The organism is Streptomyces sp. cg35 (genome assembly GCF_050410835.1).
Lineage (GTDB): Bacteria > Actinomycetota > Actinomycetes > Streptomycetales > Streptomycetaceae > Streptomyces.
This window is the reverse complement of sequence record NZ_CP191268.1, coordinates 387,972-442,510: the sequence shown is the minus strand read 5'-3', so window position 1 is coordinate 442,510 and position 54,539 is coordinate 387,972. Positions and strand designations below refer to the sequence as shown.

Annotated in this window: 58 protein-coding genes and 1 pseudogene (1 of these 59 only partly in view); 39 read left to right on the top strand and 20 right to left on the bottom strand. The window is 72.6% G+C overall.

The window, feature by feature from the left end; genetic code table 11:
- Positions 1 to 11 precede the first annotated feature (11 nt).
- Complete coding sequence (locus ACQUQD_RS02290) at positions 12 to 212, top strand: hypothetical protein (protein WP_428950201.1); 201 nt, start codon at positions 12 to 14, stop codon at positions 210 to 212.
- Here the strand turns inward: ACQUQD_RS02290 and ACQUQD_RS02285 are convergent.
- Positions 206 to 1,831, bottom strand: coding sequence for a penicillin-binding transpeptidase domain-containing protein (locus tag ACQUQD_RS02285; RefSeq protein WP_428950200.1), 1,626 nt, complete (start codon positions 1,829 to 1,831; stop codon positions 206 to 208). The genes ACQUQD_RS02290 and ACQUQD_RS02285 overlap by 7 nt on opposite strands.
- Positions 1,832 to 2,035: 204 nt before the next feature.
- On the opposite strand from ACQUQD_RS02285, the gene ACQUQD_RS02280 reads away from it, so the two are divergent.
- On the top strand, positions 2,036 to 3,283 hold the full coding sequence (locus ACQUQD_RS02280) for a hydrolase (protein ID WP_428950199.1): 1,248 nt from the start codon (positions 2,036 to 2,038) through the stop codon (positions 3,281 to 3,283).
- A 46-nt stretch (positions 3,284 to 3,329) separates the two neighbouring features.
- On the opposite strand, the gene ACQUQD_RS02275 is transcribed toward ACQUQD_RS02280, so the two are convergent.
- Entirely contained in the window at positions 3,330 to 4,205 is an 876-nt protein-coding gene (locus ACQUQD_RS02275) for an SGNH/GDSL hydrolase family protein (RefSeq protein WP_428950198.1), read from the bottom strand.
- 583 nt (positions 4,206 to 4,788) lie between these two features.
- A complete protein-coding gene (locus tag ACQUQD_RS02270) occupies positions 4,789 to 4,950 on the bottom strand; it encodes a hypothetical protein (RefSeq protein WP_428950197.1) in 162 nt (53 codons plus the stop codon).
- A 166-nt stretch (positions 4,951 to 5,116) separates the two neighbouring features.
- On the opposite strand from ACQUQD_RS02270, the gene ACQUQD_RS02265 reads away from it, so the two are divergent.
- Both ACQUQD_RS02265 and ACQUQD_RS02260 read left to right on the top strand, forming a co-directional pair.
- Positions 5,117 to 5,521, top strand: coding sequence for a tautomerase family protein (locus tag ACQUQD_RS02265; RefSeq protein ID WP_428950196.1), 405 nt, complete (start codon positions 5,117 to 5,119; stop codon positions 5,519 to 5,521).
- A 469-nt stretch (positions 5,522 to 5,990) separates the two neighbouring features.
- Positions 5,991 to 6,200: a hypothetical protein gene (locus ACQUQD_RS02260; protein ID WP_428950195.1), complete on the top strand. Its 210-nt coding sequence runs from the start codon at positions 5,991 to 5,993 to the stop codon at positions 6,198 to 6,200.
- Between the two features lie 4 nt (positions 6,201 to 6,204).
- On the opposite strand, the gene ACQUQD_RS02255 is transcribed toward ACQUQD_RS02260, so the two are convergent.
- Complete coding sequence (locus ACQUQD_RS02255) at positions 6,205 to 7,113, bottom strand: LysR family transcriptional regulator (protein ID WP_428950194.1); 909 nt, start codon at positions 7,111 to 7,113, stop codon at positions 6,205 to 6,207.
- Between the two features lie 100 nt (positions 7,114 to 7,213).
- On the opposite strand from ACQUQD_RS02255, the gene mdlC reads away from it, so the two are divergent.
- From mdlC to ACQUQD_RS02235, 4 genes are all read left to right on the top strand, one after another.
- Positions 7,214 to 8,794, top strand: a complete 1,581-nt coding sequence (gene mdlC, locus ACQUQD_RS02250) for a benzoylformate decarboxylase (RefSeq protein ID WP_428950193.1) — start codon at positions 7,214 to 7,216, stop codon at positions 8,792 to 8,794.
- A gap of 2 nt (positions 8,795 to 8,796) precedes the next feature.
- Positions 8,797 to 10,254 (top strand): aldehyde dehydrogenase family protein, encoded by a 1,458-nt coding sequence (locus ACQUQD_RS02245; RefSeq protein ID WP_428950192.1) that lies wholly within the window; start codon positions 8,797 to 8,799, stop codon positions 10,252 to 10,254.
- A 98-nt stretch (positions 10,255 to 10,352) separates the two neighbouring features.
- Entirely contained in the window at positions 10,353 to 11,576 is a 1,224-nt protein-coding gene (locus tag ACQUQD_RS02240; RefSeq protein ID WP_428950191.1) for an MFS transporter, read from the top strand.
- A 160-nt stretch (positions 11,577 to 11,736) separates the two neighbouring features.
- Positions 11,737 to 13,275 (top strand): MFS transporter, encoded by a 1,539-nt coding sequence (locus tag ACQUQD_RS02235; protein WP_428950190.1) that lies wholly within the window; start codon positions 11,737 to 11,739, stop codon positions 13,273 to 13,275.
- Positions 13,276 to 13,348: 73 nt separating this feature from the next.
- Here ACQUQD_RS02235 and ACQUQD_RS02230 read toward each other — a convergent pair whose 3' ends face one another.
- The gene (locus ACQUQD_RS02230) at positions 13,349 to 14,161 is read right to left on the bottom strand and encodes an alpha/beta fold hydrolase (protein WP_428950189.1); all 813 of its coding nucleotides are present in this window, start codon (positions 14,159 to 14,161) and stop codon (positions 13,349 to 13,351) included.
- Positions 14,162 to 14,329: 168 nt separating this feature from the next.
- Between ACQUQD_RS02230 and ACQUQD_RS02225 the strand changes: the two genes are divergently transcribed.
- Together ACQUQD_RS02225 and ACQUQD_RS02220 are read left to right on the top strand one after the other, a co-directional pair.
- Complete coding sequence (locus ACQUQD_RS02225; protein ID WP_428950188.1) at positions 14,330 to 15,451, top strand: ROK family transcriptional regulator; 1,122 nt, start codon at positions 14,330 to 14,332, stop codon at positions 15,449 to 15,451.
- A 25-nt stretch (positions 15,452 to 15,476) separates the two neighbouring features.
- On the top strand, positions 15,477 to 16,310 hold the full coding sequence (locus ACQUQD_RS02220; protein ID WP_428950187.1) for a Cof-type HAD-IIB family hydrolase: 834 nt from the start codon (positions 15,477 to 15,479) through the stop codon (positions 16,308 to 16,310).
- 56 nt (positions 16,311 to 16,366) lie between these two features.
- Here the strand turns inward: ACQUQD_RS02220 and ACQUQD_RS02215 are convergent, their stop codons facing one another.
- Positions 16,367 to 16,888, bottom strand: a complete 522-nt coding sequence (locus tag ACQUQD_RS02215) for a hypothetical protein (protein WP_428950186.1) — start codon at positions 16,886 to 16,888, stop codon at positions 16,367 to 16,369.
- Positions 16,889 to 16,929: 41 nt separating this feature from the next.
- Between ACQUQD_RS02215 and ACQUQD_RS02210 the strand changes: the two genes are divergently transcribed.
- The 5 genes from ACQUQD_RS02210 to ACQUQD_RS02190 all read left to right on the top strand — a co-directional run bounded on the left by ACQUQD_RS02210 (position 16,930) and on the right by ACQUQD_RS02190 (position 21,702).
- Positions 16,930 to 17,403, top strand: coding sequence for an HIT family protein (locus tag ACQUQD_RS02210; RefSeq protein WP_428950185.1), 474 nt, complete (start codon positions 16,930 to 16,932; stop codon positions 17,401 to 17,403).
- Positions 17,404 to 17,598: 195 nt separating this feature from the next.
- A complete protein-coding gene (locus tag ACQUQD_RS02205; RefSeq protein ID WP_428950184.1) occupies positions 17,599 to 18,753 on the top strand; it encodes an alpha-lytic protease prodomain-containing protein in 1,155 nt (384 codons plus the stop codon).
- A 180-nt stretch (positions 18,754 to 18,933) separates the two neighbouring features.
- A complete protein-coding gene (locus ACQUQD_RS02200; RefSeq protein WP_428950183.1) occupies positions 18,934 to 19,701 on the top strand; it encodes an NPP1 family protein in 768 nt (255 codons plus the stop codon).
- Between the two features lie 196 nt (positions 19,702 to 19,897).
- A complete protein-coding gene (locus ACQUQD_RS02195) occupies positions 19,898 to 21,223 on the top strand; it encodes a lipase family protein (protein ID WP_428950182.1) in 1,326 nt (441 codons plus the stop codon).
- A 68-nt stretch (positions 21,224 to 21,291) separates the two neighbouring features.
- The gene (locus ACQUQD_RS02190; RefSeq protein ID WP_428950181.1) at positions 21,292 to 21,702 is read left to right on the top strand and encodes a RidA family protein; all 411 of its coding nucleotides are present in this window, start codon (positions 21,292 to 21,294) and stop codon (positions 21,700 to 21,702) included.
- Between the two features lie 62 nt (positions 21,703 to 21,764).
- Here the strand turns inward: ACQUQD_RS02190 and ACQUQD_RS02185 are convergent, their stop codons facing one another.
- The 7 genes and pseudogenes from ACQUQD_RS02185 to ACQUQD_RS02155 all read right to left on the bottom strand — a co-directional run bounded on the left by ACQUQD_RS02185 (position 21,765) and on the right by ACQUQD_RS02155 (position 29,285).
- Positions 21,765 to 23,219, bottom strand: a complete 1,455-nt coding sequence (locus tag ACQUQD_RS02185) for a SulP family inorganic anion transporter (protein ID WP_428950180.1) — start codon at positions 23,217 to 23,219, stop codon at positions 21,765 to 21,767.
- Positions 23,220 to 23,227: 8 nt separating this feature from the next.
- A complete protein-coding gene (locus ACQUQD_RS02180) occupies positions 23,228 to 23,809 on the bottom strand; it encodes a carbonic anhydrase (RefSeq protein ID WP_428950179.1) in 582 nt (193 codons plus the stop codon).
- Positions 23,810 to 23,884: 75 nt separating this feature from the next.
- Positions 23,885 to 24,265: a hypothetical protein gene (locus ACQUQD_RS02175; RefSeq protein WP_428950178.1), complete on the bottom strand. Its 381-nt coding sequence runs from the start codon at positions 24,263 to 24,265 to the stop codon at positions 23,885 to 23,887.
- Between the two features lie 231 nt (positions 24,266 to 24,496).
- Positions 24,497 to 26,134, bottom strand: coding sequence for an ABC-F family ATP-binding cassette domain-containing protein (locus tag ACQUQD_RS02170; RefSeq protein WP_428950177.1), 1,638 nt, complete (start codon positions 26,132 to 26,134; stop codon positions 24,497 to 24,499).
- Between the two features lie 314 nt (positions 26,135 to 26,448).
- Positions 26,449 to 26,940 carry an HPP family protein gene (locus ACQUQD_RS02165; RefSeq protein ID WP_428950176.1) on the bottom strand — a complete coding sequence of 164 codons (492 nt, stop codon included), beginning with the start codon at positions 26,938 to 26,940 and terminating at the stop codon, positions 26,449 to 26,451.
- Positions 26,941 to 27,055: 115 nt separating this feature from the next.
- Positions 27,056 to 28,766 (bottom strand): annotated as a pseudogene (locus ACQUQD_RS02160) (MFS transporter).
- Between the two features lie 75 nt (positions 28,767 to 28,841).
- Complete coding sequence (locus ACQUQD_RS02155; protein ID WP_428950175.1) at positions 28,842 to 29,285, bottom strand: MarR family winged helix-turn-helix transcriptional regulator; 444 nt, start codon at positions 29,283 to 29,285, stop codon at positions 28,842 to 28,844.
- Positions 29,286 to 29,415: 130 nt separating this feature from the next.
- On the opposite strand from ACQUQD_RS02155, the gene ACQUQD_RS02150 reads away from it, so the two are divergent.
- Genes ACQUQD_RS02150 through ACQUQD_RS02140 form a run of 3 tightly spaced genes read left to right on the top strand, consistent with a single transcriptional unit; the run spans position 29,416 to position 33,330 of the window.
- Positions 29,416 to 30,288 (top strand): ABC transporter ATP-binding protein, encoded by an 873-nt coding sequence (locus ACQUQD_RS02150; RefSeq protein ID WP_428950174.1) that lies wholly within the window; start codon positions 29,416 to 29,418, stop codon positions 30,286 to 30,288.
- Positions 30,285 to 31,259 (top strand): ABC transporter substrate-binding protein, encoded by a 975-nt coding sequence (locus tag ACQUQD_RS02145; protein WP_428950173.1) that lies wholly within the window; start codon positions 30,285 to 30,287, stop codon positions 31,257 to 31,259. Before ACQUQD_RS02150 ends, ACQUQD_RS02145 begins: the two co-directional genes overlap by 4 nt.
- Positions 31,260 to 31,263: 4 nt before the next feature.
- On the top strand, positions 31,264 to 33,330 hold the full coding sequence (locus ACQUQD_RS02140; RefSeq protein WP_428950172.1) for an iron ABC transporter permease: 2,067 nt from the start codon (positions 31,264 to 31,266) through the stop codon (positions 33,328 to 33,330).
- A gap of 11 nt (positions 33,331 to 33,341) precedes the next feature.
- Here the strand turns inward: ACQUQD_RS02140 and ACQUQD_RS02135 are convergent, their stop codons facing one another.
- Positions 33,342 to 33,815 carry a peroxiredoxin gene (locus ACQUQD_RS02135; RefSeq protein WP_428950171.1) on the bottom strand — a complete coding sequence of 158 codons (474 nt, stop codon included), beginning with the start codon at positions 33,813 to 33,815 and terminating at the stop codon, positions 33,342 to 33,344.
- Between the two features lie 209 nt (positions 33,816 to 34,024).
- On the opposite strand from ACQUQD_RS02135, the gene ACQUQD_RS02130 reads away from it, so the two are divergent.
- The 4 genes from ACQUQD_RS02130 (at position 34,025) to ACQUQD_RS02115 (ending at position 37,614) form a co-directional block, all read left to right on the top strand.
- On the top strand, positions 34,025 to 34,828 hold the full coding sequence (locus ACQUQD_RS02130; RefSeq protein WP_428950170.1) for an isocitrate lyase/PEP mutase family protein: 804 nt from the start codon (positions 34,025 to 34,027) through the stop codon (positions 34,826 to 34,828).
- Positions 34,829 to 34,908: 80 nt separating this feature from the next.
- Complete coding sequence (locus tag ACQUQD_RS02125) at positions 34,909 to 36,966, top strand: ATP-binding protein (protein ID WP_428950169.1); 2,058 nt, start codon at positions 34,909 to 34,911, stop codon at positions 36,964 to 36,966.
- Between the two features lie 62 nt (positions 36,967 to 37,028).
- Positions 37,029 to 37,277 carry a hypothetical protein gene (locus ACQUQD_RS02120; protein ID WP_428950168.1) on the top strand — a complete coding sequence of 83 codons (249 nt, stop codon included), beginning with the start codon at positions 37,029 to 37,031 and terminating at the stop codon, positions 37,275 to 37,277.
- Positions 37,278 to 37,386: 109 nt separating this feature from the next.
- Positions 37,387 to 37,614, top strand: a complete 228-nt coding sequence (locus ACQUQD_RS02115) for a hypothetical protein (RefSeq protein WP_428950167.1) — start codon at positions 37,387 to 37,389, stop codon at positions 37,612 to 37,614.
- A gap of 76 nt (positions 37,615 to 37,690) precedes the next feature.
- Here the strand turns inward: ACQUQD_RS02115 and ACQUQD_RS02110 are convergent, their stop codons facing one another.
- A complete protein-coding gene (locus ACQUQD_RS02110; RefSeq protein WP_428950166.1) occupies positions 37,691 to 38,437 on the bottom strand; it encodes an IclR family transcriptional regulator in 747 nt (248 codons plus the stop codon).
- Positions 38,438 to 38,639: 202 nt separating this feature from the next.
- On the opposite strand from ACQUQD_RS02110, the gene ACQUQD_RS02105 reads away from it, so the two are divergent.
- From ACQUQD_RS02105 to ACQUQD_RS02055, 11 genes are all read left to right on the top strand, one after another.
- A complete protein-coding gene (locus ACQUQD_RS02105) occupies positions 38,640 to 39,770 on the top strand; it encodes an amidohydrolase/deacetylase family metallohydrolase (protein ID WP_428950165.1) in 1,131 nt (376 codons plus the stop codon).
- 45 nt (positions 39,771 to 39,815) lie between these two features.
- Positions 39,816 to 40,211: a hypothetical protein gene (locus ACQUQD_RS02100; protein WP_428950164.1), complete on the top strand. Its 396-nt coding sequence runs from the start codon at positions 39,816 to 39,818 to the stop codon at positions 40,209 to 40,211.
- Between the two features lie 23 nt (positions 40,212 to 40,234).
- A complete protein-coding gene (locus ACQUQD_RS02095; RefSeq protein ID WP_428950163.1) occupies positions 40,235 to 40,603 on the top strand; it encodes an SFCGS family glycine-rich protein in 369 nt (122 codons plus the stop codon).
- A complete protein-coding gene (locus ACQUQD_RS02090) occupies positions 40,600 to 40,935 on the top strand; it encodes a DUF4312 family protein (RefSeq protein ID WP_428950162.1) in 336 nt (111 codons plus the stop codon). Before ACQUQD_RS02095 ends, ACQUQD_RS02090 begins: the two co-directional genes overlap by 4 nt.
- Before the next feature lie 4 nt (positions 40,936 to 40,939).
- Positions 40,940 to 41,728: a DUF4311 domain-containing protein gene (locus ACQUQD_RS02085; protein WP_428950161.1), complete on the top strand. Its 789-nt coding sequence runs from the start codon at positions 40,940 to 40,942 to the stop codon at positions 41,726 to 41,728.
- A gap of 13 nt (positions 41,729 to 41,741) precedes the next feature.
- Positions 41,742 to 42,494, top strand: coding sequence for a DUF4310 family protein (locus ACQUQD_RS02080; RefSeq protein WP_428950160.1), 753 nt, complete (start codon positions 41,742 to 41,744; stop codon positions 42,492 to 42,494).
- A gap of 29 nt (positions 42,495 to 42,523) precedes the next feature.
- Entirely contained in the window at positions 42,524 to 43,624 is a 1,101-nt protein-coding gene (locus ACQUQD_RS02075) for a DgaE family pyridoxal phosphate-dependent ammonia lyase (protein ID WP_428950159.1), read from the top strand.
- Complete coding sequence (locus tag ACQUQD_RS02070; RefSeq protein WP_428950158.1) at positions 43,621 to 43,884, top strand: HPr family phosphocarrier protein; 264 nt, start codon at positions 43,621 to 43,623, stop codon at positions 43,882 to 43,884. Before ACQUQD_RS02075 ends, ACQUQD_RS02070 begins: the two co-directional genes overlap by 4 nt.
- Positions 43,881 to 44,522, top strand: a complete 642-nt coding sequence (locus ACQUQD_RS02065) for a bifunctional 4-hydroxy-2-oxoglutarate aldolase/2-dehydro-3-deoxy-phosphogluconate aldolase (RefSeq protein WP_428950157.1) — start codon at positions 43,881 to 43,883, stop codon at positions 44,520 to 44,522. The genes ACQUQD_RS02070 and ACQUQD_RS02065 overlap by 4 nt, the downstream gene beginning before the upstream one ends.
- A gap of 75 nt (positions 44,523 to 44,597) precedes the next feature.
- Positions 44,598 to 45,119 carry a peptide-methionine (S)-S-oxide reductase MsrA gene (msrA, locus tag ACQUQD_RS02060; protein ID WP_428950156.1) on the top strand — a complete coding sequence of 174 codons (522 nt, stop codon included), beginning with the start codon at positions 44,598 to 44,600 and terminating at the stop codon, positions 45,117 to 45,119.
- Between the two features lie 193 nt (positions 45,120 to 45,312).
- Positions 45,313 to 45,723, top strand: a complete 411-nt coding sequence (locus ACQUQD_RS02055) for a hypothetical protein (RefSeq protein ID WP_428950155.1) — start codon at positions 45,313 to 45,315, stop codon at positions 45,721 to 45,723.
- 17 nt (positions 45,724 to 45,740) lie between these two features.
- Here the strand turns inward: ACQUQD_RS02055 and ACQUQD_RS02050 are convergent, their stop codons facing one another.
- Positions 45,741 to 46,355: a TetR/AcrR family transcriptional regulator gene (locus tag ACQUQD_RS02050; protein ID WP_428950154.1), complete on the bottom strand. Its 615-nt coding sequence runs from the start codon at positions 46,353 to 46,355 to the stop codon at positions 45,741 to 45,743.
- A gap of 194 nt (positions 46,356 to 46,549) precedes the next feature.
- Here ACQUQD_RS02050 and ACQUQD_RS02045 point away from each other — a divergent pair, with 194 nt between their 5' ends.
- Complete coding sequence (locus tag ACQUQD_RS02045) at positions 46,550 to 47,284, top strand: SDR family oxidoreductase (RefSeq protein ID WP_428950153.1); 735 nt, start codon at positions 46,550 to 46,552, stop codon at positions 47,282 to 47,284.
- A gap of 113 nt (positions 47,285 to 47,397) precedes the next feature.
- On the opposite strand, the gene ACQUQD_RS02040 is transcribed toward ACQUQD_RS02045, so the two are convergent.
- The gene (locus ACQUQD_RS02040) at positions 47,398 to 48,762 is read right to left on the bottom strand and encodes an FAD-dependent oxidoreductase (RefSeq protein WP_428950152.1); all 1,365 of its coding nucleotides are present in this window, start codon (positions 48,760 to 48,762) and stop codon (positions 47,398 to 47,400) included.
- A 211-nt stretch (positions 48,763 to 48,973) separates the two neighbouring features.
- Here ACQUQD_RS02040 and ACQUQD_RS02035 point away from each other — a divergent pair, with 211 nt between their 5' ends.
- From ACQUQD_RS02035 to ACQUQD_RS02015, 5 genes are all read left to right on the top strand, one after another.
- Positions 48,974 to 49,423: a GNAT family N-acetyltransferase gene (locus tag ACQUQD_RS02035; RefSeq protein ID WP_428950151.1), complete on the top strand. Its 450-nt coding sequence runs from the start codon at positions 48,974 to 48,976 to the stop codon at positions 49,421 to 49,423.
- Positions 49,424 to 49,485: 62 nt separating this feature from the next.
- Entirely contained in the window at positions 49,486 to 50,142 is a 657-nt protein-coding gene (locus ACQUQD_RS02030; protein ID WP_428950150.1) for a maleylpyruvate isomerase N-terminal domain-containing protein, read from the top strand.
- A 209-nt stretch (positions 50,143 to 50,351) separates the two neighbouring features.
- A complete protein-coding gene (locus ACQUQD_RS02025) occupies positions 50,352 to 51,371 on the top strand; it encodes an aldo/keto reductase (protein ID WP_428950149.1) in 1,020 nt (339 codons plus the stop codon).
- 74 nt (positions 51,372 to 51,445) lie between these two features.
- Entirely contained in the window at positions 51,446 to 52,201 is a 756-nt protein-coding gene (locus ACQUQD_RS02020) for an SDR family NAD(P)-dependent oxidoreductase (protein ID WP_428950148.1), read from the top strand.
- Between the two features lie 16 nt (positions 52,202 to 52,217).
- Entirely contained in the window at positions 52,218 to 52,952 is a 735-nt protein-coding gene (locus ACQUQD_RS02015) for a hypothetical protein (RefSeq protein WP_428950147.1), read from the top strand.
- Between the two features lie 59 nt (positions 52,953 to 53,011).
- Here the strand turns inward: ACQUQD_RS02015 and ACQUQD_RS02010 are convergent, their stop codons facing one another.
- The 3 genes in view from ACQUQD_RS02010 to ACQUQD_RS02000 are tightly spaced (at most 41 nt apart) and all read right to left on the bottom strand, a layout consistent with a single transcriptional unit that may run on beyond the window.
- On the bottom strand, positions 53,012 to 53,425 hold the full coding sequence (locus ACQUQD_RS02010; RefSeq protein WP_428950146.1) for an SRPBCC family protein: 414 nt from the start codon (positions 53,423 to 53,425) through the stop codon (positions 53,012 to 53,014).
- Positions 53,422 to 54,441 carry an aldo/keto reductase gene (locus tag ACQUQD_RS02005; RefSeq protein WP_428950145.1) on the bottom strand — a complete coding sequence of 340 codons (1,020 nt, stop codon included), beginning with the start codon at positions 54,439 to 54,441 and terminating at the stop codon, positions 53,422 to 53,424. The genes ACQUQD_RS02010 and ACQUQD_RS02005 overlap by 4 nt, the downstream gene beginning before the upstream one ends.
- A gap of 41 nt (positions 54,442 to 54,482) precedes the next feature.
- Positions 54,483 to 54,539: the end of an aldo/keto reductase gene (locus ACQUQD_RS02000; protein ID WP_428950144.1), read on the bottom strand. It continues 768 nt past the right edge of the window; 57 of the gene's 825 nt are visible here — the last part of the coding sequence; its start codon lies off the right edge, out of view — the gene reads right to left on this strand; its stop codon occupies positions 54,483 to 54,485.

Below are 54,539 nucleotides of genomic sequence, written 5' to 3'. Positions count from 1 at the left end.
ACGATGATCGGATGATCGATGTAGTGGTGTTCCTGTGTGGAGTCATTGGCGTCGCCCTGCTCACCGAGGCCGCGTGGACGATGCGGCGCAGCGTGCAGGAAGGGGGTGACACGACCGCGGTCGTCGCGAAGGCCGTCAGCATCGCCATGGCCGCCTCGCTGTGCGGGGCCCTCGGCCTGACCGCGGTCCTGGTCTTCGCCGTCTCTCACTGACTCCCGTCGACCGACCGGAGAACGGCCGCCACGAGCGGCCCCGACGACTCCCCGCCCCGGCCGCCGCGCTGCATCACGGCGGCCGCGGCGAGGTCACCGTGCCAGGCCGCGAACCAGCCGTTGGGCTCCTTCTGCCCGATGACCTCCGCCGACCCTGTCTTCGCCCCGATGTCCCCGCGCAGCCCCAGCATGGAGCCGGCCGCCGAGCCGGACGTCGCCGTCGTGTGCAGCAGATCCCGCAGCTGCTCGTGCGCGGCGCGGTCGAGCGTCCGCCGCGCCGTGGCGAGCGTGCGGTGATCCACGGAGGGCGCGACGAGATACGGCTGCCTGAACTGCCCCGTCCGCGCGGTCGAGACGACCGACGCCATGGTCAGCGGGTTCATCCGCACCTCGCCCTGCCCGATCATCTGGGCCGCCTTCGACGCGGCGTGCTCGACCGGCACGGACCCGTCGAACGCCGTGACACCGACCGACCAGTGCTCACCGATCCCGAAGACGTCACGGGCCTGGCGGGACAGCTCCTCGTCCGCCAGCTTGCCCGCCTGCGTGATGAAGGCCGTGTTGCAGGACGCCGCGAAGTCGGCGCGGAACGTGCCGCCGGGGATGTCGAAGTCGTCGACATTGTGGAACTGCCAGCCGCCGTACGACGCGGTCTTCGGGCACGGATGCGGCTTGTCCGGGTCGGCCAGCTTCTTCTCCAGGAGCAGCGACCCCGTGATCATCTTCATCGTCGAGCCGGGCGCGAGCCGCCCCTCCAGGGCCGTGTTCGGGCCGTCCGCACGCGAGTTGGCGACCGCCAGGATCTCCCCGGTCGACGGCTTGAGCACCACGATCGAGGCATCGGCGCGCCGGGCGACCTCGCGCTCGGCCGCCTTCTGCACCCGCGCGTGGAGCGTCGTGCGCAGCCGCCCGGGCGCGCCCTCCGGGACGGACAGCAGCGCCGTGCCGCTCGGCGGCTCCGCGTCAGCACCGGCCGCGGCCGGTGGCACGATCCGCAGCTCGACGCCGGGCCGACCGCCCGCCGTCTTCCCGTACGTGCGCCGCAGCCCGTCCACGACCGGGCCGAGCGAGGGGAACGCCCGCGTGTCCAGCGTCCGCCCGTCCCGGTCGACGGCACGCACCGGCGCGGCCCCGGCCTGCTGCGCCACCAGCCGCTTCCCCTGCCCGAGCCGGGGGTGCAGCACCCGGGGCTCCCAGCGCACGACGGCCTTCCCGTCCCCGGCCCGGCGCACCACGGTCAGCGCGGTCTCGTACGTCAGGGGCGCGCGGGCCCCCTCGTAGGAGAACTCGGCCTTCACCGAGAACGGGACCCGCGTTCCGGCGGGGGTGCCCGGCACGAGGTCCCGTGCCGTGAGGCGGGCGTGCTCCCTGTAGTCGCGCAGTGCCGCTTCGGCCGCCCGCGCGTCGTTCGTCCGGTCCGCGGCCGCGCCGGTGTCGCCGTCGGCCCACGCGCCGAGGAACCCGGTGGCCGCCGAGCGGACCTCCGCCGCCGACAGCGGCCCGGTCCGCGGGGCCTCCTGCCCGCCGAACGCGACCCAGGCGCCCACCCCCGCGCCGACCAGCCCGAGCGACGCCGCGCCCGCGATCCAGAGGTGCCGTCTCCTGCGCTCGCCGCCCACGGGGCCTCCGCCCTGCCGCTGGTTGTTCCCGACGCCTCACAGTAGGGCGGCCGACGCCCGCGCTCCCTGTCGGAATGCGCCGTTCAGGGGCTGCTCCCCTTATGTGGCCCAGGCGCGCTGCGGACCCGTACCGGGGGATACCCCCAGCGCGCCCGGCGGGCCTGCCGGATGGTGCGGCCCCCGGCGCCCGGCCAGCCTCGGACCATGGACGAACACGGGACCACCGCACGCATCGGACTCGGCCGCCGCTCCGTACTGGCCGCGGGCTCCGCCCTGTTGGCGCTGGGCGCGACACCCGCGGCGGCCGCCGCCAGGGCTCCCTCGGCGGACCGGGCACGGCTGCGGCTGCCCGCTCCGACGGGCCCCTGCCCGGTGGGCACGACGGCGCTGCACCTGGTCGACCGTGCCCGACGCGACCCCTGGACGGCAGGTCCCGTACGGGAGTTGATGGTGGACGTGCGGCACCCGGCCCGCTCCGTGACCGGGCACCGCCGCGCCGCACAGATGACGAGACGGGAAGCGGCCGGATTCGACCGGCTCAACAACTTCGCCGGGCTCCCCGCGGGCCGCGTCGACTGGGCCGCCACGCGCACCTTCGCCCACGCCTCGGCGCCCCTGGACCGGAGCGCGCCGCACCCCGTGGTGCTGTACTCGCCCGGCGTCCTCGACCCGCGCGGCCTGGGCACCACCCTCACCGACGAACTGGCTTCCTGGGGCTATGTGGTGATCGCGATCGACCACACCTACGACGTGTCGGCCGTCGAGTTCCCGGGCGGCCGGGTGGCCGGGAGCCGGCTCCCGGCGGAGTTCACGGCGGCACAGGAAGCGGGGCCCGCCGCGGTGACCGCGCTCCTGGAGAAGACGGCGGCGGTACGCGTCGCCGACCTCCGCTTCGTCGTCGACACCGTCACCCGGGCCTTCGCGGACGGGCGCCTGCGGCGGGCGCCGATCGGCGCCTTCGGCCAGTCCGCCGGCGGCTTCGCGGCCCTCCAGGCACTCCACGACGACCGCCGCATCGCCGCGGCGGCCGATCTCGACGGGGTGCTCGCGTACGTCCAGGACGACCACGACGAGGGCCGGCTCTCCACAGTGGCGGCCGAGGGCACCGACCGGCCGGTGCTCCTGATGGGCAGCGAGGGCAACGACCGCCTCACCGTTCCCTCCTGGCGCGAGTTGTGGCGGCACAGCACCGGATGGCGCAGGGACCTGACCCTGAAGGGGTCACGGCACGCCACGTACACCGACGCCACGACGCTGCTCCCGCAGGTCGCCGCCCGCCTCGATCTGCCGCGCGAGACGCTCACCGACTGGGTCGGCACGGTGCCCGCGCCCCGCGCGGTCGCGGCCCAACGGGCTTATCTGAAGGCCTTCTTCGACCGTCACCTGCGCGGCCGGGACAGCCGTCTTCTCGACGGGCCCTCGGCGCGTTTCCCCGAGGTCGACTTCACGTAGCCGGGCGCGCGGCGCCCCGCGCGCCCGGCCACGGTGCCGCCCGCGGTCAGCGCAGGCCGAGCGCGTCGATCGTGAGGTCCGCCATGGCCGACTCGCCGAGCGCGTTCGGATGCACGGGGACGAAGTTCGTGCCGAACAGCGCCGGTTCGACCCAGCGCTTCCCGGTGGCCTGGCACGCGTCGTGCCCCTCGGACGCCCGGGACAGATCGACGTAGGTGGCCCCGGTCTCCGCCGCGGCCCGCTGCACCGCACTGTTGAGGTGGATCTGGATGTCGCGCACGTACGGCACGTCGCCGGACGCGATCGGCATCTTCACGAAGCAGCCCGCCTGCGCCTTGGCCGGCATGATCCACGGGTAGCCGAGGATCGCGACGCGGGCCTGCGGCGCCTTGTTCCTGACCGCCTGCAGCGCCGCCTTCACCGCCGGGTAGGTCTTGGTGTCGATGTCGTCGCCGAACTTGTCCCCGTACAGGGACTTGCACGGATGACCCTGGCCCGCCGAGGCGATCCCGGCCGACGCGCAGGCCAGGATCGTGCTGATGAACGTGTTGTTGTCGTTGCCGCCGATCGTCATGGTCACGAGGCGGGTGTCCGCGCCGAGCGCGTCCAGCTGCGGGGCGACGCCGGGGTACTGCGACCCGGCGAAGTCCTTCGTCTGGGCTCCGCCGCACGTCACGTCCTTGAGGGCGGCGCCGGTCCGCTCCGCGATGACGTGCGGGTAGTTGGCGGTGGAGCGGGCGCACAGCAGGCTCGCGGACGGATCGAGGGGGAGGACGCCGGAAGCGGCGCTGTAACTGTCGCCGAGTGCGACATAGGGGAGGGGCTGCGGGGTCGCCTGTGCCGGGACGGTCAGGCCGAGGCCCGCCGCACCCGTCGCCACGGCCACGGCCGCGAGACGCTTCCTGAACGCGCGAATCGCCATCTGTTGCTCCTTCGAAACCGGCTCGGCTCATGGCCAAGTTCCTTGTGAGGCAGGGGACTTCAGCGCTGTGAGTTGAAGCTACCGACCAGTTTGAAAATGAGTCAATAGGCGTGCACGGGGTCGTGACCTGGGAATTGCGCGCACTCGTGGGGCGCAATTCCGCGGGACCGGCTGCCGGCTTCGGCGGGCGCGCGGCCTCGGGGGAGCGGGTGAGGGACGGGAAGGGTGTTCCGCGTCACGGCCGGGCGTCACGGCCCGGGCGGGTGCCAGGGGATGCACGCGGACCGCAGGAGCGAGGCGCTCGACCGCAGTGGGTGGGTGGGCATGTCGGACACGGTGATCTTCGCCACGGTCGCGGCGCGCGGCGAGCGCTCGGGGCGACGGGGATGTCCGCCGAGCCCGCCGGGTGCGCCCGAGATGGAGTGAGCAGGTTCACGCCCGCCGGTCGGGATCGACGGCGGCGCGCGCACGATATGCCGGGATCGTTCCCGGCGGCGGATGCGGGCGAATGCGGTGCGGCGCTGTGCGTGGAGCGTGCTCCCGGTCGCCGTGCGGGGCGACCCGGGGGCCTTGGGGGCCGCTCTCAGCCTGCCTGCGGGGCGTCCTGGGCGTGGCCGAAGTCGAGGACGTCGTCTGCGGTGCGCTCGGCCTGCTGCGCGGCCTCGCGGACGTCGGCGAGGACGTCGCCCTGCTCGTCGACGAGACGGTCGTAGATGGGCGCCGGGGCGGTGGACGGTGCGGGCACGGTGCAAGGCTCCTGATCGTTGCGGTGTCGATACCGCTGGTGGTTCGGGACAAAGGGGGACCCTACGCGGACCGGATGTGCCGCGGCCAGTCGGGGTCCGTCCAGGACCACGCCTTCTGTAACTACTAGTATGTACAGACATTGCTCGCCATCGAGGAGTACGCCCATGCCTCTGGTCCGGATCGACGCCCTGAACGCCGACAGTGATCGGCTCCACGCTCTGGGGCGCGCCGTGCACGACGCGCTCGCCGACACCATCGGCTCCCCGCCGGACGATCTGTTCCAGGTGCTCACGAGTCACGACGGCGACCGCAGCGTCCTGCGCTACGACGGTTACCCCGGCGTCTCGCGCGACGACGGTGTCGTGTTCGTCGGGATCACCCTGCGCGCGGGCCGGACGCCCGATCAGAAGCGTGCGCTGTACCGGCGGATCGCGGAACTCGCCCACGCGTACGCGGACACGGAACCTCGCAATGTCCTTGTCACCCTCACCGAGAACGCGTCGATCGACTGGTCGTTCGGCCACGGACTGGCGCAGTATCAACTCGACGAAAATCAGGGGGAGTTGTAACGCGATGCCCTGCTGAACTCGTTGAACGGTGCCGGTATCCCCCGGCGGTGTCCGAGTCCAGGCGGCACCCTCGCGGGGCGTGGCGGCGGCAGCCTCCCGCGATCTCGGGCGGGTTGTTCTTCGACCTCATCGGCCGTCGCGTGGCCGTTCCGGTGAGCGAGAGGGCCGGTGCTCCCGGCGCGGGCGCTGTCGCCCGCCACACCCTCGGCCTGCCTCGCGCCACTCGCGCCACGGCGGTCCGCGCGACCGTCCGAGGGGTCGGAAAAGCCGCGGCGGACGAGCGCGAATACGGCTGCCACCAGCAGGAACGGGAGTCCGCGCCGGTGTCGTGGCGAGGGCGGCGCGCCGCCCGGATCGGAAGCCGCGGGCATATTCGCGCCAACCCTGCACAAGGCGCGGACACGCACCCGGCGGTCCCGTACACAGGAAAGGAGTGGCGGGGCCGCGGTGGAGCGGGGAGGGCCGTCGGATGATCACGGTAAGTGTCGCACTATTACTGGCTGTCATCGCCTTCATGCTGCTGCGGCGCCCGGTCGGCCCGAGAAAGAGGGGCGACACCTTCTTCACGATGCTGGTCGCTCTCGTGCTCGGCGTGCTCATCGCTCCCACCGCCCTGGGGCAGGGAATCACCGACGTGATGAGTCAACTCGCCAACGCCATCTCGCAGATCGGACAGTAGGCGCTCAGTCCGCGACGGCGTCGACAAGCGTGTTTCGCAGGAAGTCGACGAGCCAGTGCTGGGCCGGAGTGCGCGCGTGGGCGTGCCGGGCGTAGACAGAGACCTGGGCCGGTTCGATGTCGAAGGGCAGTTCCAGCAGGCGCACCCGGTGGTCCGCGGCGAACATGCGGGCCACCAACCTCGGCGCCATGGCGATGAGTTCACTGTCCTGCACGAGATACGGCAGCCCCGCGAACCGCGTCACGTCGAGGGCCACCCGGTGCAGCAGCCCATGGGCCTCCAGTGCGCGGCGCGGCCCGTCGTGACCGGCCGGGCCCGAGACGGTGATGTGCCGCTCGGCGCCCAGTCCCGCCAGGTCCACCGCGTGGCCGCGCAGCCGGGGATGGTCCCGGGCGGCCACGGCCACGTACCCCTCCGAGAACAGTGGGATCCGCGCCACCCGGGGCGACCCGAGCGGCGGTGTGGCGATGAACGCGTCGATCTCGCCGCGCCCCAACTGGTCCGTGACCTGGGCGACATCGAGGTGCCGGACCGTGAGCGTGGCGCCCGGCGCGTGCCGCGGCAGCGCGGCCATCACCCGCGGCAGCAGGGCGACCTCGCCCAGGTCCGACAGGCACACCGTGAACGCGGCGCGCGCCGTAGCCGGATCGAACAGGCGGACTCCGCTGACCGCGGCCTCGATCTCCGACAGGGCGCTGTGCAGCGGCGCGTACAGCGCGCGGGCCGTCGTCGTCGGCGCCAGCCCCGCGCCGGTGCGCCGGAACAGCTCATCGGCGAACCGGCGGCGCAGCTTCTGCAGGCCGTAACTGACCGTGGGCTGCGTGACATGCATCGCCTCCGCGGTCGCCGTCACGCTGCGCGTCTCGTAGAGCAGCACGAAGGTCCGGACGAGATTGAGGTCGAAGTCCCGCATTATCGATCCTGTCTATGAAGCTGCTCGGCAACATTGATTGGAGCACGGTCGGCTTCCTCCCTACGCTCTGCGGCACACAGCCGGTCAAGGAGGACCCTGTATGCCGACCGCACGCCGGATCGCCCATGAGTTCCTGGAGCGCCGCGGGCTGACGACGATCTTCGGCAATCCCGGCTCGAACGAACTGCCGTTCCTGGCCGGGCTGCCCGACACCTTCCGTTACGTTCTCGGTCTCCACGAAGGCGCCGTGGTCGGCATGGCCGACGGATACGCCCAGGCCACCGGCGACCCGGTCCTGGTCAACCTGCACTCCGCCGCCGGCTCGGGCAACGCGATGGGCGCACTCACCAACGCGGTCTCCGCCCGCTCCCCGCTCGTCCTCACGGCGGGCCAGCAGGTCCGCTCCGCCATCGGCCTCGAGGCGATGCTCACCAACGTCGAGGCCACCCAGCTGATGCGGCCGCTCGTCGGCTGGGCCGGCGAACCGGCCTGCGCCGCCGACGTGCCCCGCTCCCTCGCCCAGGCCGTCTTCGAGGCCGAACTGCAGCGCCGCCCGACGTATCTGTCGGTGCCCTACGACGACTGGGCCGCCGAGGCCGAGGACACCTCCGTCCTGGACCGCCGGGTGCGGCGCGGCCTCGTACCGGACGACGGCCAACTGGACGATCTCGTACGAGAGATGGGCGAAGCCCGTGCCCCGGTCCTCGTCCTCGGCGGCGACCTCGACACCGCGGGGCTCCTCGACCGGGCCGTGGCCTGTGCCGAGCACCTCGGCCTGCCCGTGTGGGTGGCGCCGTCGCCGCACCGGCTGCCGTTCCCCAACCGGCACCGACTGCTGCGCGGCGTCCTGCCCGCGGGGATCGGCGCCGTCTCGGACGCGCTGGCCGGACACGACCTCGTCCTGGTCCTCGGGGCGCCCGTGTTCCGCTACCACCAGCACGTCCCGGGGCCCTATCTGCCCGACGGCGCCCGCCTGTTCCAGGTCACCGACGACGCGGGCGCCGCCGCCCGCGCGCCGATGGGCGAGGCCCTCGTCGCCGACCCCGGACCCGTCCTCGACGCCCTGATCACCCGGCTCCCCGCGCGCCAACAGGCGCACGGGGACAGTCAGTTCATACCCGCGCCCGAACCCGCCACCGCCGACGGAGCCCTCCACCCGGAGCAGGTCTTCGCCGCCCTGCGCGACACCCAGCCGCCGCACACCCGCTACGTCGTCGAGTCGACCTCCACGAACGCCGCCTGGTGGCGGCAGATGGACCTGCGCCACCCGGGCTCGTACTTCTTCCCTGCTTCCGGCGGTCTCGGCTTCGGTCTGCCCGCCGCGGTCGGCATGGCGCTCGGCGACCCGACCCGGCCGGTCGTCGCGGTCGTCGGCGACGGCTCCGCCAACTACGGCATCACCGCCCTGTGGACCGCCGCCCACTACCAGGTGCCCGTCACCTTCCTGATCCTGCGCAACGGCACGTACGGCGCCCTGCGCTGGTTCGGGCGGCTGCTCGGCACCCCGGACGTGCCCGGCACCGACATCCCCGGCATCGACTTCACCGCGCTCGCCACCGGATACGGGGTCCCCGCCACCGCAGTGCGCGAACTGGACGAACTGCGAGCCCAGTTGAAGACTCCCGCCGCCGCCGGACCCCGCCTCGTCCAGGTCGACACCCACCTCACCACACCGGAGTGACGATGCCCCTTCTCGAAGACCCCCGCTGGCACGACCGCATCCACCTCGGCGGCTGGACCCCCGGCTCCGGCGGCGCCACCCCCGTCGTCGAACCCGCGACAGGGCGAGGTCTCGGCTCCCTGGGCACCGCCACGCCCGAGGACGTCGCCCGAGCCGCCGCGCAGGCCGAACAGGCGCAGCGGGCCTGGGCCCGCACCGCGCCCGCCGAACGCGCCGCCGTGCTGCGCCGGGCCGGTGACCTGTGGGCCGCCCACGCCGACGAAGTCCAAGGCTGGCTCGTCCGCGAGGCCGGCTCCGCCCGCGCCAAGGCCGCGCTGGAGACCGAGATCGCCGCGGGGGAGTGCCACGAGGCGGCGGCCCTGCCCACGCATCCGCTCGGTGACGTGCTCAGCAGCGGCGAACCGCGCTGGTCCTTCGCCCGCCGCATCCCGGCCGGAGTCGTCTCCGTCATCGCCCCCTTCAACTTCCCGCTGATCCTGGCCATCCGCTCGGTCGCCCCCGCGCTCGCCCTCGGCAACGCCGTCCTCCTCAAGCCCGACCCGCGCACCGCCGTCTCCGGAGGCGTCAGCATCGTCCGCGTCTTCGAGGAGGCCGGCCTGCCCGAAGGGCTGCTGCACCTGCTGCCCGGGGACGCCGAGGTCGGCGCGGCCGTCGTCGAGGCCCCCGAGGTGTCGGTCGTCTCCTTCACCGGCTCCACCGCCGCGGGCCGCCGGGTCGGCGAGGCCGCGGCCCGCCACCTCAAGCGCGTCCACCTCGAACTCGGCGGCAACAACGCGCTCGTGGTGCTGCCGGGCGCCGACCTCGCCGCGGCCGCGTCGGCCGGCGCGTTCGGCTCGTACCTCCACCAGGGCCAGATCTGCATGTCCACCGGTCGCCACCTGGTCCACGAATCCCAGGCGGACGCCTACCTCTCCCTGCTCGCGGAGAAGGCCGCCGCTCTCCCCGTCGGCGACCCCGCGACCGCCGACGTCGCGCTCGGCCCCATCATCGACGCCCGCCAACTCGCCCGCATCGACCGGGTGGTGACCGACAGCGTCGCCGCCGGCGCCCGCGTCGTCGCGGGCGGCAAGCCCGACGGCCCCTACTACCCGCCGACCGTCCTGACCGACCTCGACGACACCACCCCGGCCTGGCGCGAGGAGATCTTCGGTCCCGTCGCCCCGGTGCGCACCTACCGCGACCTCGACGAGGCGGCCCGCGTCGTCGACGACTCCCCGTACGGCCTGTCGGTCGCGATCCTCGGCGACGTCGGCGCCGCCATGACCCTCGCCGACCGCGTCCGCTCCGGCAAGGTCCACATCAACGAACAGACCGTCCTCGACGAACCCGCCGCACCCTTCGGCGGCACCGGCGACTCCGGCAACGGCTCCCGCTTCGGCGGCGCCCGCGCCAACATCGACGCCTTCACCGAGACCCAGTGGGTCACCGTGCGCCCCGAGATCGCCCCCTACCCGTTCTGACCCCCCGTCCCCCTCCGTCCCCCTGTCTTCCCCGTCTCCTCTCCTATCCTCGCTTCTCCTCCCCGTCCCCATCCGCTCATCCCGCTAGGAGTACGGCAATGACGACGTCTCCCCGGGGAGCCACCACAGCGCTGCTGTGCTGGCTGACCGTCCTGCTCGAGGGATACGACCTGGTGGCGCTCGGCGCGACCATCCCGACCCTGCTGAAGACGCACCACCTCGGCTTCACCCCGGCCGACGCCACGGCGGTCGCCACCGTGTCCCTGGTCGGCGTCGCCGTCGGCGCGGCCGGACTCGGCCCGCTCACCGACCGGTTCGGGCGGCGCGGCATGCTCATCGGCTCGGTCCTGCTGTTCTCGGTGTTCACCCTCGTGACGCCGCTCGCGCCGAACGTGGCGGTGTTCGGCGCCCTCCGCTTCCTCGCCGGCCTCGGCCTCGGCGCCTGTATGCCCGTCGCCCTGACCACCATGTCCGAGAACCTGCCCGAGCGCCGCAGGGCCGCGGCCAGCACCTTCACCATGACCGGCTACCACGTCGGCGCCGTCCTCACCTCCGTCCTCGCCCTGTCCGCCGGCGACGACTGGCATCTGCTGTTCTACGGCGGGGGAGTCGCGGGGCTCCTCGTCGTCCCCCTGATGTGGTGGCGGCTGCCGGAGTCCGCCGCCTTCCTCGCCGCACGCACCGGCCCCGAGGGCGAACGCGTCGGCGCCCGCGACCTGCTCGGCCCCCGGCTGCGCCGCACCACCCTCGCCGTCTGGGGCGGCTCCTTCATGGGCCTGCTGCTCGTGTACGGCCTCAACACGTGGCTGCCCCAGCTGATGCGCAGCGCGGGCTATCCGATCTCCCGCTCGATCGCGCTGCTCCTCGTCCTCAACGTCGGCGCGGTCATCGGTCTCGTCGTCGCCGGACTCGTCGCCGACCGGTACGGGATCCGCCGCGTCGCCCGCATCTGGTTCGCGACCGGTGCCGTGCTGCTGGCCGTACTGAGCCTGCGGATCGCGAACAGCGTGCTGCTCAACGCCCTCGTCCTGCTGACCGGCGTCTTCGTGTTCTCGGCGCAGGTGCTCATCTACGGGTACGTCGCCCAGGTCTTCCCGGCCCGGACCCGCGGCACCGCCCTGGGCCTGGCCTCCGCGGTGGGCCGGCTCGGGTCGATCACCGGACCGTTCGTCACCGGCGCGCTGGTCACCGCGGGCATCGCCCACCCCTGGGGGTTCTGGTTCTTCGCCGGAGTGGCGGCGCTCGGCCTCGGCGCGATGCTCCTGCTCGCCGCACCCGCGGCCGATCCGGCCGCGGCACCACGGACGGTCCCGGCCGGATGACCCCGTAAGCGCCCGGCACCGCGCCACGCGGCGCCGGTTCGCACCCCCATGTGCCGCGCGCTCCAGGGCGGTTCCACCGGGGACACCCGTCCGGGTTAGGGTTACCTAACCTGTGGGGTGTCCCCGGTGTTCCCCCGCGCCTGCCCATGAAGGAGCCCGCATGACGGCGACGCCCGCCGCCGAGCAGCCGCCCGCCCTCGCGTCCGACCGGCCCAAGGACCCGCGCCGCTGGCTGATCCTCGGCGTGATCTGCCTCGCGCAACTCGTCGTCATCCTCGACAACACCATCCTGAACGTCGCCGTCCCCACCCTCACCGCCGACCTCGGGGCGAGCACGGCCGACATCCAGTGGATCATCAACGCGTACGTCCTCGTACAGGCCGGACTGCTGCTCACCGCGGGAGCCGCCGCCGACCGCTACGGCCGCAGGCGCCTGCTGCTCAGCGGTCTCGCGGTCTTCGGCGCCGGCTCGCTCGCGGCCGGACTCGCCCAGAGCGCGGGCCAGTTGACCGCCGCCCGCGCGGGCATGGGTGTCGGCGGCGCGCTCCTGCTGACCACCACCCTCGCGGTCGCCGTGCAGGTCTTCGACGAGGACGAACGAGTCCGCGCCATCGGCATCTGGGCCGCGGTCAACGCCCTCGGCTTCGCCGCCGGGCCGCTCGTCGGCGGTGTCCTCCTCGACCACTTCTGGTGGGGCGCCCTCTTCCTCGTCAACCTGCCCGTCGTGGTGCTCGGCCTGTGTGCCGTCGCCTTCCTCGTGCCGGAGAGCAGGGCCGAGCAGAGCCACCGCCCCGACCTGTTCGGCGCCCTGCTGTCGACGGTCGCCATGACCGCCCTCGTGTACGCCGTCGTCTCCGGGCCCGACCACGGCTGGGCCTCGCCGCAGGTCCTCGTGGGCGCGGCTCTCGGTGTCTGCGCCCTGGCCGCGTTCGTCGTCTGGGAGCGGCGCTTCCCGCACCCGATGCTGGACATGAGCTTCTTCCGCAACCGCACCTTCACCGGAGCGGTGTTCGGGGCGCTGCTCATCACCTTCGGCAGCGGGGGCGCCCTGTTCCTGCTGACGCAGCAGCTCCAGTTCGTCCTGGGCTACGGGCCGTTGGAGGCGGGACTGCGCACCGCCCCGTTCGCCCTGACCGTCGTCCTGTTCAACTTCACCGGCCTGTCGGCCCGGTTGAGCACGCGGCTCGGCATCCCGGGCGCCGTCGCGCTCGGAATGACCCTGCTGGCCTGCGGGCTCGCCGCGGTCGCCGTCGCCGGGCGCTTCGTCGACGGATACGGCGGGCTGCTCGCCGGGCTCTTCCTCATGGGCGTGGGCTGCGCGTTCGCCAACCCGGCGATGGCCGTGGCCGTCCTCGGCTCCATGCCGCGCGAGAAGGCGGGCGCGGGCGCGGGCATCGAGGGCACGGTCACCGAGTTCGGCAGCGGCCTGGGCGTCGCCGTCCTCGGTGCCGTGCTCAGCGCCCGCTTCTCCGCGCTGGTCCCGGTGACCGCGGCCTCGCTGCCCGCAGCCCTGGCCGCCGCGGACTCGGCCGCCGAACGCGGCACGGTCACCCGGGCCTTCGGATCGGCCCTGGAGACCGGTCAACTCGTCGGCGCGGCAGCCGTGCTGACCGGAGGACTCGTCGCGGCGACCCTGCTGCGCCGGGCCGAGCGCGAGGGAGCACCGGCACCGGCCGCCGCCGTCACGGATCCCGTGTGAGCCGAGCTTCCTCCGCGGGACACGCGCGCACCGAGGAGGAGGCCGCTCGCGGTGCGGTGCACCGGCGCGTCCGCTACGAAGCGGGGCAGCGCGTACGCAGGAAGTCCAGCAGCACGTCGGTGAACCGCTCGGGCTGCTCGACGCCCGGCAGGTGCCCGGCCTTCTCGATGACGGCCAGTGTCGCGTCCGGGACGAGCCCGGCCAGGGACTCGGCCTCCGCGACCGGCGTGTAGACGTCGTCGGCGCCGACCACGACGAGCGCGGGCACCCGGGCCGCGGCCAGGCTCTCCCGGTAGTCCGGCCGCTCGGCCCGCCCGCGCAGGGCGGCCGCCGCACCCCGCGGGTCGGTGGCCCGCATCATGCCCAGGACGTGCTCGGCGACATCGGGCAGCGCCGTCACGTTGTAGGCGGCGAGCATCTTGTCGATGACCTCGTCGGCGTACCCGCCCATGCCTTCGGCGAGCAGCCGGTCGGCGAGCCGGTTGCGGAACGCCTTGCCCTCCGCCGTCTCGGCGGGCGCGGACGTGTCCGACAGGACGAGGGCGCGGGTGCGCCGCGGGTGACGCAGATGGAACTCCATGGCGATCTGCCCGCCCATGGAGACCCCGCCGACCACCGCACGCCCCACTCCCACGTGGTCGAGGAGCGCGGCGACATCGTCCGCGAAGCGGGACAGCAGGACGCTGCCCGGCGTGACATCGCTCTCCCCGTACCCCCGCAGATCCGGTGCGAGCACCCGGTACCCGGCGACGGCCAGCGCCTCGGCCTGCGGACGCCACAGCGTCCGGTTGAAGGGATGCCCGTGCACCAGCACGACCACGACCCCCTCCGCCGGCCCGAGGTCGTCGTACCGAAGGACGGCGCCGTCCACCCTGACTCGGTCCATCGAGAGCACTCCTGACGTGGTCGGTCGCCGCTGGGCCGGTGGCCGCACGGTAGGTCGCGTCCAGCGCCCCGATCAAGGGGATTACGCGTCAGGGCCGACCGCCTTTGCCGACGGGCCCCCGCGGAGCCGGATCCCCTTTGGTCAGGACTCCTTACTAGACTGGTCCGCATGGCCCCGAGACCCTCACTGGAGATGCTCCGCGCGCTCACCGACGAGAACGTGCTGCGTGCCCTGATGTCCGAGGCCCGGCTGACGCGCGCGGAGATCGCCGCGCGCACCGGCATCTCCAAGCCCACGATCTCCGACAGCGTGCAGCGCATCGGAGCGGCGGGGCTCGTCGTCGACACCGGCGAGCGGACCACCGGACGGGGCCGCGTCGGCTCCTACTACGCGCTCGCCCCGGGGCTCGGCACGGCACTCGTCGCCGGGATCACCCAGCACCGGGTGACGGTCGAGGCGGTCGACGCCCTCGGCCGCGTACAGGCACGGGAAGCGGTCGGACTCGGGCCGGGGGCCGGCCCGGAGGCGGCCGCCGACGCCCTGGCGGCAACGGCGGGCCGGCTCGCCGGACGGACCCCGGGCGGCCTGCGGAACGCGGTGGTCAGCGCCGCCGATCCCGTCGACCGCGCCACGGGCCGGCTGGTGCGACTGCCCGACGCACCCTTCCTCATCGGCGACCTCGACCCGCCCGCCGTGCTCGCCCCGCACGTCACCGGACCGGTCCTCGTCGACAACGACGTCAACTGGGCGGCCCGCGCCGAACACACCGACGGCTGCGCGCGCGACATCGACGACTTCGTCTACCTCCACCTCGGCGAAGGGCTCGGCGGCGCCGTCGTGACCGACGGGACGGTGCGCCGCGGCCACCACGGGTTCGCCGGGGAGATCGCCCACCTGTACACCGTCGGCCCCGACGGCACGGCCATGGCGCTGACCGAGGTGTTCGCCGCGCTCGGCCTGCGCCGGGTCGGATCCACCGCCGTGGACGTCGCCGCGCTCCGGGACCGCCTGGCCGACGGCGACCGGACGAGGACCGTGCTGGCCCGCGCGATCGGCGGGGTGCTCGCCGCCGCGGTCGCCCTCGTGGACCCCCGGATGATCGTCATCGGCGGTGCCTGGGGCCCGGCTCTGGCCGACGCGATCGGCGCGCACTTCGCGCGCGACCCGCGCCCCGTCCCCGTGACCGCCACCACGCTGACCGACCCCGAACTGACCGGCGCCCGCACCCGTGCCGTCGAGGAACTCCGTTCCCTCGTCGTCCGCTCGGCGCGCCCCGCTCCGTCCCCCTGATCGACTCCCGTACCGAGGAACGACCTTGACCACGCACCACCGCCCCGACATCCGTCTCGTCGTCACCGACATGGACGGCACCCTCCTGGACGCCGACGGACGCGTCCCGGCCTCCCTGTGGCCGCTGCTCGCCGAACTGAACCGCCGCGGCATCGTCTTCTGCCCCGCCAGCGGCCGCCAGTACGCCACTCTCGCCGACCAGTTCGCCGCCGTGGACGACGGCGGCATGGTGTACATCGCGGAGAACGGCACCTACGTCGTCCGCGGCGGCGCCGAGATCAGCTCCGACCCGCTGGATCCGGCCATCGCCTCCTGGATCGTCAAGGAGGTGCGTCAGCTCACGGACAGCGGGGTCGACGCGGGAGCCGTCGTCTGCGGCAAACGGTCCGCCTACGTGGAGCGGTCCGACGAGCGCTTCATGACCGAGGTGCGCAAGTACTACCACCGTCACCGCATCGTCGAGGACGCCACCGCCGTCGACGACGACGTGATCAAGGTCGCCCTCTTCGACTTCGGCAGCGCCGAGCGGACCACGGCCCCGGCCCTGGCGCCGCTCGTCGACTCCCACCAGGTCGTCGTCTCCAGCGAGCACTGGGTCGACGTCATGAACCGCACGGCGAACAAGGGCGTGGCCGTACGCCGGCTCCAGCGCGAACTCGGCATCACCGCCGCCCAGACCATGGTGTTCGGCGACTACCTCAACGACCTGCAGATGCTCGACGCCGCCGACTGGTCCTACGCCATGGCCAACGCCCACCCTGACGTGCTCCGCCGGGCCCGCCACCAGGCACCGCCGAACACCGAGAACGGCGTGGTCCGCACGATCCGCGAGGTGCTGGACCTGCCCGCCGACGTGTGACACGCGCCGTGCCGGCGGCCGGTCCGGACCCCGTGACACGAGCCGCCGGACAGGCGTCAGTGCCCCGCGACGAGCTTCACCGCGACCACGCCCACCCCGATCACGGCGTTGAGCGCGGCCGTGAGCAGCGCGGCGAGCGGTCTCGCGCCGACCCGCCGGCCGCCGGTGAAACCCCACGCCGCCAGCGCCGCGACCTCGCTGCCCACCGAGATCCACAGCGCCGTGGTCAGCTCCATCACGCCCGCCGCGGACAGGCCGATCAGCAGCAGCGGACCGGCCGCGCTGGTCAGCAGCGGGCTGCTGGTGAACAGCGTGTGCCGGATCTCGGGGAGCCGGGGCATCCGGCCGTGCGCCACCGGGTGCGCCTGGAGATCCGCGACGAGCGTCGCCAGCCACAGACCGAGTGCGGTGACCGCGACCGAGACCACCGCTCCGACATGCGTCGGGTGGCCGCTCTGCGCCAGACCCACCAGGACGGCGAGCAGGGTGAGGGAGGCGTAGATGCGTTCCTTGAGCCGCTCGCGCAGCAGGTCCGCGCGTTCCTGGGCCACTGCGTCCGGCGACATGCTCTCGGTCATGGGCGCACCCTAAGCGTGAACCCGTGCGGGATCGTGGACCCATGACACAGGGCACCCCGCACGACTCCCCTGACTCCGGCGACTGTTACTCCTGCGGAACCGAGGCCCGGTTCGACGAACTGCCGCCGCGCGAACGCGTCGCCTTCGACCGGCACTGGCGCGTCGCCCACGCCCTGGGCAGCGCGCTGCCGGGCTGGCTGGTCCTGCTTCCGCGGCGGCATGTCACCGCTGTGCACGACCTCACCGAGGCGGAGGCCGCCACCTGGGGCCGCTGGCAGGTGAGGCTCTCCCGGGCACTGCGCGAGGAGACCGGATGCGTCAAGACGTACGTCGTCCAGTTCGCGGAGGCGGCGGGCTTCGGCCACGTGCACTTCCACATCGTGCCGCGCGCACAGGACCTCCCCGAGTCCCGACGCGGCACCGGTGTCTTCGAGTTGCTCCGACGCCCTGAGCGGGAGCAAGTGACCGCCGAGCAGGCCGACCTGCTGGCCCACGCCCTGCGTGCCCGGCTGTGATCGTCCGGACCCGATAGGCCCGAGGGCCGTGACCGAGGGCGCCGGCGCGGGCCGGAACAATGCCCGGATCACACCGCTCCATTGGCATGGACCTGTCCATGATCCCTCGCTAGGCTCCCCAGCGGCATGCCACGGGAGCGCTCCCAGGCTTTGCTGTTCCACCCCCACCACACGGGAACAACGAAGGGCCTACCCATGCGACGTACCAGACCCATACGTGCCGTCCTGTCCGCGCTGCTGGTCACCGGAGCCTGTGCCACGGCCGGTTTCCTGCCGGCCCAGTCGGCCGGCGCGGACACCCCGCGGGCCGAGCGCGCCGCCGCCTCCGACGGCCTGCTCACCGCGATGCAGCACGACTTCGGCCTCACGAAGCCGCAGGCCGAAGCGCGACTGGCCGCCGAGAAGCAGGCGACCGCCACCGAGAAGAAGGCCCGCAAGGCGGCCGGATCCGCCTACGCCGGGTCCTGGTTCACGCCGAAGAGCGAGCGGCTGACCGTCGCCGTGGCCGATAGGGCCAAGGCCGCCGAGGTCCGGGCCACCGGTGCGGCCGTGGAGGTCGTCAGTCACAGCGCCGCCCAGCTCGACGCCGCCAAGAAGCGCATCGACGCGCTCGGCGCCCCGGCCGGCGTGAGCAGTTGGCGCGTCGACTGGAAGGCCAACCGCGTCGTCGTCGAGGTCCTCGCCGACCAGCAGGCTGACAACGATGTCGCGTCCTTCCTCGCCCGAGCCCGCGCCGCGGGCCCCCTGACCGTGCGCACCACGGACCACGCCCCGTCCACCCTCGCGGCGGGCACGGTCGGCGGGGACCCGTACTACACCGGCAACGTCCGCTGCTCGATCGGCTTCTCCGTCCAGGGCGGATTCGTCACGGCCGGCCACTGCGGCGGCGCGGGTCAGTCGGTCAGCGGCTGGGACGGCTCGTACGTGGGCAACTTCCAGGGCTCGTCGTTCCCGGACAACGACTACGCCTGGGTCAACGTCGGCAGCGGCTGGTGGACCGTTCCGGTCGTCCTGGGCTGGGGCACCGTCTCCGACCAGTTGGTCCGCGGCTCGGCCGAGGCTCCCGTCGGGGCCTCCATCTGCCGCTCGGGTTCCACCTCGCACTGGCACTGCGGCACGGTCCTCGCCAAGAACGAGACCGTCAACTACAGCCAGGGCGCCGTCCATCAGATGACCAAGACGAGCGTGTGCGCCGAACCGGGCGACTCGGGCGGCTCGTTCATCAGCGGCGACCAGGCCCAGGGCGTCACCTCCGGCGGCTGGGGCAACTGCACGAGCGGCGGTGAGACCTGGTACCAGCCCATCAACGAGATCCTCGGTCGCTACGGCCTGACCCTGCACACGGCCTGACCGTCTCCGGTGCGGCGGCCTTCCCCGCGCATCCGCCGCCGCACCGGTGTGCACCGTTCGCGCCTCCGCCGGTTCCGTCAATTCGCCGCGGATTCATGTGTGTTGCACGCGCGAGTCTCCTGCTGCTGTCGGGGGCATGACATCACTGTCGTGACCCCCACAGTGACGCAGGAGACCCCAGTGAATCCGACCGCAGTCATCCGCAGAGCCTCTCTGGCCACCGGCGGCGCCCTCGCCCTCGTGATCGCCTTCGCGGGCGCCGCCCTCGCCGCCCCGCCCGGGGCCCTGCCCGGCAACGCCGACGCGACGGAGCAGACGTTCCAGCCCGCGTTCGACTACGACACCGACGGCTGCTACCCGACACCCGCCATCGGGCCGGACGGCACCGTCAACGGCGGCCTCCAGCCGAGCGGGGCGCTCAACGGGCAGTGCCACGACGCCTCGGACCTGGACAACACCAATGGGTACGCGCGCTCCAAGTGCAACAACGGCTGGTGCGCCGTCATATATGGCCTGTACTTCGAGAAGGACCAGGCGGTGGCCGGCAGCGGACTCGGCGGACACCGCAACGACTGGGAGCACGTCGTCGTCTGGGTGCGCGACGGCCGGGCGGAGTACGTCGCCACCTCCGCCCACGGCGACTTCAACATCTATCCGCGGGACCAGATCCGCTGGGACGGCAGCCACCCCAAGGTCGTCTACCACAAGGACGGCATCGGCACCCACTGCTTCCGCCCCGCGAACTCCAACGACGAACCCCCGGAGAACCACCGCGGCACCTGGCAGTTCCCGACCCTCGTCGGCTGGAACGGGTATCCGGCCGGTCTGCGGGACAAGTTGAGCGCCTACGACTTCGGCAGCGCCACCTTCGGCCTGAAGGACGCGAGCTTCGCCAGCCATCTCGCCGCCGCGCTGCCGTCCGGGGTTCCCTTCGACGTCAACGCGTGAACATGATTGACCGGCAAGTAAGTTACTGAACCGTAACCTCCTGGGTGCTACCGGCGGTAATGGCGTCCTCGATACGGTCCCGGCGACGCGTGGGGCCGGTGGGACGACCGGCCGCGCGCATCGTCGGCCTGCCCGCATCCCGGCCGTCCGCCGCCAGGTCCGGAGTCCGACTCCGCCTGCACTCAGGAGGTTTGCCATGCCCGCCCCCACCCGCCTGCTGGCCGCCGCCGTCGTCACCGCCACCTGTCTCGGAGCACAGGCCGTGCCCGCCGCGGCGACGACCGGATCGCAGAACGAGGTCTCGCGAGGCGTCACGATCCCCGCCTTCTACAACCCGCCCGCCGAACTGCCCGACGCCAACGGCGCGCTGATCCGCAGCGAACCGCTCCCGCTGGCGCTCAGCCTGCCCTCGCTGCACGGCCCGCTGCCCGGCACGGCGACCCGCATCATGTACCGCACGACCGACGCGAACGGCCAGGCCGCCGCGGTCACCGGTGCCTACATCGAGCCGGCGGCGAAGTGGCGCGGCGACGGCCCCCGGCCCCTCGTCGCGCTCGCCCCCGGCACCATGGGCCAGGGCGACCAGTGCGCCGCCTCGCTCGGCCTGGAACACCCGCTGCGCCTCAACGGGCAGACGGTGTCCGTCGGATACGAGGACCTGGCCGTCTACCGGCTCCTGGCCAAGGGCGTCGCGGTCGTCGTCACCGACTACGTCGGCCTGGGCACGACCGACCGCCTGCACACCTACGTCAACCGTCTCGACGAGGCGCACGCCGTGCTCGACGCCGTCCGCGCCGCCCGCGCGCTCGAAGGCGCCACCGTGACCGCCGGTTCGCGCGTCGGCCTGTTCGGCTACAGCCAGGGCGGCGGCGCGACCGCGGCCGCCGCCGAACTCCAGCCGACGTACGCCCCCGACGTCACCCTCTCCGGCACGTACGCGGGGGCGCCGCCCGCCGACCTGACCGAGACGACGAAGGCCATCGACGGGACCGACCTCGCCGGCGCCCTCGGCTGGTCCCTCAACGGATTCCTGCAGTCCGAACCCGAACTGCGGGCCATCGCCGACGCGCACCTGGGCGACAAGGGCCGCGCGGCGCTGAAGGATCTCTCGACGATGTGCGTCGGCGACGCGATCCTCGGCTACAACTCCGCACGCAGCTCTTCCTGGACCAACGACGGCAAGACCCTCGCCGAGATCATCCAGGCCGAGCCGCGGCTCCAGGAGTTCCTCGCCGAGCAGCGGATCGGCACGATGAAGCCGGCCAGCCCCGTGCGGGTGGCCACCGGCGTCAGCGACAACCTCGTACCGCACGGCCAGGCACGCCAGTTGGCCGTCGACTGGTGCGGCCGCGGCGCACAGGTCACGTACAAGCCGGTGCGGCTGCCCGACGTCGGGCGCGCGCTGCTCAACCACTTCGCCCCGCTGCTCACCGACCAGGGCAGCGCCGTCACCTGGCTCACCGACCGCCTCTCCGGCGAGCCCGCGGGATCGAACTGCGCGACCCTGCCCGCCCAGCCGTGATGTGACAACATGACCGGACTCGGCTCCGGTCGTTCCCGTTGCCGCTGTCAGAAAGGGGCCCGAGGCCCATGGTCCGCGCCGTCACCCTCATCCGCTCCGACGCGCTGTCGGACGTCGCCGAATACGCGTACGCGAGCACGGCACCGGCCGAGGCGCGGCTCGTCTTCCTCGCCGGCTCCTGCCCGCTGGAGAAGGACGGGTCGACCGCGGCGGTCGGTGACTACGCGGGCCAGGCGGCGAAGTGCGTGGAGAACATGCGGGTCGCCCTCGCCGCGGCCGGCGCGGACCTGAAGGACGTCATCAGCACCCGGGTGCTGGTCGCCTCGACACAGCAGGCGGATCTGGTGACGGCCTGGCAAGTGGTCCGTGACGCCTTCGGGGAGCACGACGTGCCGAGCACCCTGATGGGGGTCACGGTGCTCGGCTACCACGATCAGCTCGTGGAGGTCGAGGCGGTCGCGGCCGTTCTCGACGCCTGACCCCGCGCGGAAACGGGCCCGCCCACCGTGCACCTGCACGATGGGCGGGCCCGTTCCGTCCGTCAGTTGGCGGTGACCTTCACCGGCTCCGTCTCCGCGGAACTGTGCCGCTCCGCCCAGCTCTCCAGCGCGGTCCGGCACGCGTGGTCGAGATGGTGGAGGCCTGCCAGGTGCAGCTCGACGGGACGATTCTTCGGCAGCGCTTCCAGGCTGTCGAGGATCTTCGGCAGCCGCAGGAACGTCGCGTTGCCCGTGAGGTACGCCTGGACCGGCCCGGCTCCCTTGTCTATGACCTCCAGCTTCACGTGCGAGGCGTCCCAGGCCGTCTTGACGACGGACAGGGCGACACCGACGAGCACGCCCTCGAACATGCTGACCGCGACGATGGACACCGCGGTGACGACCAGGATCAGCGCCTCACCGCGGTGTTCGCGCCACAGCGTCACGAGCGCCCGCACCGGGATGAGCTTGGCCCCGGCGTGCACCAGCACACCGGCCAGCGCCGGGATCGGGATGTACGCCAGGGCGGCCGGCAGCAGCGCCGCGAACAGCAGGAGCCAGACGCCGTGCAGCACGCGGGACGCCTTGGTGCGCGCCCCGGCCTGCACGTTGGCCGAGCTGCGGACGATCACCGCGGTCATCGGCAGCGCGCCGAGCACACCGCACACCGCGTTGCCCGCGCCCTGCGCCACCAGTTCCTTGTCGTACGCGGTCCGGGGCCCGTCGTGCATCCGGTCCACCGCCGCGGCGCTGAACAGTGACTCGGCGGACGCGATGAGCGTGAACGCCACGACGGTGCCGATCAGCCCGAGGCCCGCGAGTTCGCCGAAGGCGTCCAGGGACGGCGGCTGGATCGACCCCAGCAGGCCGTTGACCTCGACGGTCGCCACGGGGGCGTCGAACACGACGGCGGCGGCGGTCGCCAGGCCGACCGCGGCCAGCGGGCCGGGAACGACCCGTACCCGCTGGGGCAGGTGCTTCCACAGCACGAGAACGGCGACGGTGCCGGCGCCGAGCGCCAGCGAGACGAGTGCCTGCGTGCTGCTCAGGGAGTCGACCAGGGCCCCCGGCAGTCCGGCTATTTTCCCGAGCCCCGACTCCGGGGCCTCGGCGGCCACCATCGCGTACAACTGCCCCGCGATGAGGACGAGTCCGATGCCGGCGAGCATGCCCTCGACCACGGAGACCGAGATGGCCCGGAAGTAGCGGCCCAGCTTCAGGGCGCCCATGCCGATCTGGAGCAGGCCGGTCGCCAGCACGACGACGCCGAGGACCGGCAGCCCGAACTCGTCCACGGCCTCGTACACGAGCACGGTCAGCCCGGCCGCGGGGCCGGAGACCTGCAGGCTGCTGCCGCGCATCAGGCCTGTGACGATGCCTCCGACGATGCCGGTGACCAGGCCGAGCTCGGCGGGGACGCCCGAGGCGACCGCCACGCCCACACACAGCGGGAGCGCGACCAGGAAGACGACGAGTGAGGCGGTGAAGTCCGCTTTGATGTGGGGGTATTTGGTCATCACGGCGCTCACAGGACCTCGAACGTGTCGGTGTCGGGACGGTGTTCGCGTACGCCTCCGGTGTGGACCTCGTAGTACCAGCCGTGCAGACGCACCCGGCCGTCCGCGAGGCGCCGCTCCACGCACGGGTACGAGCGCAGGCGCAACAGCTGGGTGAGCACGTGTTGTTGGACCGCCGACGCGACGGTCGGGTCCGCCGGATCGTGTGCGGGGGCCTCGCCCGCGGCGTGCGCGAGCCAGTCGCGCACGGCGGGCACCGCCGCGAGGTCGTCGCCGCGCACCAGCGCGCCGACCGCGCCGCAGTGCGAGTGACCGCAGACGACGATGTCCTGGACGCCGAGCACCTCCACGGCGTACTCGATGGTGGCGGTCTCCCCGCAGGGGTGACCGGTCGAATGGGCGGGCACGATGTTGCCCGCGGTGCGCAGCTCGAAGAGTTCCCCGGGGCGGGCGCCGGTGATCAGGGCCGGCACGACCCGCGAGTCGGAACAGGTGATGAACAGGACCTGGGGGGACTGGCCCTCGGCGAGTCGGGCGAACTCCTCAGGGCGTTGTCCGAACGTACGGGCGTTGTCGATGAGGGGCTGCATGATGTGGTGATTCCTCCTGGCGCGCCGTGGGGGGCGCGTCGGGCTGGCAGGACAGAGTGGACCGCGATGTCCCTGTCAGCAGCGGAAGACCTGAAGGGTCGCCGCCGTGAGATCCGGCACGGATCTGCTCGGGCGGACGAGGACGTCTCCGGCCGGGGCGGGCGGGACGACGGCCGTGGCTCGCTGCTTCGGTGACAGCGGTGCGGGGTAAGGGAGTTGGGTGCTGCCGGAGGCCGCGCGGTGCCGGTCCCGGGTGCGCGACACCTCGACGGGATCGCGAGGGTGGGTGTGGTCGCCGGGGCCGGCCGTCGGTACCTGTCCGGCGGACGCGGACACGCCTTGCCGGTCGGACTCATGTGCGGGAGCGAACGCACGTACGGAAGTGAACAACGACAGGGCCAGTACCGCGGCGACGACGAGAGTCAGCCAGGCGCGGGCCTTCCCACCTCGGAACACGCGCCCTCCTCCCGATCGTCCGCACGTCAAGGCGAAACCAACGATTGGTCAACCGAAGGTCAAGGAGAAGATTAGCTGTGCAAAGGTGATCGCCGGGTTAACAGGGCGTTGCGGTCCCGAGGAAGCGTGAAAAGTGCGGTCGATTGGCGTGAACGACGCGGTGGGGCGCGGTGGGTGACCACGCCCCACCCCTTTACCGGGACCGATCAGTGCCCGTTTTACCCGGGCCGGTCAGCGCCCGTCCGCGTCGAGCCGGAGCTCGCGGCCCTGCCAGCGCCCGCGCAGCCACCGGTCGTGACTGGCGACGACGATCGCGCCGGGACCGGTGCCCAGGGCGTCCTCCAACTCGTCGCACAGGCGCGGGGACAGATGGTTCGTCGGCTCGTCGAGCAGCAGGAGGCCGGGCGGGCTCGCCACGAGGAGGGCGAGCGCGAGGCGCCGCCGCTGTCCGACGGAGAGGTGGCCGACCGGCTTCTCCAGATCGCCGTCGTGCAGCAGGCCGAGTGAGCGCAGCGGCACCGCGTCGGCCCGCTCGAACCCGAGCGCCCGTGTGTAGGTCTCCCGCACGGACCGGTCCGGCCGGGAGAACTCGGAGTCCTGGGCGAGCAGCCCCACCGTCACCCCTGCCCGCCGACGCACCTCGCCCTCCGCGGGCAGCCGTCCGGCGAGCACGGCGAGCAGCGTCGACTTGCCGGAGCCGTTGGCCCCGGTGACGAGGAGGCGGTCGGTGGGCGACACGTCGAGGCGGGTCGGGCCCAGGCGGCCGGGCACGCGCACGTCGCGCAACGCGACGAGAGGCGCCTGTGGGTCCGATGTCTCCGGCGCCGCCGCCCCCAGTTCGACGGGCCGGAACCGCAGCGGACGCGGCGGTTCGCCGACCTGGCGGCGCTCCAGGTCCTCCAGCCGCCGCGCGGCGTTGCGCACCCGGCGGGAGATCTGGCTCTGCACCCGGTTCGCCCGGACGCCGTAGCCCATCTTCTCGTTGTCGCGGGGCCCCCGGTCCGGGGCGACGCGATGAGCCGTCACCCCCGCCGCGTGCCGCAGCTCGGCCAGTTCCTCCTGCTCCTCGGCGTGCCGCCGCTCCCAGCGCTCACGTTCGGCCCGCTTCTGCGCCAGGTAGGAGCTGTAGTTGCCGCCGTACCGCACGGGACCGTCGACGGCCGGATCGAGGTCGATCAGATCGGTGCAGACGGCGTCGAGGAAGGCCCGGTCGTGGCTGGCCAGCACCACGGCGCCCGGCAGCGTCCGCAGTTGGTCCTCCAGGAACCGGGCGGCGCCGTCGTCGAGATGGTTGGTGGGCTCGTCCAGGAGCAGCGCCGAGGGGCGCCGGACGAGAAGCGCCGCGAGCGCAAGACGGCCCCGCTGTCCGCCCGACAGGGACCGCAGGGTCCGGGCGCGCGGGACCGCGTCGAGGCCGAGGCCGGCCAGTGCCAGGGCGGCTCGCCGGTCGGCGTCCCAGACCTCTCGGGCCTGGGCGCTTTCGAGGCGCCGCCCGTAGGAGTCGAGCAACTCCGTGTAGGCGGGGCTGTCTTCCGCCGTCCGGGCGAGGAGGTCGCCGAGGCGTTCGAGTTCCGCGAGGTCGTCGCGGGCCTCGCGCAGCGCGTCGTCCACGACGTCGGCGAGCGTCCGCTCGGCGTCGTACGGCATCTCTTGGTGCAGGAAACCGAGGTCGGGCGGGCGGACGACGGTGCCCGCGTCCGGTGCGTCCGCTCCGGCGAGCAGGCGCAGCAGGGTCGACTTGCCGACACCGTTCTCCCCGATCAGCCCGATGCGGTGACCGGGGGAGGCGGTGAGGGACACGCCGTCCAGGACGCGGCGGGTGCCGAGGGTGCGGACGAGATCGTGGGCGAGCAGGGCCGGTTCAGACATGGACGCCCGCCCCCTCGACGCGCGTCCGGGACGGCCGGGCGGAGGGCGGGATCGGGCAGAAGACGGATGTGACCGACACGAAGGAAGACCTCTGGTGAGAGACGGGCGGGCCCGGAAGGGCTCCCGGAACAGGGAGAAGGGGACGACTTCGAGGCCATGACGGCGATGCTCAGCAGCACCGGCCGATGGCCTGTCGGGTCCGGGTATCACCCGGAGATGTCGTCGTCACCCGCCATGTTCGGACTCCTCGACTCACGCGGAAGGTCCAAGGACGCTATCAGCAAGGGTGCCCACGGCGCAGCCGGAGCGGACGGTCACCAGGTCAGCGGGTAGCGCACCGGGTGACCACCGATACGGCCCGGCAGCAGGCCGATCAGCACCAGCAGCGCGGTCGCGAGCGCCAGCAGAGGAAGGAACGGGAGCGGGTCCGGGGCCTGCAGCACGACGATCACCGCGGTGGCCGCGGCGGGGGAGTGCGAGAGGTGGGTCAGCATCATGGCGCCGAGGGACAGGCCCGCGGCGACGGCGGCCCCCCAGCCGTTGCTTCCCGTCACCGCGAGCGTGGCGAACCCGAGGACGGCGGAGATCAGCTGGCCGCCGACAAGGTTGCGCGGCTGGGAGATCGGCAGTCCTGGCGCACCGTGCACCAGCGCCGCGCTGGCCGCCAGCGGAGGGATCAGCAGCGGCTGGTGCAGCAGGACACCGACGCCGACGAGCAGGAGGAGGGCGCCGATCGCGAAGACGGTGGCCCGCAGGGCGTGCAGGGGATGCGGCCGTTCGGTCGCGGTGGGCGGGGGCGTGGGCATGGAGGCTCCGGGCAGGGCGAGGCAGGGCCCTTGATCGTAAACAGACTGTTGAATGGTGGATGAATCTTTTGCCTCTGAGGCACATTTCTGTGTCCGGCCCGGTGTCCGCCGTGGATCAGGCGCTGCCGGTGCGCAGCTCGGCGAGGGTGCTCGCGCTGAGCGCGCGCGGTGGTGTCGCCGGGTCGACGAGGACGACCGTGCAGGTCGCCGCATGGGTGAGCGCGGTGGTGAAGCTGCCGTCGGCGAACTGGGCGAGCGGGCCGCGCGGCGAGTTGCCGACGGCCACGACCCGGGCGCCGATGTCCGCAGCGTGCCGGGCGAGGACGCGGCCGGCGGCGGCGTGGTCGCCGACTCCCGTCAGCAGCTGGCCGGTGGCGGGCAGGCCCCGGGCCGCGAGCCGGTCCAGGTGTGCGGTGACGGCGGCGCGGCCCGCCGCGAGGTCCTCGGTGTCGACGGCCTGCTCCTCGACGACGGCGGTCTGCCGGACGTGCACCACCTCCAGCGGGCTGTGCGTGTCGCGGGCGATGCGCGCCGCGGCGTCGACGATCGCGGCCGCCCCGTCGTGCGCGCCCACGGCGACGACGACCGGTGAGGTCCCGGTCGGGGCCGGCCCGCCGACCGGGGTGAGCGAGGGCGCGACCGGTTCGCTGCCGCCGGTGTCCGACTCGGCCCGGCGCAGCAGGCGGTGGCCGCTGGCGAGGACGGGTATCGCGAGCAGGAACGTGGCGGCGCCGAGGTAAAAGGGGGACGCTCAGGTCCGTGGCGTCTGCGAGCTTGCCGGCGACGTAGGGCGCGAGTCCGCCGCCGATGAACCGCAGGAAGCCGTACGAGGAGGAGGCGACGGGCCGCTCCACCGGGGAGACCAGCATCACGGCCTGGGTGGTGAGGGTGTTGTTGATCCCGATGAAGGCGCCGCTGACGATGACCGCCACGATCACCACGGCCGGCGTGGCCACACCCGCGGCGATCACGGCCATGACGATGCCGAGGCCGAGCAGATTCGCGTACAGCACGGGTGCGGTGCCGTACCGCGGCGCGAAGAAGACGCTGAACGCGGCGACGAGCAGCCCCCACCCGGTGAACACCAGGCCCAGCTGGTGGGCGCTCAACTCCATGGGGTACGGGGCGTATCCGAGCATGGTGAAGAAGCCCCAGTTGTAGAGCAGCGCCATGAGGCCCATGGTCAGCAGGCCGCGGTGGCGCAGCGCCTTGAGCGGTGCGAGGGGCGAGGTGGGGCGCGCCGGTTTGGGCATGCTCGGCACGAACGCGACGGTGGCGAGCAGCGCGACGGCCATGAGCGCCGCGACACCGAAGAACGGCCCGCGCCAGCTGATCGCGCCCAACTCGCCGCCGAGCAGCGGTCCGACGGCGATGCCGAGGCCGAGCGCCGTCTCGTACAGGATGATCGCCCCGCCGAAACCGCCGCTCGCCGAGGCGACGATGACGGCCAGGGACGTGGCGATGAACAGGGCGTTGCCCAGGCCCCAGCCCGCGCGGAAGCCGACGATGCCGTTGATGGAGTCGGTGGAGCCGGCCAGCGCGGCGAAGACGACGATGACCGCGAGGCCGATGACCAGGGTCCGCTTGGCGCCGAAGCGGCTGGAGAACCAGCCCACGAACAGCATCGCGACCGCGGTGACGATCAGGTAGCTGCTGAACAGGAGGGACACCTGGCTGGGTGTGGCGTGCAGGCTGTCGGCCAGAGCGGGCAGGATCGGGTCGACGAGCCCGATGCCCATGAACGAGATGACGCAGGCGAACGCGACGGCCCAGACGGCCTTCGGCTGTGTGAAAGGGCTGGCGGTCCTGGCGTGTGGAGCACTCATGTGCGGTCTCTTTCGCGACGTCGGGGCGTGAGGTGCGAGAGGTGCGTGAGGCGCTGACGAGGGCGGGCGGCCGCCTCAGGTGCGGGCGGCGCGGTCCTGGATGACGCGGGCGAGGGCGGGCAGGGCGACCTGCACCGCGCGGCGCTCGGGCTCGTTGAGGCCGTCGACCAACTCCTGGAGCGCCAGGGTGCGTTCGGCGCGGCGCCGGTGGAAGACCTCCGTGCCGGTGCCGGTGATCTCGACCAGCACGCCGCGTCCGTCGCTGTTGTCCGCGACGCGGCGCACCAGGTCGGCCCGTTCCATCCGCGTGACGAGCTGCGTCATGTTCGGCTGCGAGACGCCCTCGGCGCGGGCCAGGTCGGTGAGCCGGTGCGGACCTTCACGGCCGAGCCGGGCCAGCGCCGAGGAGGCCGCTGTGCTCAGTCCGCCGGCGACGGCGCTGCGCCGTACGTACCGGACCATGTGCTCCAGGGCGATGTTCAGGTCCTCGGGCGACACCGACGTGTCCTGAGAGTCCATGACCGGCTTATGCATAAGCACATTATGCATGTATGTGTACGTTGAAACAAGATGCCGCCCGGACTGACGGGGCGAGTTCGGGGGAGGGGGGTGGTTCTCGGACGAGTAAGGTTAGGCTAACCTTCACGCCGTGAGATCTGGTGAACGCGCAGGCAGCGCCCCACGTCCGCGCGGTCACGAGCTGTCGGCCGCGCAGGTGACCGTGTCGTACGACGGCGTCGACGTCGTGCACGACGCGGCCCTCGTCCTCAGGCCCGGTGAAGTGACCGCCCTCGTCGGGCCCAACGGCAGCGGCAAGTCCACCTTGCTGCGCACGATCGCCCGGCTGCAGGCCGCGCGACTCGGCAGCCTGACCCTCGACCCCGGAACGGCCGACGCCGCTGACGGCTTCGACCTCACGGCGCGTCAGTTCGCCCGCCGGGTGGCCCTGCTGACCCAGGGGCGTCCCACGCCCGGCGGGCTGACGGTGCGCGACGTGGTGGAGTTCGGCCGCTACCCGTACCGCGGACGATGGGGCCGTACGGACCCCGACGGCGCCGCCGTCGTGGACCGGGTGCTCGCCCTGACCGGCGTCCACGAACTCGCCGGCCGCGGCGTCGACCAGCTGTCCGGCGGCCAGTTGCAGCGGGTGTGGCTCGCCGGCTGCCTCGCCCAGGAGACCGGTGTGCTCCTGCTGGACGAGCCGACGACCTATCTCGACCTGCGCTACCAGATCGAACTCCTCGACCTCATGCGCGACCTCGCGGACGACGACGGCATCGCGGTCGGCGTCGTCCTGCACGACCTCGACCAGGCCGCGGCCGTCGCCGACCGGATCGCCCTGCTGCACGCCGGGCGCATCATCGCCGACGGACCGCCCGAGGACGTCCTGTCACCGGAACGCCTCTCCGAGACGTACGGCATCCGGATCGACGTCGACACCGACCCCCTCACCGGCCGACTGCGCACACGCGCGATAGGCCGGCACCACAGCAGAAGCGAAAGGCTCCACAGCACGTCATGAGACGCTCCCTCCTCGCCGCGGCCGCCGGCACCGCCGTCGCCCTCCTCCTGTCCGCCTGCGGTACGTCCGAGCCCGCCAAGGACGACGCCGCCGCCAAGTCCGAGAAGATCACCCTCACCGACGCGAACGGCGCCAAGGTGAGCCTGGACCGCCCGGCCACCAAGGTCGTCGGTACCGAGTGGAACGTCGTCGAGTCGCTCGTCACCCTCGGCGTCGACCCGGTGGGCGTCGCCGACGTCAAGGGCTACACCGCCTGGGACACGGCCGCGCCGCTGACCAACTCGCCCAAGGACATCGGCACCCGCGGCGAGCCCAGCATGGACACCATCGCGGGGCTCGCCCCCGACCTCATCGTCACCACGACCGACCTGTCGGCGTCCGCGGTGAAGCAGATGAAGAAGATCGCCCCGGTCCTCCAGGTGAAGTCGGCCGACGGCGCCGACCAGGTCGGGCAGATGAACGACACCCTCGACGTCATCGCCAAGGCCACCGGCACGGAGAGCAAGGCCAAGGCCGCCGAGGCCTCGTACGAGGCCAAGCTCGCCGCGGGCCGCAAGGCCCTGAAGGACGCCGGAGCCGACGGCGCGAAGCTCGCCTTCGCCGACGGGTACGCCGCCTCCAACCAGGTGTCCGTCCGCGCCTACACCGGCGACTCCCTCGTCGGCGCCGTCAACGAGGACCTCGGCCTGAAGAACGCCTGGAAGATCAAGGGCGACAAGGACTACGGCCTGGCCACCACGGACGTCGAGGGGCTCACCGGGCTCGGTGACGACGTGCAGTTCGCCTACATCGGCAACAAGGCCGAGGACGACGTGTTCACCAAGGACCTCGCCGGCAACTCCGTCTGGAAGTCGCTGTCCTTCGTCAAGTCCGGTGACGTGCACCGGCTGGACGACGGCATCTGGATGTTCGGCGGACCGAAGTCGATGGAGAAGTACATCGACGCCATCGTCGGCGCCCTGACGAAGTAGCGCCATGGCCGTCACCGCAACCCCCGCCGCCACGCCCGAGCGCACGGCCACGTCCCCCTCGGGCGCGGTCGCGGTGACGGCCGGTCTCGTGCTCCTGGTCGCCGTCCTCGCGGTCGTCGACATCACCCAGGGCACCGCCTCCGTCGGCGCGAGCCAGGTGTGGCGGGCCCTCACCGGCCATGCCGAACAGGGCGACGCCTCCGTCGTCGTGGCCTCCCGGCTGCCCCGGATGATCGCCGGGATCCTCGTCGGCGTCGCGCTCGGCGCGGCCGGCGCCGTCCTGCAGGCCGTCAGCCGCAACGTCCTGGCCGCCCCCGACACCCTCGCCGTCAACGCCGGCTCATACCTCGCCCTCAGCGTGCTCACCGTCAGCGGCGCGAGCCTGCCGCTGCTGGCGTCGTCGTCGGTGGCGTTCATCGGCGGCCTCGCCGCCGCCGCGGTCGTCCTCACGCTGGCCGGGCGCGGTACGGGCACCGTCCGTCTCGTCCTCGCGGGCAGCGCCCTCGCCCTCGGGCTCTACGCCGTCACCGACGGACTGCTCCTCCTCTTCCCCGAACAGACCGACGGCCTCTACCAATGGGCCCAGGGCAGCATCAGTCAGAACGGCTTCGACGGCGTCGCCCGCATGGCGCCCGTCGTCCTGGCCGGGCTCGCCGGCCTCGTGCTCGTGTCCCGCCGCGTCGACGCCCTGGCCCTCGGCGACGAAGCGGCACGCGGTCTGGGCGTCTCCGTGCGCGGCACCCGGATCACCGCCGTCGTCCTCGCCTCGCTGCTGTCCGCGGCGTCGGTGACGCTCGCCGGCCCGATCGGTTTCGTGGGACTGTGCGCACCGGCACTCGTCCGGCCGCTCGCCCGCCGCATCCGTCCCCTCGTACGGCACCGGCTGCGCATCCCCGTCGCCGGGCTGGTCGGCGCGGCACTCGTCCTCGGCTCCGATGTCCTGCTGCGTGCCGTGACCTCCGCCGAAACGGCGGTGACCGTGCCCACGGGCGTCGTCACCAGTGTCGTCGGCGCCGTCTTCCTCGTCGCGATGGCCCTGCGCATGCGCGACGGCGAGGCCGCCGCGCCGCCCGACCGGCTGCGCATCCCGAGCCGGGCCGCGTTCACGGTCACCGTGGTCGTCCTCGGAGTCGTTCTGGTCGGCGCGACCATCGCCGCGGTCCTCGTGGGCGACAGCACGCTGCTGCTCGGCGATGTCGTCAACTGGGCGCGCGGGCAGGCCGGGCAGGCCGTCACCTTCGTGCTCGACACCCGCGTGCCCCGCGTCCTCGCGGCCCTGTGCGCGGGCGCGGCGCTCGCCCTGTCCGGCACCCTCGTGCAGTCCGTCACCCGCAACCCGCTCGCGGAACCCGGTGTCCTCGGCGTCTCCGGCGGAGCGGCGCTCGGCGCCGTGCTGATCGTCACCAGCGCACCCGGCACCGGGGCGTGGGGCATCGCCGGGGCCGCGTTCGCGGGCGCCGCGGTCAGCGCCGCGCTCGTGTTCGGGCTCGCGGCGAAGGGCGGCTTCCGGCAGAGCAGGCTCGTCCTGATCGGCATGGGCGTCGCCACCGGAGCGACCTCGCTGATCAGCCTGCTGATCGTGGTCACCGACCGGTTCAGCGCCACCAAGGCCCTGATCTGGCTGTCCGGTTCGACGTACGGGCGCACCGGCCCCGACGTCCTGCCCGTCGCCGCCGTGCTCGTGCTCGCCACCGTCGTGACGGTCGCCCGGCGCAGGGAACTCGACCTGGTCTCCCTCGACGAGGACACCCCGCGCCTGCTCGGCCTGGACCTCGCCCGCGGCCGGCTCGGCTTCCTCGCGCTGAGCGTCCTGCTCAGCGCCACCGCGGTGGCCGCCGCCGGAACGATCGGCTTCGTCGGCCTCGTCGCGCCGCACGCGGCCCGCGCGCTGGTGGGCCGTCGGCACGTCCGGGTCGTCCCCGTCGCGATGCTGCTCGGGGCGACGCTCGTGTGTGCCTCCGACCTGCTGGGGCGGACCGTGATCGCCCCAGCGCAGCTCGGCGCCGGGCTGATGACGGCGGTCATCGGAACGCCGTACTTCGTGTACCTGTTGGTGCGCAGCCGGCGCTGAGCCGACGGCCGCTACCGGGCGTCGGCGCGCAGGGCCGCCAGCGCCCGGTCGGCGTGCGCGCTCATCCGGAACTCGCTGCGCACGATCTCCAGGACGCGCCGGTCGGTCCCGATGACGAAGGTGGCCCGCTTGGTCGGCAGCGGCCCGAAGCCGCGGGCCACCCCGAACAGGCCACGGACGACGCCCTCGGGGTCGGACAGCAGCGGGAACCCGAGGGTGTGCAGCCCGGCGAACTCGCGCTGGCGCTCGACGTCGTCCGAGCTGATCCCCACGGGCCGGGCGCCGACCGCGGCGAACTCGGCGGCCAGGTCCCGGAAGTGGCAGGCCTCGGCGGTGCAGCCGGGCGTCATGGCGGCCGGGTAGAAGAACACGACCACCGGACCCTCGGCGAGCAGGGACGACAACGACGTGGGCGTGCCCGTCTCGTCCGGCAGGGTGAAGTCCTCGACTACGGAACCGACTTGGATGCGGGGGGACGCGGACACAGGGGCTCCCGGCGGCGCTGGTACGGATCGGAACAGGACACCAGAGATCGTACTCGGCGGTAAGAAAGGTGGCGCGCGGCAGGGGACGAAGCCCGACCCGGGGTGCCGTGAGCCTCGCCCCACGTCCTCAGGCGGGGCTCGTATCCCGTGTCACGCAGGTGTCGGATTCCTGCCGGACCACGGCCGGGCGGCGCTGCTTGACTCCCGGTATGACCAGCACGCAGCAGACCAAAGCCCGACTGTTCCGCGAACTCCACACGTCCGCCCGTCCGCTCGCACTCGCCAACGTCTGGGACGTCGCCGGCGCGCGCGTGGTGGAGAGGGCGGGCGCCCCCGCCGTCGCGACGACCAGCGCCGGTGTCGCCTGGTCGCTGGGCCGCCCCGACGGCGACGTCCTGTCACGCGCGGAGGCGATGGGCGCGATCGCCCGGATCGCCGCCGCCGTCACGGTGCCGGTCACGGCGGACATCGAGGCCGGATACGGCGACGACGAGTCGGGCGTGGCGCAGACGGTGCGGGAGGTCCTCGCGGCCGGGGCCGTCGGCGTCAACATCGAGGACGGCAGCCGTCCTCCGGCCGTCCTCGCCGCACGCCTGGCGACCGCGCGGGCCACCGCCGAGCAGGAGGGCGTCGACCTCTTCCTCAACGCCCGTGTCGATACGTATCTGAAGGGCCTCGGCGCCGCGGAGCACCGGCTGCAGCAGACGCTGGAGCGGGCGCGCACTTATGTCGACGCGGGCGCGGACGGCATTTTCGTCCCCGGTGTCGTCGACCTCGAGACCGTCGCGGCCCTGGCGGCCGGGATCCCCGTACCGCTCAATGTGATGGCAGGTCCGGGCGCCCCGTCCGTGGCCGAGCTGGGGGCGGTGGGGGTGGCCCGGGTCAGTCTCGGAGCCGGTGTGGCGCAGGCGGCCTACGCCACGATCGGCCGGGCCGCCGAGCAGTTGTTCGGGCCGGGCGGGTACGGCGGTGTCGCGGACGGCGTCGATTTCGCCGAGCTGAACACACCGTGATGTCACGGATGAGGCCACTCGTGCGGGCGGATTAGTCACAACAAGGCGCCTTCGCGCCAGTGTTGAGGAAGACTTGGACCGTGCTGAGGAACCATCCGGACGAGACGAACACCTTTGTGGGCCGGACCGAGGAGCTGGACCGGCTGGCGGGGGCGCTCCGCCATGACCGGCTGGTGACCGTCGTCGGCGGTCCCGGGACGGGAAAGTCACGGCTCGCCCTGCATGCCGTGTCCGGTGAGGCGTCACACGGCTTCAGCGGGGTGTGCTGGGCGGATCTTTGGCCTCTGCAGGGCGACGAGTTGCTGGCGGCCGTCGTCGCCGACGCCCTCGACCTGTCGGACCACACGCCGCGCATGATGGCCGACGTGCTGTGCGCCTGGGTGGGGGACCGCCGGCTGCTGATCGTCCTGGACTCCTGCGAGCATCTGACCGCCGCGTGCCGGGACCTGGTGGCCGTGCTCCTGGCGGCCTGCCCCCGTCTCACGGTGCTGGCCACGAGCCGCGAACCCCTGGATCTGCCCGGCGAGGTCCTCGTCGACATCGGGCCGCTCGATCCGGCGACGGACGCCCTGACCCTGTTCGAGGACCGGGCGGCCCGGGCGGGGCGCCCCCTGCGCGGCGCCGAGGACCGGCTGTTCGCCACGTTCGTCTGCGACCGCCTCGAGGGCGTGCCGCTGGCACTCGAACTCGCGGCGGCCCAGCTGAGCCACCACTCGCTGGAGGAGACGGCCACCCGCATCCGCGCGGGCCTCGACCTGCCGGACCAGCCCGACCTGCGTCCGTTACGGCACCGGGCCCTGCGCACCGCGGTCGGCTGGAGCCACGAACTGTGCCACCCCGTCGAGCGGTTGCTCTGGGCACGGCTCGCGGTCTTCCCCGCCCCGTTCGACGCCGAGCTCGCCGTCGAGGTCTGCGCGGGCGGTCCGCTGACACCCGACGACGCGCGGGACGCCCTGGCGGGCCTGGTCCACCGGTCCGTCGTGGTCCGGGACCGGGATGCGTACCGCATGCTCGACACCGTCCGCGCCTACGGCCGGATGTGGCTGCGCAATCTCGACGAGGAGACAGCCGTCGAGGCCCGGCACGCCGCCGCGATCCTGGAGCTCACCCGACGCGCCCGCCGCGAGTGGCTCGGCCCGTCCCAGTCCTACTGGTACGCGCGGATGCGGGACCTCTACCACGACGTGTGCGCCGCGGTGTCGTTCCTGCTCGGCTCGGACGATCCGGCGGCCCTGGAAATGGCGGGCAACGTCGCCTTCTTCTGGGTCTGCTGCGGGCATCTGCACGAAGCGATGTACTACGTGGAACTCGCGCTGGAGCACGCCGACGACGAGGACCCGCACCGGGCCCGCGCCCTGTGGTCGCTGGGTCTCGCGCGCATCCTCCAGGGAGACCACCCCGAGGGGCGGGCCCTCGCCGCCGAGAGTCTGCGGGCGGCCTCGGCCCTGGGCGATCGTGAGGGCGTGCGGCAGGCCACGTATCTGGAGGGGCTGGCCGCGCTCCTCGACGCCCGCCCGATCCTGGCCCTGCACCGGGCCGACGACGCCCTGAGCGGTGTTCCGGCACCGCGCACCGAGGACGACGCGCGTGCGGAGGCGGCGCGGTCGGCGCCGACCTTCGGCACCATGCTGTGCCAGCTCGTACGGATCTTCGCGCTCACCAGCAGCGGCCATCTGGAACAGGCACGCGAGGACGCCGAGGCGCTGCGCGGCACCTGCCTGCGCCTGGGCGAGTACTGGACGCGTTCCTACCTGGACTATCAACTCGCGCTCATCGCCCTGTTCCAGGACCGCACCCGGGCCGCGGGCGCGCACGCGCGGAACATGCTCGACGCCAAGCGCCGCATCGGTGACCAGTTCGGCATCGCGATGGGCCTGGACCTGCTGGCGGCGAGCTGCGCCGAGCAGGGGGAGGTCGAGCGCGCGGCCACGGCCTTCGGGGCGAGTGTCGAGTACTGGCGGGCCGTCGGCCTGTTGCAGCGCGGCACCCCCGAAGTCGAGCCTCTGCGCCGCCAGACCGAGGCGACGGTGCGGGCCAAGCTCGGCGACTCCGCGTACGAGGCGATGCTGCGGCACACCGAGGGAGTCGCGCCCGAGGCGCTGCTGCTGTCCGCGCTCGGTGACAAGCACGATGCCTGACGACGGGACGAAGAGGGCGCGCGGAGGAGTTGAGGGGGCGCACGGCTGGGTAGGCGCCGCCCATGAACTCGCATGATCAGAACGTCGAGACGGCGGCGGCCGCTGCCGAGTTCCTGGCCGGGCAGCAGGTCACCGAGAAGCAGTGCGGGGGCTGCGGCACGGTCGTCGCCGGGGTCAACGGCCGCTACGCCTGCGGTGCTTGCGGCTGGATCAACCATTGGTCCGACGGCGACACCCACCTGCCCGACGCGGAGGACGACGAGACCCCCTTCCCGCCCCGTCGGCGCCGACGCGGTTCCTCGACCAGATAGGGCTCGCCCGGGCAGCGGGAGCGCGGTCGCGATGTGGTGCATATCTGGTGCGTGAATGGTGCTTCTGTGGTTCACTCGGAGGAAGAGTCACAGAACTGGAGGCCGCACCATGACAGGACATCCGGAACACCCGCCCAGCGAGCGCCTTTCCGTCACCTTGGCCCCGCCGGCTGTCGTCGCGGTCAACGAACTGGCCGAGACCGGGCGGGTGAGCAAGGCGGACGTCATCAACCGCGCCCTGCTGCTCCTGGGGTTCGTGGAGCGCGAGCGGGCCAAGGGTCACGAGCTGATGATCCGTACGACGGACGGCGAGCTGGAGCGTATTCACATCCTCTGACGCTGGCGCCGGCGCTGACGTGCGCACCCAGGGATGCGGCCCCTGCCGGGAGGGGCGGCATCCCTTTTCGCTGCGATCACAGCCTGCGGGAGACGTCCTGCGCCGCCTGCACGACCGCCGGCGCGAACTCCGCCAACTGCCCCTCCGTGACCAGGAAGGTGAGGGACGAGACCGAGACGGCGCCGACCGCCGTGCCGTCGGCGTCGAGCACCGGCGCGGCGAGGGAGCAGATGGACTCGTCCGCCTCCTCGTAGTCCGTGGCGTACCCCGCGGCGCGGATCGCGGCCAACTCGTCGGTGAGGGCGGCGGGGTCGGTATGCGTGCGCGACGTGCGCGCCGCGAGCCCCGTGCGGCCGAGGATGTCGGCGACCTCCCCCGGCGGCAGATGGGCGAGGAGGGCCTTGCCGGCGGCGGTGGCGTGCAGGGGCAGCGGCGTGCCGACATCGGTGGCGATGCGGTAGGCGTGCCCCGGGTCGACCTTGTGCGTGTACGTCGCGTGGTCGCCGCTGAGCACGGCCAGATGGACGGCCTGGCCGAGCCGCTGCTGCAGGGCGCGCAGTACGGAGTCGATGCCCACCGCGTCGTCGGCGAGCACCTGCGCCGCGAGCGCCCGTAGTTGGACGCCGCACCCGTAGCGGCCCTCGCCGTCGGGTGCCGCGTACCCCTCCTCGACCAGGGTGGCCAGGACCCGATGGGTGGAGGCCTTGGAGACGCCGGAGCGCTCCGCGATGTCGCCCAGCCGGTGCGGCCCGTCGGCACGGGCCACCGCATGGAGCACCCGTAGCGCCTTGGCGACGGAATTCGCGGGCTTGCTCGGTTCCATTGACCCTCCGGGGAGAAGCGGGCTATGTTGCCAATCGATCCGTACAGCGGAACGTCATTCTACTCTACGGAACGCGCACATCGTCTCCTCGTGGTGCGGAGCGTGGTGCAGATCCGGCTGTCCGTCCCGGCGGCCGCTCCACGCGCACCACTCTCACGCTCGGGAAAGGCGGCCGTCCATGGCTGTACACGGATCTCCCTCCGTGCGCCCGCAACGATTCGATCTCGTGGTGACGGGCGGGCTGCTGGCCGATCCGCTGCGGCCGGAGCCCGCGCCCGGGGACCTCGCCGTCCGTGACGGCCGCATCGCGGCGGTCGGCGCCCCCGGCACCCTCACCGGCGCGGAACGTCTGGACGCCACCGGACTGCTCGTGGCACCCGGCCTGATCGACCTGCACACCCACGTCTACGAGCCGGGCACCGATCTCGGTGTCCCCGCGGACACGGTCGGCGTCGACCAGGGCGTCACCACCATCGTGGACGCGGGCAGTTGCGGCAGTGACGATTGGGACGATTTCGGGGACAACGTTGTCCGCCCGGCCGCCACCCGCGTGCTGAGCTGGCTCAACATCTCCCGGCACGGACTCGTGCACGGGAGGCAGGAGCTCTCGCGCGGCCCCGGCGACATCGACGAGGCGGCGACGGAGAAGGTGCTGCGCGCACACCCCGACCAGGTGCGCGGCCTGAAGATACGGATGAGCGCCTCGGTCCTCGGTGACAGCGGGCTCGCGCCCCTCGAGGCCGCGAAGCGCGTGGCGGCCCGGGCCGGCGTGCCCGTGATGGTCCACGTCGGCAACGAACCCCCGCACCTCGGCGACGTACTCGACCTGCTGGGGGAGGGCGACGTCGTCACGCACGCCTTCCACGGCAAGCCCGGCGGCCTGTTCGGCAGTGAACCGCAGGCGCGGGCCGCCGTCGCGCGCGGCGTCCGCCTCGACGTCGGACACGGCAGCGCCAGCCTCAACTTCGCCGTCGCCGAGCGGGCCCTGGCGGCGGGCTTCACCCCGCACACCATCAGCACCGACCTCCACAACCGCAATGTCGACGGTCCCGTGCACTCGCTCGTCGCGACCCTCACCAAACTGCTCGCGCTCGGCCTCACCCCGCAGCAGGTGATCCGCTGCTCGACCCTGCACGCGGCCCAGGTCATCGGACTGGACGGCGAGCTGGGGACGCTGCGGACCGGCGCCGCGGCCGATCTGACCCTGCTGCGGCTGACCGAGGAGGCCGTGACGATGACCGACGCCGACGGCGCCACCCGCACCGGAACCCACCGGCTCCGAGCGGCCGCGGTCGTCCGCGCCGGTGTCCCGCGGACCCTCCGGAGCCCGTGAACCGGCTTTGCGAACCACCGACCGGAACCACCGAAAGGCTCCTGCATGACCACCCCCCTGATCGAGCGGCTGGCCACGACCGTCCGGGACACCGCCCGTCCCGTCACCGACGAGGACCGGGCGGACCTGACGGCGTTCCTCCCGCTCGCCCAGGTCTACGCGGAGACGTGCGGCATCGCCTTCGACGAGACGCGCTCGCTCGCCCTCGCCGTGCACGCGCTCGCGTTCGTCCGCCGTGTCCGCGCCGCCGAACACCTCGACGCGCTCGACGACCAGCTCGCCGCCGAGGTGGCCCCCGGGCGGATGGCCGCCGTCCGGTCCCTCATCGACACCTACTGCACCCCGCGCGACTTCCCCGCACGGGACACCGAAGTCCTGCTGCTCGCCCTGCACTTCGAGGCGGCGGCACAGCTCCAGCACCAGTCCACCGCGCAGGCATGACCGACATCCCAGGGAGCACCGCCATGACAGTCAAGATCGTGATCGGACACCGGCTCGGCAAGGGCCAGGCGGTCGCCGACGGCATCCGCGCCGCCGGCGGCGAACCCGTCCTCATCGCCGGCCCCGGCGCCGACATGAAGGTGGGCGACGTGATGGCCGCCGAGGGCGCGGCCCTCGGCATCTCGTTCTGCGGCAGCGGCGGAGCCGGGGCCGTCACCGCCAAGGCCAAGTACGGCCACGACATCGAGTTCGGGATGCGCTCCGCCCAGGCCGGTGTGACCGCCGTCGAACAGGGCCGTACCGTCCTCGGCTTCGGCTTCCTCGACAGCGAGGAGCTCGGCTTCAAGGTCACCGAGGCCCTCCTCAAGAAGCTGGAGAAGGAGGCCTCGTGAAAGAGACCCGCCACACGCTGCGCCTCAGCGGCACCGGCCCGACCAGGGAGAAGGCGTTCGCCACGGCCATCGGCCAGGTGCAGTCGGCCGTCGGCAAGCGCACCGACGGCGTCTGCTTCCGCGTGGAACCCCTGGAGCTCGACGTCGTCTCCGCGGTGGAACACCGGTGGACCGAACGGTTCCTCGGTCTGTTCTTCCCGCGCACCCGGCAGCGCTTCGAGATCACCCTGCGCATCGAGGTCCAGGTGGCCTCCCTCGACCTGGACGTCCTCGACTTCGCGGTGCGCGAGGAACGGCTCTCGCCGCTCCAGCACGCACTGCGCATGAGGTGACCCGATGAACCAGACCCTCACCGTCCTCCTGGAGTCGCTCGTCATCGGCGGCCTCATCGGCTTCGGCGCGAGCGCGGGCGTGGCCCGGATGTTCCACGCGCCGAAGGTCCAGGGCATGGGCGCCTTCCGTACCCTCGGCGAACTCAACGCCTGCCAGAACGACCCGGTCGCCCACTTCTCCTTCGGCCTCGGCTTCCTCTTCAACGCCTGGTCGAGCGCGGTCGGCACCGGTGCCCTGACCGGCGACGTGGACCACCGCATCGTGCCGCACTGGACCGCGTCCGCCGCGATGGTCAAGAACCGCAATCTCGCGCAGACGCTGCACAACCCCCGGCGGATGGCCCTGACCGGCACGGTCGTCGGCATGGTCCTCATCACGCTGCTCAACACGACCGCGGCCTCCATCCCGCACTCCCTGCAGGACGTCGCGGCCAAGGTGCTCGGACCAGCCTCGGAATGGCTGATCAACCCCGTCATGCCGATCATCTTCTGGATGGCCGCCGTCGACGCGGGCCGCCGCACCGGAGCCTGGGGCACCGTCCTCGGCGGTCTCGGCCACCTCGTGATGGGCAACGCGGTGCCCGGCATCGTGCTCGGCATCGTCATCGGCAAGGGCGTCGACGACCTGGGCTGGACGAAGGTCACCAAGTCGCTGGCCGGCGCGGTGATCGTGCTGTTCGCGGCCAGTACGTTCCTGCGCGGCGCCGACCTCACCCTGCTCGAGCAGATGAAGGTGGACATCCCGCACTGGCTCATGCAGTTCCACGACGCGACCGGCACCAAGCCGCAGTGAGGCAGGCAGCGACATGACCGACTCATCAGCAAGCGCGACAGCGCCCGCCGCCGCGGGCGGCATACCCGCGCAGAACTCCGGCGCGGAACAGACCAAGGGCGGCTTCCTGAGCAAGGTGCCCGGCGAGGGCAGCTTCTGGCTCTCCGAGTGGGCCTTCCCCGTCTTCGTGGCCTGCCTGGCCGCCGGAATCTTCACCGGCACGCACCTCTATTACGTCTACCACACGGGCGTGTTCAACGAGGTCGCCGTCGTCTCCATGCTCAAGGCCGGTATGGAAGGCGGCAGTTACGGCGCCGCCGCCGCGTTCGGCGCGGGATTCCTGTTCGCCCGCGTCATCGAGGGCCCGATGGTCGGCATCCTCGACATCGGCGGCTCCCTGCAGACCGGTGTCGGCATCGGTATCCCCGCCATGCTGCTGGCCGCCGGATTCACCGCCCCGCTCCAGCACTTCTGGCTGGCGATCCCGGTGGGCGCCGTGCTCGGCGCGCTGATCGGCGTCGCCATCCTCGTCATCCGCCGCGCCACCGTGAACTCCACGGGCGGCACCTCGACCTTCGGCGCCGACGTGATGATGGGCGCCGGCAACTCCGCCGGACGCTATCTGGGTCCCCTCGTCATCATCTCCGCCGCCACCGCCTCGCTCCCCGTCGGCCTCGGCTCCACCATCGGCGCCGCCCTCTTCTACGCGTGGAAGAAGCCGTTGACCGGCGGCGCGATCATCGGCGCGATGGTCGCCGGATTCTTCTTCCCGATCCCCGGCAAGTGAGCGCCCCGACCCCGTTCTAAGGACACCGCGTGCACACTCTCCACCAGGACCTGGGCGTCCACCCGGCCGTCAACGCCAGCGGAAAGATGACGGCGCTCGGCGGCAGCGTCCTGAGCGACACCGTCATCGCCGCGATGGGCGAAGCGGCCCGCCACCACGTCGTCATGAACGATCTGATCACCGTGGCCGGCCGCGAGATAGCCCGCGCCACCGGCACCGAGGACGGCTGCCCCACCACCGGCGCCGCCTCCGGCGTCGCCATCGCGGTCGCCGCCGTCATCGCGGGCACCGACGTGTCCCGGATCGAAGCACTGCCTGACCCCGGCGACGCCCCGTGCGAAGTGATCCTGCCGCGCGGCCACTCCGTCTACTTCGGCGCACCGATCCGGCAGATGGTCGCCCTCGGCGGCGGCCGCCCCGTCGAAGTGGGCTCCGCGAACAAGGTGACCGCCGGCCACATCGCGGGCGCGATCGGCCCGCGCACGGCCGCACTCCTCTACGTCCAGTCCCACCACGCCGTGCAGAAGGGCATGGTCTCCCTCGCCGAGACCGTCGAGGTCGGACGGCGCCACGGCATCCCGGTCATCGTCGACGCCGCCGCGGAGGAGGACCTGCGGCACTGGCCCGCCACGGGCGCCGACCTCGTCGTCTACAGCGGCGGCAAGGCGGTGGGCGGCCCCACCTCCGGAATGATCTGCGGCAGCGCCGCGCGCATGGCCGCGTGCCGCGCCCAGTACGGGGGCATCGCCCGCCCGATGAAGGTCGGCAAGGAGACCCTGTTCGGCCTGGTCCAGGCGCTGCGCGAGTACGGGACCGGCGAGTCCGCCGACCAGCGCACACGCATGGAGAAGCTCGCCGGGCGCCTCGCCGCGCTGCCCGGCATCACGACCCGGGTCGTCGCCGACGAGGCCGGTCGCGCCATCCACCGCACCGAACTCACGGTGGATCGCGAAGCGGCCGGCCGGGACGCGAGCGCTCTCGCGGCCGAACTCGCCGCCCACGGCGTCCATCTGCGGGACCACCACGCCGTCACCGGCCGCCTGTACATCGACCCGCGCCCCCTGCGCCCCGACGAGGAGGAGCGCCTCGTGGCCCAACTGACCGCACAGCTCGAAGGAGAAGAGCGATGACCGTCGTCGAGCGCCGCCTGGTCGTCACCGAGGAGGCCGGCCTGCACGCCCGTCCGGCCGCCGCGTTCGCCCAGACCGCCGCCCGCAGCGCGGCCGAGGTCACCGTCGCCCGCGAGGACGGGCACGAAGTCCCCGCCCGCAGCGTGCTGTCACTGATGACGCTCAACATCCGCTGCGGCGAGGCCATCGTGCTGCGCGCCAGCGGCGCCGACGCCGAGTCCACGCTGGACGCGCTCGCCCGAATCGCGGACCCGGCATGACGGCCGCCGCCCCCACCCTCCCGGAGTTCCCGATGAGCCCTGCCCCCGACGACGTCATCGAACGGCTGCGGCTGGCCCGCGTCACCCCGACGGTGCGCGAGACCGACGCCGACACCGCCGACCGCGTCGCCCGCACTCTCGTCGACTGCGGCATCACCGCCTTCGAGTTCACCGCCACCACACCCGGCTGGGAGAAGCTCGTGGAGACCTGGTCGCGCGAGGCGCCCCAGGTGACGCTGGGCCTCGGCACCGTCACCTCGCCCGAGATCGCCGAACGGGCCCTGGCGGCCGGGGCGCAGTTCCTCGTCAGCCCGTTCCAGATGCCCGAGGTGCGCCCGGTGGCGGACGCCGCGGGACGGCTCCTGGTCGAGGGCGGTCTCACCCCGAGCGAGCTGCGCACCGCCGCCGAACGCGGCGTGGCCAAGCTGTTCCCCGCCGCACACGTCGGGGGCATCGCCTACCTGAAGTCGGTGCTGTCCGTCCTGCCCGGCGCCCGCATCAACGCGACGGGCGGCGTCACGGTCGACAACGCGGCCCAGTGGCTGGCCGCGGGCGCCTTCACCGTCAGCATCGGCAGCGATCTGACCCGGGGCGACGTGGCGGAGAACGTGGCACGGCTCAGGGAGGGAATCGGCTGACGCCGCCAGGCGTTGCACAGGGCGTAGACCCGTTCAGAACGGAACGGACGCACCGACGTGGGCAGGGAGCTTCGCATGACCGTGGGAACCGAGAGGGCTGTGCTGGCCGGAGGCTGCTTCTGGGGCATGCAGGACCTGATCCGCAAGCAGCCGGGAGTGCTTTCGACGCGCGTCGGGTACAGCGGCGGCGACACGCCGAACGCCACGTACCGCAACCACGGCGACCACGCCGAGGCGATCGAGATCGTCTACGACCCGTCGGTCACGAGCTTCCGGGACCAGCTGGAGTTCTTCTTCCAGATCCACGACCCGACCACCCGTGACCGCCAGGGCAACGACATCGGCCGCAGCTACCGTTCGGCGATCTTCTACGCCGACGAGGCGCAGCGCGCCGTCGCGCTGGACACCATCGCCGACGTCGACGCCAGCGGCCTGTGGCCGGGCGAGGTCGTCACCGAGGTGGAGCCGGTCAGCGACTTCTGGGAGGCCGAGCCCGAGCACCAGGACTACCTGGAGCGCTACCCCGACGGCTACACCTGCCACTTCCCCCGGCCGAACTGGAAGCTGCCGAAGCGCGCGCAGTCGACGGCCGGCTGAACCGCAGCCCCATCGGCCCCGGCCCGTCACGACGGGCCGGGGCCGATCCCTGTGCTCAGGATCCGCCCGTTCCCGGTCCGGCCAGGGGGCGTTGCCGGGACCGGCGCCGCGAGCGGTAGCGTTCTGCGGGGCGCCGGTCGAGGGGACCGACCGATGGGCCCCGGTTCGGTGGGTGTGTGGGAGGGAGCCGGCAATGGTGGAGTGGAGACTGATCGGCCGAGGCGCCCGGCAGGTCCCGGAGCCGTGGGCGACGCCGCTGATCTGGACCGCCGCGTACCTGGGCGCGTTCGCCCTCGTGGGCGTCTGCCATGTGCTCGGCGTGCTCGACCGTACGGGCCTCGCCCTGCTGCTGCTCTCCCTGCTGGCCGGGCTGTTGGGCATGCGGGGTCGTTTCGTCGCGGCCCCCGGAACCGCGTTCCTGTGCTGGACCTGTCTGAACGTCCTCGGCACCGAGCCGACCGGCGAGATCTCCTGGGCCGGACACCGCGATCCCGGATGGATGGCGTGCCTGCTGGTCGCGGCGGTCGTGGGCACGGTCACGGGCCGGGTGCTGCACGCGCGTGCCGCGTACCGCCGCGTGGCCCCGTTCGACGAGCCGGTCTGAGCCCGCTCCGGGCGGGATCAGGCCCGTACGCCACGCAGGAGGTTGTCGACGAGGCTGAGTGCGAACTCCTGCGTGACGGGCAGGTTGGGCAGCAGCAGCCGGTGGTAGCAGGCACCCCAGAGCTGGTCGACCAGCACCTCGGGGTCGACGTCGGCGCGCAGTTGGCCGCGTGACTGCGCCCGGCGCATCGTCTCGACGGCCAGGCCGCGCCGGGGGCCGGAGTAGCGCGCGAGGAGAGCGGCGCTGAGATCGGGATCGGTCTGCGCCTGGCCGATCAGCTCGGCGATCACCCGGCCGGCCCGCGTCCCGGTCACGACGTGGACGAACGCGCGCAGCTGTGCCCGCAGATCGGCCTCGATGTCGCCGCTGTCGGGAAAGGTCAGCGCCGACTCGACAGCGTGGAAGTAGCCGTCGAGGGCCAGCGCCCCCTTCGACGGCCACCACTTGTAGAGCGTGGTCTTGCTGACGCCGGCCGCCTCGGCGACCGACTCGATGGTGAAGGTGCCCATGCCCCGGTCGAGCAGGAGAGCGCCGGCCGCGTCGAGCACGTCGGCACGTACCTCGTCGGCGGGCCGCCGACCCCGGCCGCGCCGGGCCCGCGGAGCCGCTGCCCCCTGTGCTCGCTCCGTCATCCGTGACCTCCCGCACACCGACTCCGACCGGACCGTGCCCTCACCCTGACATATGGACGGTGCGTTCACAACGTGGTTATATGGACTGAGCGTCCATAAAGGGGCCCGGTGGAGCTGAGGGCCGACATTTCTCAGGGACGCGGACGAATCTCGGGGATGACGGATCTCAGGGATGCAACGAAGAGGAGCGCACCATGTCCGAGAGCACACGTGTCGCACTGGTCACCGGCGCCTCGGGTGGCATCGGCCGGGCCGTCGCGCAGCGTCTCGCCGCCGACGGCATGGCGGTCGGCGTGCACTACGCGGGGAACAAGGCCGCGGCCGACGAGACCGTCGCCGCGATCGAGGCGGCGCACGGCCGGGCGATCGCGGTCACCGGCGACGTGGCGGACGAGACGGCCATGGCCGACGCCTTCGACCAGGTGGAACAGGCCTTCGGCGGGGTCGATGTCGTCGTTCACACGGCAGGGGTGATGGTCCTCGGGCCGGTCGCCGAGTTCGACCTGGACGCCCTCGACCGGATGCACCGCACCAACATCCGCGGCACCTTCGTGGTGGCCCAGCAGGCGGCGCGCCGGGTCCGCGCCGGGGGCGCCGTCGTCACCTTCTCCACCTCGGTGACCCGGCTGGCCTTCCCGGCGTACGCGGCCTACGCGGCGAGCAAGGGGGCCGTCGAGGCGATGACGCTCGTCCTGGCCCGCGAGCTGCGCGGCCGCGACATCACGGTCAACGCGGTCGCGCCCGGTCCCACGGCGACGCCGCTGTTCCTCGACGGCAAGGACGAGGAGACCGTCTCGCGGCTCGCCGCGCAGTCCCCGCTGGAGCGCCTCGGCACACCGCAGGACATCGCCGGAGCCGTCGCCTTCCTCGCGGGCCCGGGCCGATGGGTCAACGGGCAGGTCCTGTACGTGAACGGCGGCATCGCCTGAGGAGGCGCGCCGGACCTCGACGCACGGACGCCAGGAGCCCCTGCCGCGGATCGCGGCAGGGGCTCCTGGTTCAGGCGCAGGCTCTCAGTGGGTTCGGACGACCGCCGAGGCGCTCACGCGCCGCTCGCGTCGAGCATCCCCTCGCGCTCGACGATCTTGACGCGCTCGCGGCCCTGCGGTTCACCGAGGGCCTTCTCGGCGGCGTCGAGCCGGTGCCAGCCGTCCCACGTGGTGTACCGCACGCCGCGCTCGCCGAGGAAGGCCTCGACGGCCTCGGGGGCGGGGGCGGCGGGGGAGTGCAGACGGCCGTTGGCGTGGTCGTCCAGCAGGTTGGCGACGGTCTCGTTGGCGTCGCCCTTGGTGTGGCCGATCAGGCCGATCGGACCGCGCCGGATCCATCCGGTGACGTACGTGGACTGCAGGTGCTCCCCGGTCTCCTGGATCACCCGGCCGCCCTCGTCGGGCACGGTGCCCGAGGCGACGTCCCAGGGGAGCTTGGGCAGCTCGTCCGAGAGGTAGCCCACGGCGCGGTAGACGGCACTCACGTCCCAGTCGGTGAAGGCGCCGGTCCCCTTGACGTTGCCGGTGCCGTCGAGCGCGGTGCGCTCCGTGCGCAGCGCGGTGACCTGCCCGTCCTCGCCCAGGATCTCGGTGGGCGACTCGAAGAAGTGCAGGAACAGCTTGTGCGGGCGCGTGCCGATGTCGCGGATCGCCCAGTTCTCCAGGGTCTTGGCGACCATGTCGGCCTGCTTGTTGGCGCGGCGCGTCGCGATCGAGCCGTCGTCGTAGTCGATGTCCTCGGGGTTGACGATGACCTCGATCGTGGGGGAGTGGTCGAGCTCCCGCAGCTCCATGGGGCTGAACTTCGCCTGCGCCGGGCCGCGGCGGCCGAACACGTGGATCTCCCGCGCCTGGTTGGCCTGCAGGCCGGCGTGCACGTTCGGCGGGATCTCCGTCGGCAGCAGTTCCTCCGCGGTCTTGGCCAGGATGCGGGCGACGTCGAGGGCGACGTTGCCGACGCCGAGGACGGCGACCTTCTCCGCGTCGAGCGGCCAGGTCCTGGGGACGTCGGGGTGGCCGTCGTACCAGGAGACGAAGTCGGCCGCGCCGTAGGAGCCGTCGAGCCCGATGCCCGGGATGTCGAGGGCCCGGTCGGCGGTCGCGCCGGTCGAGAAGACCACGGCGTCGTAGAAGCTGCGCAGGTCGTCCAGGTCGATGTCGCGCGGGTAGTCGACGTTGCCGAAGAGCCGGATCTGCGGCTTGTCGAGGACCTGGTGCAGGGCGGTGACGATGCCCTTGATGCGCGGGTGGTCGGGAGCGACGCCGTAGCGGATCAGGCCGAAGGGGGCGGGCATGCGCTCGAACAGGTCGATGGACACGCCGGGTTCGGTGGCCACTGCGGACTTGAGCAGAGCGTCGGCGGCGTAGATGCCGGCGGGGCCCGCTCCGACAATGGCGACCCGCAGAGGGCGAGGCATGTTCAGGTTCCCTTCGGAGGACAGCGAGTACTCCTGGGAATCTTAAAGTAAGGCAAGCCTTAGTTGGCAGGCGGGTCGGATCTATGGGCTCATAAGGCCGAGTTATGGGTCACCATAGTGAGACTTGGGTGCCTGGCGGGCACCGCGGTCACTCGTTCCCCTCGCGATATTAACTGGGAAGTTCCAAGCGCTGTGTCTACGCTCCTTCTCCATGATCGCCAACAGGAGTGACGGGTACGTGCTCTCCACCGACCCGGACCGTCTCGACGTGGCCCTGGTCCATCAGTGGCTGTCGACCGACGCGTTCTGGGCGCTCGGCCGCACCCGCGAGACCGTCGAACAGTCGGTGCGCGGATCCCTGAACTTCGCCGTCCATGATGCCGGCGGCGCACAGGTCGCCTACGCGCGTGTGGTGACCGATTGGGCCACCTTCGCCTGGCTGTGCGACGTCTATGTCGCGCCCGCGCACCGCGGCAGGGGGCTCGGTACGTGGCTCGCGGAGGCGGTGCGCGACCATCTCGCGCCCTACCGGCTCAAGCGCCTGCTCCTCGCCACACGCGACGCCCACGATGTCTACGCGAGGGCCGGTTTCACCCCCGTCCGGGACCCGGGGAGCTTCATGATCCTCCGCCCGGCGCCGGAAGCCTCCTCCGGTCGGTGACGGGTTCGGCGTCGCACGGAATGCGCTTGTCCGGGCCGGCGCCGCGGCCTTACCGTGCCGACGTGGAACCCTTCTCGCGCTCCTGGGCCGCACTGCGCGCCGCGGTCGCCGGCCTCCCGGACGAGGACTTCGAGCAGCCGTCCGGCTGTACCGGCTGGCTCGTGCGGGATCTGGTGTGCCACCTGATCATCGACGCCCAAGACGTGCTGATCACCCTGGTCACCCCCGCCGACGCCGAGCCGACCGTCGACGCGGTCGGCTATTGGGACCTGCTTGCCGAACCCCCGACCGGTGACGACCCGCTCGACGCGCTGATTCCCCGGCTGGCCGCGGCGTACGGCGAGCCGAGGTGGCTCAAGTTCCACCTCGACGACGTCGGCTCGGCGGCGGGTCGCGCCGCCGAACTCGCCGATCCCGCCGCCCGTGTCGCCACCCAGGACAAGGTGCTCACCGTCGGCGACTACCTGTCGGCGTACGTCCTCGAATGGACCCTGCACCACCTCGATCTCGTCGCGCACCTGCCGTCGGCCCCCGGACCGCCCGCCGAGAGCCTGGCGACGGCCCGCGCCGCGCTGGAGAAGATCGCCGGCACCGCCTTTCCCGCCTCGCTCTCGGATGCCGACGCGCTGCTGATCGGTACGGGGCGTCGTACGCCGACCGGCGCGCAGGCGGCCGGTCTGGGTGACCTCGCGGCGAGGCTCCCGCTCGTTCTCGGCTGAGACGCGCCACCAATCCCGGCCCTTCCGGTCCGACGGGTGCCCCCTCCTGTTTGTGGCCGAGCCCTCCTGTGCCCAGGTGACCTTGCGAAGTGGAACGGCGCTCCGTATCGTTAACGGAACAAGGCTCCGTTTCCTTGGCGATGTCGGCGATGTCGGCGAGACGGGCCGACGACCAGTCCGGGCTCCGCTCGCCATGGAGGAACACGCTCATGCAGTACCGCACGTTGGGCCGCACCGGTGTGCAGGTCAGCTCGCTCGCGCTCGGCGCGATGAACTTCGGAAGGATCGGGGGTACCACCCAGGACGAGGCCACCGCGCTCGTCGACGCCGCGCTCGAGGCGGGCGTCAACCTCATCGACACCGCCGACATGTACAGCGACGGCGAGTCGGAGGAGATGGTCGGCAAGGCCATCGCCGGGCGGCGCGACGACATCGTGCTGGCCACCAAGGCGGGCATGCCGATGGGCGACGAGCGCAACCATCGCGGCAGCTCGCGCCGCTGGCTGGTCACGGAACTGGACAACAGCCTGCGCCGCCTCGGCGTCGACCACGTCGACCTCTACCAGATCCACCGCTGGGACCCGGCGACCGCCGACGAGGAAACGCTGTCGGCGCTGACCGATCTGCAACGCGCGGGAAAGATCCGCTACTTCGGCTCCTCGACCTTCCCGGCGTACCGCATCGTGCAGGCCCAGTGGGCGGCGCGCGAGCACCGTCTGAGCCGCTACGCCACCGAACAGCCCGGCTACTCGATCCTGCAGCGCGGCATCGAGACCCATGTCCTGCCCGTGACCGAGGAGTACGGGCTCGGGGTCCTGGCGTGGAGCCCGTTGGCCTCGGGCTGGCTGTCGGGCGCGATCCGCGCGGGCCGTACCGTCACCACCAACCGTTCCGCGTTCATGCCGCAGCGCTTCGACCTCGCCGTCCCGGCCAACCGGGCCAGGCTGGAAGCCGTCGAGCGGCTCGCCGCGGTCGCCGACGAGGCGGGTCTGACGATGATTCAGCTCGCGCTCGGCTTCGTGACCGCGCACCCCGCCGTGACCAGCGCGCTGATCGGGCCCCGCACGATGGACCATCTGCGCACGCAGCTCGCCGCCGCGGACACGGTGCTCCCCGCCGATGTGCTCGACGCGATCGACGAGATCGTCGCGCCCGGCACCGACCTGGCCCCGGAGGAGAAGTTCGACACGCCGCCCGCGCTGCTCGACCCGTCGCTGCGACGCCGCTGACCGGCCGGACCGTGCGCTGACGCGCGGCCGAGGCGCTCTGGTTCGGTGCGCGCACCGCCGCATACGGTGGCGGCATGACAGGTGTAGCCGCCACGGGTACCGCCCTGGTCACCGGGGCCTCCCGCGGCCTCGGGGCCGTGATCGCCCGACGGCTCGCGGCCGACGGGCACCCGGTCGCCGTCGTGTACCGCTCGGGCGCCGAAGCGGCCCGCGCCGTGGCGGCGGACATCCGCGCGGCGGGCGGCACGGCGCAGGACTTCGCCGCCGACGTGACGGACGAGGCCGCGGTCACGGAACTCGTCGGGGGCGTCACCGCCCGGCTCGGCCCCGTCGCCACACTCGTCGTCAACGCCACAGGGCCGCAGCCCGCGCTGGACCCGACGGCGGTGACCTGGGACGACCACCTCGCCCAACTGGCCTTCTTCGTCAAGAGTCCCACCCTGCTGATGCGGGCGGTGCTGCCTGCCATGCGCGAGCGCGGCGGCGGCCGGATCGTCCAGATCGGCTCGGACGTGACCGAGCGCGTGCTGCCGGAGATGTCGGCGTACGCGGCCGCCAAGGCCGCCCAGCACAGCCTGACCGAGAGCTGGGCCCGTGCGCTCGGCCCGGACGGGATCACGGTCAACACGGTCGCTCCGGGGTGGATCCCGGTCGAACGGCACGCCGGAGCCTCGGCCGCGTCGCTGGCCGCCTACGCCGCCGACGTGCCGCTGCGGCGCACGGGCACCCCGGAGGACGTCGCCGCCGCCGTGGCGTACCTTGCCTCACCGGACGGGGCGTTCGTCACGGGCGAGCGGATCAGGATCAACGGCGGGTACACGCTCGGCTAGCGGATCGGGGAGTGGCGTGAGTGCGAGGGTTCATCTGGTGGGCGGGGGATGGCAGTCGGGCGAGGTGTTCCAGGACTTCCTGCGGGACGCCGGTACTCGGCCGAGGGTCGGCTGTGTGCTCGTGGACGAGGGCGAACCAGGCGTCGTACAGGGGGAGTTCGAGCGCTACGCCGCCCGCCTCGTCGCTGCCGCGCCCTGCACGCCGGTGGCGCTGACGGTTCCGGTCGAGGGGCGGTTCGACCTCGCGGCGCTCGACACGATCGACGCGCTGCTGGTGTGCGGCGGCCTGACACCCGCGTACCAGGAGGTGTTCGCGGACTGCGCGGCCGACCTGCCGGGTCTGCTCGCGGAGCGCGCCGTGCCGTACGCGGGGTTCTCCGCGGGCGCGGTGGTGGCGGCCGCCGACGCCGTGGTGGGCGGCTGGCTCGACCGCGGGGTACCGGTGTGCCCGGCGGACAGTGCTGAGGACCTGGACGAGATCACCGTGCGTCCCGGACTCGGACTTGTGCCCTTCGCCGTGGAGGTGCACGCGGCGCAATGGGGCACGCTGGGGCGGCAGATCTCCACCGTCGGGCGCGGCCGCGTCCGACGGGCCGTGGCGCTCGACGAGGACACCCTGATCACGTACGCGCCGGGGGAGCCGGTGCGCGTGGCCGGGCGGGGGCAGGCCCACCTGGTGAGCGCCACGGACGACGGCGTGCGCGTCCGGTCCTACGCCGCCGGACAGACATTTGATGCGGCCTGGGCGTGACGTGCTCGTGGGTGAGGGGCCGGGAGATCCCGGCCCCTCACCCGCACCGTGTCGGCCGCTCAGGCGGCGATCGTCTCCGCCAGGGCCCTCAGGCCGTCGCGGTAGATGGTCTCGAAGAGGGCGGTCGCCTCGGCGTCGGTGACACCGTCCGGGACGAACTCGCCGGACCACTCCACCCGCGCCCCGTCCGCCCCGCGGTCGACGACCCGCAGGGTCGACCGGTACTGCCGTACGGGGAACGGGGCCCGCGCGATCGAGTACCGGTACGAACGTGCCGCCTCGTCGAAGGCTTCGAGACGCTCGACGATGACCTGGCCCTCGTCGTTCGTCAGCGTCCGCACCCGGCCGCCCTCGGTGAGCCGGCTCTCCGTGATGTACGGCAGCCAGTCGGGCAACGAGCCGAAGCCACCGATGAGCCGCCAGACCTGATCGGCGGAACGCGGCACGTCGAGGGAGACGGCGGCCGAGGTCACGACGCGTCCTTCACGGGCACCGGCGCCTCGTGCGCGACGACCTTCCGGTCGCGCAGGGACTTCCAGAAGGCGTACGGCACGTCCTGGGCGAGAGCCGCGAGGTCCTCGGCGATCCGGGAGGGCCGCGTCGCGCCGGGGATGACCGCGGCGACGGCCGGGTGGGCGAGCACGAACTGGAGCGCGGCGGACTTGATGCCGATGCCGTGCTCCTGCGCCAGCGCCTTGATCAGGCCGACCTTCTCGATGATGTGGGCGGGCGCCTCGGCGTACTCGAAGTGGCTGCCGCCCGCGAGGATGCCGGAGCTGTACGGGCCGCCGACGACGATGTCGACGTCCTGCGCGGCGGCCGCGGGCAGCAGCCGCTGCAGGGCCCGCTCGTGGTCGAGCAGGGTGTACCGGCCGGCGAGGAGGAACGCGTCGGGGCGCGGCTCGTCCAGGTCCAGCGTCATCTCCAGCGGCTCGACCTTGTTGACGCCGAGGCCCCAGGCCTTGATGACGCCCTCCTCGCGCAGCCGGGTCAGGGCCCGGAACGCGCCGGTGCGGGCACTCTCGTAGACGTTCACCCACTCGTCGCCGTAGAAGTCCTGGGCGACGTCGTGCACCCAGACGATGTCGAGCCGGTCCGTCTTCAGCCGCTTCAGGCTGTCCTCGACGGAGCGCAGCGTCGCGTCGGCGCTGTAGTCGTTGACCATCTTGTTGGGGCGGCCGTGCTCGAACAGGGCGCCCTTCTGGCCGAGTTCACGGCTCGCGGGGTCCTCGACCTCGTCGAGGATGACCCGGCCGACCTTGGTGGACAGGACGTACGCGTCGCGGGGCTTGTCGGCGAGGACGTCGCCGAGGCGGATCTCCGCGAGGCCCGCGCCGTACAGCGGCGCGGTGTCGAAGTAGCGGATGCCCTGGTCCCAGGCGGCCTGCACGGTCGCGGCGGCCTCGTCGTCGGGGATGGCGCGGAACATGTTGCCGAGGGGTGCGGTGCCGAAGCCGATGCGGCCCGGCAGCAGGGAGCGGATGCTCATGGTGGTGCCTCTGTCTTTACTGCGTGGGGGAGTTGGGGGCGTCAGTTCAGGGTGTCGGGGTCCGGGCCGGTGCGCAGGCCGCGGTCCGACGCGGTGAG

Coding starts and splice junctions, on each gene's coding strand:
- ACQUQD_RS02290 (WP_428950201.1), top strand. CDS start 12: ATGATCGATGTAGTGGTGTTCCTGTGTGGAGTCATTGGCGTCGCCCTG.
- ACQUQD_RS02280 (WP_428950199.1), top strand. CDS start 2,036: ATGGACGAACACGGGACCACCGCACGCATCGGACTCGGCCGCCGCTCC.
- ACQUQD_RS02275 (WP_428950198.1), bottom strand. CDS start 4,205: ATGGCGATTCGCGCGTTCAGGAAGCGTCTCGCGGCCGTGGCCGTGGCG.
- ACQUQD_RS02265 (WP_428950196.1), top strand. CDS start 5,117: ATGCCTCTGGTCCGGATCGACGCCCTGAACGCCGACAGTGATCGGCTC.
- ACQUQD_RS02260 (WP_428950195.1), top strand. CDS start 5,991: ATGATCACGGTAAGTGTCGCACTATTACTGGCTGTCATCGCCTTCATG.
- ACQUQD_RS02255 (WP_428950194.1), bottom strand. CDS start 7,113: ATGCGGGACTTCGACCTCAATCTCGTCCGGACCTTCGTGCTGCTCTAC.
- mdlC (WP_428950193.1), top strand. CDS start 7,214: ATGCCGACCGCACGCCGGATCGCCCATGAGTTCCTGGAGCGCCGCGGG.
- ACQUQD_RS02245 (WP_428950192.1), top strand. CDS start 8,797: ATGCCCCTTCTCGAAGACCCCCGCTGGCACGACCGCATCCACCTCGGC.
- ACQUQD_RS02240 (WP_428950191.1), top strand. CDS start 10,353: ATGACGACGTCTCCCCGGGGAGCCACCACAGCGCTGCTGTGCTGGCTG.
- ACQUQD_RS02235 (WP_428950190.1), top strand. CDS start 11,737: ATGACGGCGACGCCCGCCGCCGAGCAGCCGCCCGCCCTCGCGTCCGAC.
- ACQUQD_RS02230 (WP_428950189.1), bottom strand. CDS start 14,161: ATGGACCGAGTCAGGGTGGACGGCGCCGTCCTTCGGTACGACGACCTC.
- ACQUQD_RS02225 (WP_428950188.1), top strand. CDS start 14,330: ATGGCCCCGAGACCCTCACTGGAGATGCTCCGCGCGCTCACCGACGAG.
- ACQUQD_RS02215 (WP_428950186.1), bottom strand. CDS start 16,888: ATGACCGAGAGCATGTCGCCGGACGCAGTGGCCCAGGAACGCGCGGAC.
- ACQUQD_RS02210 (WP_428950185.1), top strand. CDS start 16,930: ATGACACAGGGCACCCCGCACGACTCCCCTGACTCCGGCGACTGTTAC.
- ACQUQD_RS02205 (WP_428950184.1), top strand. CDS start 17,599: ATGCGACGTACCAGACCCATACGTGCCGTCCTGTCCGCGCTGCTGGTC.
- ACQUQD_RS02195 (WP_428950182.1), top strand. CDS start 19,898: ATGCCCGCCCCCACCCGCCTGCTGGCCGCCGCCGTCGTCACCGCCACC.
- ACQUQD_RS02190 (WP_428950181.1), top strand. CDS start 21,292: ATGGTCCGCGCCGTCACCCTCATCCGCTCCGACGCGCTGTCGGACGTC.
- ACQUQD_RS02185 (WP_428950180.1), bottom strand. CDS start 23,219: ATGACCAAATACCCCCACATCAAAGCGGACTTCACCGCCTCACTCGTC.
- ACQUQD_RS02180 (WP_428950179.1), bottom strand. CDS start 23,809: ATGCAGCCCCTCATCGACAACGCCCGTACGTTCGGACAACGCCCTGAG.
- ACQUQD_RS02170 (WP_428950177.1), bottom strand. CDS start 26,134: ATGTCTGAACCGGCCCTGCTCGCCCACGATCTCGTCCGCACCCTCGGC.
- ACQUQD_RS02165 (WP_428950176.1), bottom strand. CDS start 26,940: ATGCCCACGCCCCCGCCCACCGCGACCGAACGGCCGCATCCCCTGCAC.
- ACQUQD_RS02155 (WP_428950175.1), bottom strand. CDS start 29,285: ATGGACTCTCAGGACACGTCGGTGTCGCCCGAGGACCTGAACATCGCC.
- ACQUQD_RS02145 (WP_428950173.1), top strand. CDS start 30,285: ATGAGACGCTCCCTCCTCGCCGCGGCCGCCGGCACCGCCGTCGCCCTC.
- ACQUQD_RS02140 (WP_428950172.1), top strand. CDS start 31,264: ATGGCCGTCACCGCAACCCCCGCCGCCACGCCCGAGCGCACGGCCACG.
- ACQUQD_RS02130 (WP_428950170.1), top strand. CDS start 34,025: ATGACCAGCACGCAGCAGACCAAAGCCCGACTGTTCCGCGAACTCCAC.
- ACQUQD_RS02120 (WP_428950168.1), top strand. CDS start 37,029: ATGAACTCGCATGATCAGAACGTCGAGACGGCGGCGGCCGCTGCCGAG.
- ACQUQD_RS02115 (WP_428950167.1), top strand. CDS start 37,387: ATGACAGGACATCCGGAACACCCGCCCAGCGAGCGCCTTTCCGTCACC.
- ACQUQD_RS02110 (WP_428950166.1), bottom strand. CDS start 38,437: ATGGAACCGAGCAAGCCCGCGAATTCCGTCGCCAAGGCGCTACGGGTG.
- ACQUQD_RS02100 (WP_428950164.1), top strand. CDS start 39,816: ATGACCACCCCCCTGATCGAGCGGCTGGCCACGACCGTCCGGGACACC.
- ACQUQD_RS02095 (WP_428950163.1), top strand. CDS start 40,235: ATGACAGTCAAGATCGTGATCGGACACCGGCTCGGCAAGGGCCAGGCG.
- ACQUQD_RS02085 (WP_428950161.1), top strand. CDS start 40,940: ATGAACCAGACCCTCACCGTCCTCCTGGAGTCGCTCGTCATCGGCGGC.
- ACQUQD_RS02080 (WP_428950160.1), top strand. CDS start 41,742: ATGACCGACTCATCAGCAAGCGCGACAGCGCCCGCCGCCGCGGGCGGC.
- ACQUQD_RS02070 (WP_428950158.1), top strand. CDS start 43,621: ATGACCGTCGTCGAGCGCCGCCTGGTCGTCACCGAGGAGGCCGGCCTG.
- ACQUQD_RS02065 (WP_428950157.1), top strand. CDS start 43,881: ATGACGGCCGCCGCCCCCACCCTCCCGGAGTTCCCGATGAGCCCTGCC.
- msrA (WP_428950156.1), top strand. CDS start 44,598: ATGACCGTGGGAACCGAGAGGGCTGTGCTGGCCGGAGGCTGCTTCTGG.
- ACQUQD_RS02055 (WP_428950155.1), top strand. CDS start 45,313: ATGGTGGAGTGGAGACTGATCGGCCGAGGCGCCCGGCAGGTCCCGGAG.
- ACQUQD_RS02050 (WP_428950154.1), bottom strand. CDS start 46,355: ATGACGGAGCGAGCACAGGGGGCAGCGGCTCCGCGGGCCCGGCGCGGC.
- ACQUQD_RS02045 (WP_428950153.1), top strand. CDS start 46,550: ATGTCCGAGAGCACACGTGTCGCACTGGTCACCGGCGCCTCGGGTGGC.
- ACQUQD_RS02040 (WP_428950152.1), bottom strand. CDS start 48,762: ATGCCTCGCCCTCTGCGGGTCGCCATTGTCGGAGCGGGCCCCGCCGGC.
- ACQUQD_RS02035 (WP_428950151.1), top strand. CDS start 48,974: ATGATCGCCAACAGGAGTGACGGGTACGTGCTCTCCACCGACCCGGAC.
- ACQUQD_RS02025 (WP_428950149.1), top strand. CDS start 50,352: ATGCAGTACCGCACGTTGGGCCGCACCGGTGTGCAGGTCAGCTCGCTC.
- ACQUQD_RS02020 (WP_428950148.1), top strand. CDS start 51,446: ATGACAGGTGTAGCCGCCACGGGTACCGCCCTGGTCACCGGGGCCTCC.
- ACQUQD_RS02005 (WP_428950145.1), bottom strand. CDS start 54,441: ATGAGCATCCGCTCCCTGCTGCCGGGCCGCATCGGCTTCGGCACCGCA.